Source organism: Lentzea sp. NPDC058450 (genome assembly GCF_042721395.1).
Lineage (GTDB): Bacteria > Actinomycetota > Actinomycetes > Mycobacteriales > Pseudonocardiaceae > Lentzea.
Map to the genome: position 1 here is coordinate 1 of NZ_JBHXLO010000009.1, position 55,703 is coordinate 55,703.

54 protein-coding genes and 2 pseudogenes (1 of these 56 running past the window's edge) are annotated in these 55,703 nt (G+C 69.0%); 28 read left to right on the forward strand and 28 right to left on the reverse strand.

The features are described from left to right. Positions 1 to 239: 239 nt before the first annotated feature. Together ACFWNN_RS16270 and ACFWNN_RS16275 are read right to left on the reverse strand one after the other, a co-directional pair. On the reverse strand, positions 240 to 1,901 hold the full coding sequence (locus ACFWNN_RS16270) for a DEAD/DEAH box helicase (protein WP_382440710.1): 1,662 nt from the start codon (positions 1,899 to 1,901) through the stop codon (positions 240 to 242). A gap of 48 nt (positions 1,902 to 1,949) precedes the next feature. Further along, positions 1,950 to 5,060 carry a phosphodiester glycosidase family protein gene (locus ACFWNN_RS16275; RefSeq protein WP_382440711.1) on the reverse strand — a complete coding sequence of 1,037 codons (3,111 nt, stop codon included), beginning with the start codon at positions 5,058 to 5,060 and terminating at the stop codon, positions 1,950 to 1,952. Between the two features lie 23 nt (positions 5,061 to 5,083). On the opposite strand from ACFWNN_RS16275, the gene ACFWNN_RS16280 reads away from it, so the two are divergent. Further along, positions 5,084 to 5,932: a hypothetical protein gene (locus tag ACFWNN_RS16280; RefSeq protein WP_382440712.1), complete on the forward strand. Its 849-nt coding sequence runs from the start codon at positions 5,084 to 5,086 to the stop codon at positions 5,930 to 5,932. Here the strand turns inward: ACFWNN_RS16280 and ACFWNN_RS16285 are convergent. Next, a complete protein-coding gene (locus ACFWNN_RS16285; protein WP_382440939.1) occupies positions 5,916 to 6,224 on the reverse strand; it encodes a hypothetical protein in 309 nt (102 codons plus the stop codon). The genes ACFWNN_RS16280 and ACFWNN_RS16285 overlap by 17 nt on opposite strands. Then, complete coding sequence (locus ACFWNN_RS16290) at positions 6,149 to 6,361, reverse strand: zinc finger protein (protein ID WP_382440713.1); 213 nt, start codon at positions 6,359 to 6,361, stop codon at positions 6,149 to 6,151. Before ACFWNN_RS16290 ends, ACFWNN_RS16285 begins: the two co-directional genes overlap by 76 nt. A gap of 103 nt (positions 6,362 to 6,464) precedes the next feature. On the opposite strand from ACFWNN_RS16290, the gene ACFWNN_RS16295 reads away from it, so the two are divergent. Genes ACFWNN_RS16295 through ACFWNN_RS16310 form a run of 4 tightly spaced genes read left to right on the forward strand, consistent with a single transcriptional unit; the run spans position 6,465 to position 8,815 of the window. Further along, positions 6,465 to 7,295: a DUF5753 domain-containing protein gene (locus ACFWNN_RS16295; RefSeq protein ID WP_382440714.1), complete on the forward strand. Its 831-nt coding sequence runs from the start codon at positions 6,465 to 6,467 to the stop codon at positions 7,293 to 7,295. A 10-nt stretch (positions 7,296 to 7,305) separates the two neighbouring features. Then, positions 7,306 to 7,467 carry a DUF397 domain-containing protein gene (locus ACFWNN_RS16300; RefSeq protein WP_382440715.1) on the forward strand — a complete coding sequence of 54 codons (162 nt, stop codon included), beginning with the start codon at positions 7,306 to 7,308 and terminating at the stop codon, positions 7,465 to 7,467. A 25-nt stretch (positions 7,468 to 7,492) separates the two neighbouring features. Further along, positions 7,493 to 8,350 (forward strand): ornithine cyclodeaminase family protein, encoded by an 858-nt coding sequence (locus ACFWNN_RS16305; RefSeq protein ID WP_382440716.1) that lies wholly within the window; start codon positions 7,493 to 7,495, stop codon positions 8,348 to 8,350. A gap of 9 nt (positions 8,351 to 8,359) precedes the next feature. Next, positions 8,360 to 8,815 (forward strand): hypothetical protein, encoded by a 456-nt coding sequence (locus tag ACFWNN_RS16310; protein ID WP_382440717.1) that lies wholly within the window; start codon positions 8,360 to 8,362, stop codon positions 8,813 to 8,815. A 112-nt stretch (positions 8,816 to 8,927) separates the two neighbouring features. Here ACFWNN_RS16310 and ACFWNN_RS16315 read toward each other — a convergent pair whose 3' ends face one another. Continuing rightward, the gene (locus ACFWNN_RS16315; protein ID WP_382440718.1) at positions 8,928 to 10,151 is read right to left on the reverse strand and encodes a family 16 glycosylhydrolase; all 1,224 of its coding nucleotides are present in this window, start codon (positions 10,149 to 10,151) and stop codon (positions 8,928 to 8,930) included. Positions 10,152 to 11,020: 869 nt separating this feature from the next. Then, entirely contained in the window at positions 11,021 to 12,430 is a 1,410-nt protein-coding gene (locus ACFWNN_RS16320; RefSeq protein WP_382440719.1) for a trypsin-like serine protease, read from the reverse strand. A 161-nt stretch (positions 12,431 to 12,591) separates the two neighbouring features. On the opposite strand from ACFWNN_RS16320, the gene ACFWNN_RS16325 reads away from it, so the two are divergent. Both ACFWNN_RS16325 and ACFWNN_RS16330 read left to right on the forward strand, forming a co-directional pair. Next, the gene (locus tag ACFWNN_RS16325; protein WP_382440720.1) at positions 12,592 to 13,155 is read left to right on the forward strand and encodes a TetR/AcrR family transcriptional regulator; all 564 of its coding nucleotides are present in this window, start codon (positions 12,592 to 12,594) and stop codon (positions 13,153 to 13,155) included. Continuing rightward, positions 13,152 to 13,715, forward strand: coding sequence for a hypothetical protein (locus tag ACFWNN_RS16330; RefSeq protein ID WP_382440721.1), 564 nt, complete (start codon positions 13,152 to 13,154; stop codon positions 13,713 to 13,715). The genes ACFWNN_RS16325 and ACFWNN_RS16330 overlap by 4 nt, the downstream gene beginning before the upstream one ends. Here the strand turns inward: ACFWNN_RS16330 and ACFWNN_RS16335 are convergent. Then, positions 13,671 to 14,072 (reverse strand): nitroreductase family deazaflavin-dependent oxidoreductase, encoded by a 402-nt coding sequence (locus ACFWNN_RS16335; RefSeq protein WP_382440722.1) that lies wholly within the window; start codon positions 14,070 to 14,072, stop codon positions 13,671 to 13,673. The two genes, ACFWNN_RS16330 and ACFWNN_RS16335, sit on opposite strands and share 45 nt — an antisense overlap. 21 nt (positions 14,073 to 14,093) lie before the next feature. Further along, positions 14,094 to 14,810, reverse strand: coding sequence for a LuxR C-terminal-related transcriptional regulator (locus ACFWNN_RS16340; RefSeq protein WP_382440723.1), 717 nt, complete (start codon positions 14,808 to 14,810; stop codon positions 14,094 to 14,096). A 138-nt stretch (positions 14,811 to 14,948) separates the two neighbouring features. On the opposite strand from ACFWNN_RS16340, the gene ACFWNN_RS16345 reads away from it, so the two are divergent. From ACFWNN_RS16345 to ACFWNN_RS16360, 4 genes are all read left to right on the forward strand, one after another. Then, the gene (locus ACFWNN_RS16345) at positions 14,949 to 16,604 is read left to right on the forward strand and encodes an AMP-binding protein (RefSeq protein ID WP_382440724.1); all 1,656 of its coding nucleotides are present in this window, start codon (positions 14,949 to 14,951) and stop codon (positions 16,602 to 16,604) included. A 48-nt stretch (positions 16,605 to 16,652) separates the two neighbouring features. After that, on the forward strand, positions 16,653 to 18,590 hold the full coding sequence (locus ACFWNN_RS16350) for an NB-ARC domain-containing protein (RefSeq protein ID WP_382440725.1): 1,938 nt from the start codon (positions 16,653 to 16,655) through the stop codon (positions 18,588 to 18,590). A gap of 28 nt (positions 18,591 to 18,618) precedes the next feature. Then, positions 18,619 to 19,434, forward strand: a complete 816-nt coding sequence (locus tag ACFWNN_RS16355; RefSeq protein WP_382440726.1) for an SDR family NAD(P)-dependent oxidoreductase — start codon at positions 18,619 to 18,621, stop codon at positions 19,432 to 19,434. Positions 19,435 to 19,676: 242 nt separating this feature from the next. Then, positions 19,677 to 20,615, forward strand: a complete 939-nt coding sequence (locus ACFWNN_RS16360; protein WP_382440727.1) for a hypothetical protein — start codon at positions 19,677 to 19,679, stop codon at positions 20,613 to 20,615. On the opposite strand, the gene ACFWNN_RS16365 is transcribed toward ACFWNN_RS16360, so the two are convergent. Then, positions 20,593 to 21,450, reverse strand: a complete 858-nt coding sequence (locus ACFWNN_RS16365; protein ID WP_382440728.1) for an AraC family transcriptional regulator N-terminal domain-containing protein — start codon at positions 21,448 to 21,450, stop codon at positions 20,593 to 20,595. The genes ACFWNN_RS16360 and ACFWNN_RS16365 overlap by 23 nt on opposite strands. Positions 21,451 to 21,479: 29 nt before the next feature. Continuing rightward, positions 21,480 to 22,142 carry a nitroreductase family protein gene (locus ACFWNN_RS16370; protein WP_382440729.1) on the reverse strand — a complete coding sequence of 221 codons (663 nt, stop codon included), beginning with the start codon at positions 22,140 to 22,142 and terminating at the stop codon, positions 21,480 to 21,482. Positions 22,143 to 22,213: 71 nt separating this feature from the next. On the opposite strand from ACFWNN_RS16370, the gene ACFWNN_RS16375 reads away from it, so the two are divergent. Further along, entirely contained in the window at positions 22,214 to 23,119 is a 906-nt protein-coding gene (locus ACFWNN_RS16375; RefSeq protein WP_382440730.1) for a LysR family transcriptional regulator, read from the forward strand. Here ACFWNN_RS16375 and ACFWNN_RS16380 read toward each other — a convergent pair. Beyond that, positions 23,116 to 24,093, reverse strand: a complete 978-nt coding sequence (locus tag ACFWNN_RS16380) for a hypothetical protein (RefSeq protein ID WP_382440731.1) — start codon at positions 24,091 to 24,093, stop codon at positions 23,116 to 23,118. The genes ACFWNN_RS16375 and ACFWNN_RS16380 overlap by 4 nt on opposite strands. A gap of 300 nt (positions 24,094 to 24,393) precedes the next feature. Between ACFWNN_RS16380 and ACFWNN_RS16385 the strand changes: the two genes are divergently transcribed. Genes ACFWNN_RS16385 through ACFWNN_RS16405 form a run of 5 tightly spaced genes read left to right on the forward strand, consistent with a single transcriptional unit; the run spans position 24,394 to position 28,396 of the window. Next, the gene (locus ACFWNN_RS16385) at positions 24,394 to 25,593 is read left to right on the forward strand and encodes a LuxR C-terminal-related transcriptional regulator (RefSeq protein WP_382440732.1); all 1,200 of its coding nucleotides are present in this window, start codon (positions 24,394 to 24,396) and stop codon (positions 25,591 to 25,593) included. Then, on the forward strand, positions 25,590 to 26,708 hold the full coding sequence (locus ACFWNN_RS16390) for a LuxR C-terminal-related transcriptional regulator (RefSeq protein WP_382440733.1): 1,119 nt from the start codon (positions 25,590 to 25,592) through the stop codon (positions 26,706 to 26,708). Before ACFWNN_RS16385 ends, ACFWNN_RS16390 begins: the two co-directional genes overlap by 4 nt. A 57-nt stretch (positions 26,709 to 26,765) precedes the next feature. Further along, positions 26,766 to 27,518: a thaumatin family protein gene (locus ACFWNN_RS16395; RefSeq protein ID WP_382440734.1), complete on the forward strand. Its 753-nt coding sequence runs from the start codon at positions 26,766 to 26,768 to the stop codon at positions 27,516 to 27,518. Between the two features lie 28 nt (positions 27,519 to 27,546). Next, the gene (locus tag ACFWNN_RS16400; RefSeq protein WP_382440735.1) at positions 27,547 to 27,930 is read left to right on the forward strand and encodes a cysteine/serine endopeptidase inhibitor; all 384 of its coding nucleotides are present in this window, start codon (positions 27,547 to 27,549) and stop codon (positions 27,928 to 27,930) included. A 4-nt stretch (positions 27,931 to 27,934) separates the two neighbouring features. Next, on the forward strand, positions 27,935 to 28,396 hold the full coding sequence (locus ACFWNN_RS16405) for a CAP domain-containing protein (RefSeq protein WP_382440736.1): 462 nt from the start codon (positions 27,935 to 27,937) through the stop codon (positions 28,394 to 28,396). 5 nt (positions 28,397 to 28,401) lie between these two features. On the opposite strand, the gene ACFWNN_RS16410 is transcribed toward ACFWNN_RS16405, so the two are convergent. After that, on the reverse strand, positions 28,402 to 29,112 hold the full coding sequence (locus ACFWNN_RS16410) for a type 1 glutamine amidotransferase domain-containing protein (protein WP_382440737.1): 711 nt from the start codon (positions 29,110 to 29,112) through the stop codon (positions 28,402 to 28,404). Between the two features lie 202 nt (positions 29,113 to 29,314). On the opposite strand from ACFWNN_RS16410, the gene ACFWNN_RS16415 reads away from it, so the two are divergent. From ACFWNN_RS16415 to ACFWNN_RS16425, 3 genes are all read left to right on the forward strand, one after another. Continuing rightward, positions 29,315 to 30,271 carry an SMP-30/gluconolactonase/LRE family protein gene (locus tag ACFWNN_RS16415; protein WP_382440738.1) on the forward strand — a complete coding sequence of 319 codons (957 nt, stop codon included), beginning with the start codon at positions 29,315 to 29,317 and terminating at the stop codon, positions 30,269 to 30,271. Between the two features lie 29 nt (positions 30,272 to 30,300). Further along, the gene (locus ACFWNN_RS16420; RefSeq protein WP_382440739.1) at positions 30,301 to 31,197 is read left to right on the forward strand and encodes an MBL fold metallo-hydrolase; all 897 of its coding nucleotides are present in this window, start codon (positions 30,301 to 30,303) and stop codon (positions 31,195 to 31,197) included. Between the two features lie 65 nt (positions 31,198 to 31,262). Further along, entirely contained in the window at positions 31,263 to 32,711 is a 1,449-nt protein-coding gene (locus ACFWNN_RS16425) for a carboxylesterase/lipase family protein (protein ID WP_382440740.1), read from the forward strand. A 7-nt stretch (positions 32,712 to 32,718) separates the two neighbouring features. Here the strand turns inward: ACFWNN_RS16425 and ACFWNN_RS16430 are convergent, their stop codons facing one another. Next, positions 32,719 to 33,228 carry an SRPBCC family protein gene (locus ACFWNN_RS16430; protein ID WP_382440741.1) on the reverse strand — a complete coding sequence of 170 codons (510 nt, stop codon included), beginning with the start codon at positions 33,226 to 33,228 and terminating at the stop codon, positions 32,719 to 32,721. Between the two features lie 132 nt (positions 33,229 to 33,360). On the opposite strand from ACFWNN_RS16430, the gene ACFWNN_RS16435 reads away from it, so the two are divergent. Further along, positions 33,361 to 34,239, forward strand: coding sequence for a helix-turn-helix transcriptional regulator (locus ACFWNN_RS16435; RefSeq protein ID WP_382440742.1), 879 nt, complete (start codon positions 33,361 to 33,363; stop codon positions 34,237 to 34,239). On the opposite strand, the gene ACFWNN_RS16440 is transcribed toward ACFWNN_RS16435, so the two are convergent. From ACFWNN_RS16440 to ACFWNN_RS16455, 4 genes and pseudogenes are all read right to left on the reverse strand, one after another. Beyond that, positions 34,185 to 35,180 carry a MerR family transcriptional regulator gene (locus ACFWNN_RS16440; RefSeq protein WP_382440743.1) on the reverse strand — a complete coding sequence of 332 codons (996 nt, stop codon included), beginning with the start codon at positions 35,178 to 35,180 and terminating at the stop codon, positions 34,185 to 34,187. The genes ACFWNN_RS16435 and ACFWNN_RS16440 overlap by 55 nt on opposite strands. Positions 35,181 to 35,336: 156 nt before the next feature. Further along, positions 35,337 to 36,083: pseudogene (locus ACFWNN_RS16445) on the reverse strand (sigma-70 family RNA polymerase sigma factor); the annotation flags it as partial. A gap of 108 nt (positions 36,084 to 36,191) precedes the next feature. Further along, a pseudogene (locus ACFWNN_RS16450) lies at positions 36,192 to 37,136 on the reverse strand (helix-turn-helix transcriptional regulator); the annotation flags it as partial. A 623-nt stretch (positions 37,137 to 37,759) separates the two neighbouring features. Next, a complete protein-coding gene (locus tag ACFWNN_RS16455) occupies positions 37,760 to 37,966 on the reverse strand; it encodes a hypothetical protein (protein ID WP_382440744.1) in 207 nt (68 codons plus the stop codon). Between the two features lie 77 nt (positions 37,967 to 38,043). Here ACFWNN_RS16455 and paaZ point away from each other — a divergent pair, with 77 nt between their 5' ends. The 4 genes from paaZ to ACFWNN_RS16475 all read left to right on the forward strand — a co-directional run bounded on the left by paaZ (position 38,044) and on the right by ACFWNN_RS16475 (position 42,807). After that, the gene (gene paaZ, locus ACFWNN_RS16460) at positions 38,044 to 40,065 is read left to right on the forward strand and encodes a phenylacetic acid degradation bifunctional protein PaaZ (RefSeq protein WP_382440745.1); all 2,022 of its coding nucleotides are present in this window, start codon (positions 38,044 to 38,046) and stop codon (positions 40,063 to 40,065) included. 154 nt (positions 40,066 to 40,219) lie between these two features. Continuing rightward, entirely contained in the window at positions 40,220 to 40,726 is a 507-nt protein-coding gene (locus tag ACFWNN_RS16465; protein ID WP_382440746.1) for a helix-turn-helix domain-containing protein, read from the forward strand. Positions 40,727 to 40,750: 24 nt separating this feature from the next. Continuing rightward, a complete protein-coding gene (locus ACFWNN_RS16470) occupies positions 40,751 to 41,653 on the forward strand; it encodes an SRPBCC family protein (protein ID WP_382440747.1) in 903 nt (300 codons plus the stop codon). Between the two features lie 317 nt (positions 41,654 to 41,970). Continuing rightward, on the forward strand, positions 41,971 to 42,807 hold the full coding sequence (locus ACFWNN_RS16475; RefSeq protein ID WP_382440748.1) for an extensin family protein: 837 nt from the start codon (positions 41,971 to 41,973) through the stop codon (positions 42,805 to 42,807). A gap of 95 nt (positions 42,808 to 42,902) precedes the next feature. Here the strand turns inward: ACFWNN_RS16475 and ACFWNN_RS16480 are convergent, their stop codons facing one another. The 5 genes from ACFWNN_RS16480 to ACFWNN_RS16500 all read right to left on the reverse strand — a co-directional run bounded on the left by ACFWNN_RS16480 (position 42,903) and on the right by ACFWNN_RS16500 (position 47,609). Next, a complete protein-coding gene (locus ACFWNN_RS16480) occupies positions 42,903 to 43,529 on the reverse strand; it encodes a DUF4360 domain-containing protein (protein WP_382440749.1) in 627 nt (208 codons plus the stop codon). Positions 43,530 to 43,928: 399 nt separating this feature from the next. Next, a complete protein-coding gene (locus ACFWNN_RS16485) occupies positions 43,929 to 44,438 on the reverse strand; it encodes an ATP-binding protein (RefSeq protein WP_382440750.1) in 510 nt (169 codons plus the stop codon). Between the two features lie 200 nt (positions 44,439 to 44,638). After that, on the reverse strand, positions 44,639 to 45,250 hold the full coding sequence (locus ACFWNN_RS16490; protein ID WP_382440751.1) for a DUF4360 domain-containing protein: 612 nt from the start codon (positions 45,248 to 45,250) through the stop codon (positions 44,639 to 44,641). Positions 45,251 to 45,666: 416 nt separating this feature from the next. Continuing rightward, positions 45,667 to 46,947 (reverse strand): ATP-binding protein, encoded by a 1,281-nt coding sequence (locus ACFWNN_RS16495; protein WP_382440752.1) that lies wholly within the window; start codon positions 46,945 to 46,947, stop codon positions 45,667 to 45,669. Then, on the reverse strand, positions 46,944 to 47,609 hold the full coding sequence (locus tag ACFWNN_RS16500) for a response regulator transcription factor (protein ID WP_382440753.1): 666 nt from the start codon (positions 47,607 to 47,609) through the stop codon (positions 46,944 to 46,946). The genes ACFWNN_RS16495 and ACFWNN_RS16500 overlap by 4 nt, the downstream gene beginning before the upstream one ends. A 25-nt stretch (positions 47,610 to 47,634) precedes the next feature. Between ACFWNN_RS16500 and ACFWNN_RS16505 the strand changes: the two genes are divergently transcribed. After that, positions 47,635 to 48,195 carry a hypothetical protein gene (locus tag ACFWNN_RS16505; RefSeq protein WP_382440754.1) on the forward strand — a complete coding sequence of 187 codons (561 nt, stop codon included), beginning with the start codon at positions 47,635 to 47,637 and terminating at the stop codon, positions 48,193 to 48,195. Here ACFWNN_RS16505 and ACFWNN_RS16510 read toward each other — a convergent pair whose 3' ends face one another. From ACFWNN_RS16510 to ACFWNN_RS16520, 3 genes are all read right to left on the reverse strand, one after another. After that, on the reverse strand, positions 48,196 to 49,401 hold the full coding sequence (locus ACFWNN_RS16510) for a glycoside hydrolase family 88 protein (RefSeq protein WP_382440755.1): 1,206 nt from the start codon (positions 49,399 to 49,401) through the stop codon (positions 48,196 to 48,198). Positions 49,402 to 49,605: 204 nt separating this feature from the next. After that, positions 49,606 to 50,532: a GNAT family N-acetyltransferase gene (locus ACFWNN_RS16515; RefSeq protein ID WP_382440756.1), complete on the reverse strand. Its 927-nt coding sequence runs from the start codon at positions 50,530 to 50,532 to the stop codon at positions 49,606 to 49,608. 64 nt (positions 50,533 to 50,596) lie between these two features. Further along, positions 50,597 to 51,580: an alkaline phosphatase family protein gene (locus tag ACFWNN_RS16520; protein WP_382440757.1), complete on the reverse strand. Its 984-nt coding sequence runs from the start codon at positions 51,578 to 51,580 to the stop codon at positions 50,597 to 50,599. 110 nt (positions 51,581 to 51,690) lie between these two features. On the opposite strand from ACFWNN_RS16520, the gene ACFWNN_RS16525 reads away from it, so the two are divergent. Then, a complete protein-coding gene (locus tag ACFWNN_RS16525; protein WP_382440758.1) occupies positions 51,691 to 52,575 on the forward strand; it encodes a Ppx/GppA phosphatase family protein in 885 nt (294 codons plus the stop codon). A gap of 61 nt (positions 52,576 to 52,636) precedes the next feature. Here ACFWNN_RS16525 and ACFWNN_RS16530 read toward each other — a convergent pair whose 3' ends face one another. Beyond that, positions 52,637 to 52,984 carry an STAS domain-containing protein gene (locus tag ACFWNN_RS16530; protein WP_382440759.1) on the reverse strand — a complete coding sequence of 116 codons (348 nt, stop codon included), beginning with the start codon at positions 52,982 to 52,984 and terminating at the stop codon, positions 52,637 to 52,639. A 205-nt stretch (positions 52,985 to 53,189) separates the two neighbouring features. Then, complete coding sequence (locus ACFWNN_RS16535; protein WP_382440760.1) at positions 53,190 to 53,585, reverse strand: ATP-binding protein; 396 nt, start codon at positions 53,583 to 53,585, stop codon at positions 53,190 to 53,192. A gap of 126 nt (positions 53,586 to 53,711) precedes the next feature. Between ACFWNN_RS16535 and ACFWNN_RS16540 the strand changes: the two genes are divergently transcribed. After that, positions 53,712 to 54,059 (forward strand): STAS domain-containing protein, encoded by a 348-nt coding sequence (locus tag ACFWNN_RS16540; RefSeq protein ID WP_382440761.1) that lies wholly within the window; start codon positions 53,712 to 53,714, stop codon positions 54,057 to 54,059. Between the two features lie 474 nt (positions 54,060 to 54,533). On the opposite strand, the gene ACFWNN_RS16545 is transcribed toward ACFWNN_RS16540, so the two are convergent. Continuing rightward, on the reverse strand, positions 54,534 to 55,703 hold the final stretch of the coding sequence (locus ACFWNN_RS16545; RefSeq protein ID WP_382440762.1) for a HAMP domain-containing protein. 2,979 nt of this gene lie beyond the right edge of the window; 1,170 of the gene's 4,149 nt are visible here — the last part of the coding sequence; its start codon lies beyond the right edge, outside the window; its stop codon occupies positions 54,534 to 54,536.

Sequence of the window (55,703 nt, forward strand, 5' to 3'; positions counted from 1 at the left end):
CCGGGCGCTTTTCAGCCCGGCCTTTTCCGGCCGATGAGCGCCTCGCAAGGGCCCCGAAGTCAAGCCCCAATCGCACACCCCAGGTCTTTCGTCACTGCCTGATGGACCACCCTCGCAAGGCGACCAAACCCCAGGAACGCGACCAACCCCGCTGGAACGCGACCAACCCCGCTGGAACAGGACCCCAAACGGCAAACGGCCCCGGCGCAAACGCACCGGGGCCGCACCAATCCAAAAACCTAGCGGGGCTGACGCTCCCGACGGATCGTCACGCGCTTCCCCTTGATCGTGGCGTCACGCAACTGGTCGATCACGTCGTTCGCAGCCGGCCCAGGCACCTCGACCAGCGAGAACCGGTCAGCGATCTCGATCGCCCCGATGTCCCGCCCCTTCAACTGGGTCTCCCCGGTGATGGCCCCGACGATGTCCTGAGGCCGAATACCGGAAGACCGACCGGCACCCAGGAACAGCCGGGTCATGCCCTCCGACGGCCCACGACGCTCCCGCCGAGGCCCAGCAGGCGCACCGTCGCGACGCGGCCGGTCCTCCCGAGGCCGAACCTCCGGGATCTCCTCCTCGTCAGCGGCGGCACCAGACGCCTCGTGCGCCAGCTTCACCGCGGCAAGGGCGATCTCCATGACGTCGAACTCGTCGGCCAGCGTCTCGACGACGACGCGGAAGCGCGACAGGTCGTCCTCGAGCAGCGACTCGTGCAGCGACGACCGGGTCAGCTCCAGCTGACGGGCGCGCAGGTCCGCGACGGTCGGGACCTTCTCGACGGGGATCTTCGTCTTGGTGACGCGCTCGATCGTCTTGAGCATCGAGTTCTCGCGCGGCTCGACCAGCGTGATCGCGACGCCCTCACGGCCCGCGCGGCCGACGCGGCCGATGCGGTGGGTGTAGGCCTCGGGGGCGGACGGCACGTTGTAGTTCACGACGTGCGTGAGCTGCTCGATGTCGAGGCCTCGGGCGGCCACGTCGGTGGCGACCAGCAGGTCGGCCGTGCCGGAGCGCAGGCGGGACATGACCCGGTCGCGCTGCTCCTGGCTGATGCCGCCGTGCAGGGACTCCGCGCGGTAGCCGCGGCCGTTCAGCGTCTCGGTGAGCTGGTCGACCTCGTCACGGGTGCGGCAGAAGACCACGGCGGCGGTGGGCGACTCGACGTCCAGGACGCGGCCCAGGGCGGCGGGCTTGTGCTCGCGGCGGACCAGGTACGCGGTCTGGCGGACGCGCGGGGCCTCGCCTGGCTCGGTCTTCTCGCGCTCGATCTGGATGAGCGTCGGGGTGCGCAGGTGGCTCTTCGCCATGCGGTCGATGCGCGGGGGCATCGTGGCCGAGAACAGCACGGTCTGCCGCTCGGCCGGGGTCTCGGTGAGGATCGCGTCGATGTCCTCCGCGAAGCCCATGTCGAGCATCTCGTCGGCCTCGTCGAGCACGACGACCTTCAGGTCGCTCAGCTGCAGCGTGCCGCGCTGGAGGTGGTCGATGGCGCGGCCGGGGGTCGCGACCACCACGTCGACGCCGCGGGACAGCTCGCGCAGCTGGCGGCCGATCGGCTGGCCGCCGTAGATCGGCAGGACGCGGGCGCCCATGTGCCGGCCGTAGCGGTGCACCGCCTCGGACACCTGCACGGCCAGTTCACGGGTCGGGGCGAGCACGAGGGCGAGCGGCTTCTCGCCCTTGCCGATCTGGTCGGCGATGCGTTCGAGCAGCGGCAGCGCGAACGCCGCCGTCTTGCCGGTGCCCGTCGCCGCCTGGCCCAGCAGGTCGTTGCCCGCGAGCAGGGGCGGGATCGCTTCGCTCTGGATCGGCGTCGGCTCCTCGTAGCCCAGCGTGGTGAGTGCGTTGAGGATGTCGGAGCGCAGCCCCAGGTCGGCGAAACCGTTGTCGGCGGTGGTCATGGGGAGTATCTTCCCCCACCGCCTCACATCGCACTCACTCAGACCAGCTCAGGCGGCATTCGTCGCCTCCACGCGAACCTCGGCGCCGGCCGTCACGCCGTTGACCGTGACCGAGATCTTCGCCTGACCAGGCCTGATTCCGGTGAGGACACCCTTGTCCGGTTCGAGCCAAGCGACGTGCCACGGCCGGAGTCCGGCCTTGTCGCCCACGTGCAATCCACGTGACCCTTCCCACACCGCGCCGATCGGATAACGGACCGGGATCTGCCTCGCACCCTGTTTCACCGTGGCCGCAACCGTTTCCGCGCCGCCCGATCGCAGCGTCGCCGGAGCCGTGACCTGGAGCGCGTCCACGTGCGGCCGGATCTCGGCCCTGATGTTCCGGTCCGTCACGCCGACGAGCGTCCAGCCGGTGAAGCCACCCGGTTCGGCGGGTGCCTTGCCGGAGTTGCCGTTGATCACCTGCGCGACGCCGTCCACTGTGGACGCGAAGAACCCGCCGACGTGCCCGGTGACCAACGCCGTGGGTTCGTCTCGTTCGGACAGCAGGGTTTCGAAATGCTCCGCTTCCAGGCGGTCGGCGAGCTGGCTCGTGCGCGCGGGCGTGGGGTCGCGCGGTGGGTGGTGCATCAGCACGACGGCCTGACCCGCCGCCGTGTCGAGTGCCGTGTGGAGCATCTCCATCTGCTCGAAGCCGCCGCCCCGCAGCGTTCCGGTCGAGGAGTCGAGCAGCACGAACCTCGTGCCCCTGTGGTCGAACGTGCGGTGCGTGGCGCCGAACTCGCGGCGGAAGTTCTCGATCGTGCCCGGCCCCATGATCTCGTGGTTGCCCGGCACGTAGTACCAGGGGAAGTCGCCGAGCTCCTCGGTCAGGATCTTTCTCGCGAGCTTCAGGTCCTCCGGTGACGCCTCGTCCACGAAGTCCCCGTTGATCACCACGAACTCGGCTGGTGACCTTCTGATCTCCTGGAGGGTGCGGCGCGCGGACTTCACCAGGTCGCTGTCGGGGTTCCTGGCGACGAACTGCGCGTCGGACAGGACCGCGAACGTCCAGCCCTCGGCCTTGCCGACGTGGTCCTCGCGCAGGTCCTGCGTCGGCGGGAGGGTGACGTCCGGCGGCACCTGCGCGGTGATGTCGTCGACGGTGAGCTGGCCGGTGTAGGAGCGGTCGGCCTGTGTCTCGATCACGGTGAACCTCGTGACCTGGACCGGGAACCTGAGCTCCGGCGGCACCGCGACCTCGACGCGTTGCCAGCCGTGCCACGTGACGTGCGGGCCGTAGAGCGACCGCGACTGTCCTGTCGAGTCGGTCACCGTGAACGCCGTCCACTCGCCGTTGCCCGCGCCGTGCACCCAGGCGGCGAGCGACAGGGGTTGCCCGCCGACCTGGAGCGGGCGCGGCGGGACGGCGTAGGCGGTGCGGGTGCCGGTCGACTGCGTGAAGTCGTAGCTCAGCCTCAGGCCTGCGCCGGTGTGGCCGTCCGGGTCGGGCTCCGCCCTACCGCTGGCTCTGGCCGATCCGAAGGTCCACTGTGGAGCGTCTGCGAAGTCGGCGATCAGCTGTTCCCGCACGCCCACCGTGACGGCTATCTGGGTCTCCTCGCCCTGGGCGCGCGCCTTGATCGTGGTGGCACCGGCCTGGAGCGCCTTGATCTGGAGGTCCGGGGTGATCTCGATGATCCTCCGGTCGTAGCTGAGGTCGAGGTCCGCGCGCTCGATCGGCGCGCTGAAACCCTTGCGGTCGAAGCCGTTGACGCGCAAAGGCTTGCGCTCGCCGTCGCCGAGGCTGATCCTTCTTTGCTCCGGGGCGAGTCTGGTGAGCCTGCCCAGGACGGTGAGCTGCTGGTGTTTCGTCGTCAGGCCGCGGAAGGCGGTGAACGTCGCGGATCCGGGGTGGGGAGAAGCGTGGAAGGTGTCGCCGATCGCCCATCCGTTCGTGGCGCGTGAGACGTGCTCGCTCGGCGCCGGTCCGAACGTCTCGTCGTGGCCGCGGACGGTCATCCGGCGCGTCATGCCGGGGAAGACGCGGGTGCTCGCGGTCTTGATGTCGAACCCGGCGAGGCGTTGTGAGCCCGTGGGGGAGTAGAGCGCGAGGCCGTTGGGGATCGGGCGTTCGCCGCCGTCCGAGGGCGTGTTGACGACCTTCAGCCCGGTGGTGCCGGGTTCGCGGGCGAGCATGGTCGACGAGCCGCCGCCGTCGAGGTTGAGGGCGTTGTGCGCGCCGAGTTCGATCATGGCGTCGGCGAGGTCGCGCAGGTCGAGGCCCTGCAGGTAGGCGCTCTGCCGTCCGTCGACGGTCAGCATCTGCATCTTCTTGCCGTCTGCGGAGAACCCGACGGCGGTGCGCGGGTGCAGCGGGTCGGCCGGGGCGACGTTCCTGCCGTTCTCGACGAGCAGGTGGCGTCCGCCGATGGCCGTGCGCGGCTCGCTGCCGTTGCTCGTGCGGTTCCGGTAGCTGACCTCGACCCGGTCGCCGGGCTTGAGGGTTCTGAGGACGTCCGCGCCCTTGTCCCGGCCGACCAGCGCGAGGCCCTTGATCGGCTCGTTGCCCGGAATGCCGACTGTGCGTACTACGTCGTCTTCGACGATGACCTCGGCCGTATTGGACGCACCTTGCGTGGCGCGCGCTCTGCTGTACGTGCCCCACAACGGGCTGAAGACGCCGATGCCGTCCACGTCGATCTTCGCGCTGTTGAGCTGCGTCAGCTCGTGCGTGCCGTTGAGCGTGCCTTCGAAGAAGGTCTCCATCACGCTGCCGATGCCCGCCGCGTCGATGCCCACGGCCCGGCCGCTGCCCGACTTCCGCAGCTCGCCGTCCTGGACGCCGACGCCTTCCGGCGCGTTAGAGTTGTTGATGTCGAAGAAGTCCCCGTTGATCGCCGCGACGGCTCTGGGCGCCTGCTGCGACAGGGGAGCGGCGTGCGCGACGATGCCGGGATCGACGTAGCCGACCTGGGCTCGGGTGAGGTCGACGGTGAGCGCGTCACCCCGGACCCACCCGTCCGGCCGGTACCAGTCGAACGAGCTGAGCGTGACGCCAGGAGCGACGGGTCTCTCGGTGTGGTCGGTCTCGATGCGTCTGGCGACGTCGGCGTGAGCTGGGGCAACGGGCGCAAGGAGGACCGCGGTGATGATCACCGCAAGTGCACGTCTCGTCACGCCCCGGAACCTAGACTGGCCCGGTGAAGAACCGCCTAACGGTCTGCGCCTCGCACCTCATCACCCTGCCCAGCGCACCCCACGGCCCGGTGCGCGAGGCGATCGGCGCTGCCCGCGAGGCCGTCGACGCGTTCGACCCGGACCTGGTCGTCTTCTTCGGCACCGACCACCGCCGCGCCTTCCGCGCGGTCGTCCCGACCTTCGCCGTGGTGTTGTCCGCCACCGCCCAAGGCGATGTCGCCGGCCCGGTCGGCGCCTACGACGTGCCTTCCTCGTTGGGGCGCTCGCTGGTGGCCGACCTCGTGGCGCACGAGTTCGACATCGCCACTGCCTACGAGGCGGCGTTGGACCACGCCTTCGGCCACACCACCCGCGACCTCCTGGGCTCGATCGACGCCAAGCCCGTCCTGCCGATCTTCGTCAACTGCGCCTCGCCGCCCCACGCCACCTTCCGTCGTGCGGCGGCGCTGGGACGTCAGGTGGGCGAGTTCTTCGCCGACCGGCGCGTGCTCTACGTCGGCTCCGGCGGCTTGGCCCACGACCTGCCGGGCTTCCGCGAGCCGGAGACCGGCGTGGTGCTCACGGAGGAGGAGCGCCAGGCGTGGATCAAGTCCGTCAACGAACGCGCCCGCGCCGAGGGGACCATCCGCTCGTTGGTGCAGGCGTGGGACGAGTCGTTCCTGACCGGCATCGGCGGCACGTCCTGGGACTGGCTCGACTCGATCGGCACCGACCTCGTGGAGCGCGGCGGCAACGGCGCGGCCGAGTGCCTGACCTGGACGGCCGCGTGGGCCGCCGGAGGGCAGCCGCTGCGGACGCTGGCGCACGAGTTCGACACCAGCGGCCGCGCGGTCGTCATGTCGGATCGCTGACCTCGATCGTCGAGAGTTCGTCGGCCTCCGCGTGGTAGAGCCTGCCGAGGTCGATCAGCAACGTGCCCAGCTCGCGATAATGCGCGGCGCGTTCCGGATCGGGAATGAGCCCGCATGTGCGCAGCATGTTCTGCGCGAGGAGTTCCCCGAACTGTGGATAAGTCTTCACCACCTCACGCGAGAGGCGTTGAAGACTTGTCCTCAGGAGGTCCTCCGTCAGGATTTCCGCGGCCACGGCAGGATCCCCTCGTTCTCGCGCCAGATGCCGTCGCAGTCCCAGCACGTTGGCCACACGTTCTTTTCTTGCCACATGCTTCGCTGGTGCGGTACATAGGTGTCGCCGCACAGGGTCTCGCCAGGAAGATCCCTGCTCAGGTCTGCTGGGACGGCGTGGCGCTGCCCTTCCTGGGGCGTCCAACGGTATTTCACATAATTAGTGTGCAGCTTGGAGGTCGTCCAAGCGAACGCCCTTTTGGGTTATGTTGGCTTCAAATGTTCTGAGGCGACTCGGAATGGGTCTACGGTCTGCGCCATGCCAAAGAGATACTCCACTGTTCGGGGTCGTGAGTTCGGTGAGGGACTTCGTGCCGCCATCGCCGCGACCGGAATGACCTCGCGGGCGATCGCCGATGTCGTGGGTTGGAACGAGGCCAAGGTTTCGGATGCCGTGAACGGCAAGGGCGGCATCACCGAGCTGGAACTCGCGTTGTTGCTGGGCGCGTGCCGGACGCCTCCGGTCGAGCGGGACCACCTGCTGTCGCTCTACACCGGGACGGGGATCCGGGGGTGGTGGCAGGAGCACGGGGCGTGTGCGCCGATCAGCCCCCGCACGCTGGTCGAGCACGAGCGGCTGGCGAAGAAGCTGTTCAGCTGGCAGACGATGCTGCTGCACGGGATGGTGCAGATCCCGGACTACACGCGCGCCGTCATCGCCGCCTGCGTGAACGTCCCCGCCGATGAGCGGGAGGAGCGGATCGCGGCCAGGGCATTGCGGCAGGAGGCGTTCCGGTCGGGGATGAAGCCGGTGTTCTTCATCCCCGAGGCGGTGCTCCGCAACGAGGTCGGTGGGACCGAGGTGATGCAGGCGCAGTTGCGGCACCTCGACAAGCTGGCGGCGCGGCCCAGCGTCTCGTTCCGGGTCGTGCCGCTGGGAGTCGGTGCGCACGCCGGCATGGGCGGGTCGTTCGACATGCTGACCTTCGACAAGTACGACGACGTCGTCTTCCTGGAGAGCGAGAACTCCAGCCTGATCATCGAGGCACCGGCCGCGGTCAAGGCGTACAGCCGGATCGTCGAAGGGCTCGAACTCGTCGCCTTGGATGCGGAACAATCGAGGGGACTGATCAAGAACCTGCTGATCTGAGGAGAGCCCGATGGCTGAGTGGCGCAAGAGCAGCTACAGCGCGAACGCCAGTGCGTGCGTGGAGATCGCCACTGGCGTCGGGATCCGGGACAGCAAGGCGACCGCCGTCCACGTCGAGGTGGGGGCGGCCGCCTGGTCCTCGTTCCTCGGCACCGTCAAGCGATCGGGCTGACGCGCCGGTCGTTACCATCCGAACCATGACGATGCCCGCCGCGATCGAAGCCGTCCGAGAAGCGTTCGCCGGGTTGGCCGCGGAGGAGTTCGACCTGCCGCCGCGGCAGGCGTTCGCGGACAGCCGGTCGCTCGTCATGGCGGTGCACCACCGGCCGACGCGGTCGACGGCGGTCAAGGTGGTCAGCATCGAGATCGAGCGCGACCCGGTCATCACGGGCACGGTCGTGTACTCGCATCCGGACGGTCAGTTCGTGACGGACGCGGTGCCGCTCACGACGTTGCGGACCGGCGCCGTGGTCGGGGTGGCGACGGATCTGCTGGCCGACGAGGACGCGTCGCACCTCGCGTTGCTGGGGGCCGGGGCGCAGGCGGCCGATCAGGTGCGGGCCGTGCACGCGGTGCGGCCGTTGAAGAAGCTCGTCGTGTTCAACCGGAACGTCAAGAAGGCCGAGGCGTTGCTGGAGAGCCTCAAGGACGAGCTGCCGGACACCGTGATGGACGTGGCGGCGACGCCGCAGGAGGCCGTGCGGGACGCGGACGTCGTGTGTTGTGCGACGGCGTCGACGGTGCCGTTGTTCGGGTGCGACGACCTGAAGGAACGCGTGCACGTCAACGCGATCGGGTCCTACCGGCCGGTGATGCGGGAGCTGCCGGAGGAGTTGCTGGCGACGGCCGGGGTCGTGGTGGTGGACCAGGTCGAGGCGGCGCTGAGCGAGGCCGGGGAGATCATCCGGGCGGTGCAGAGCGGCGTGCTGCGGCTGGAGTCGCTCGTGGAACTCGGTGCGGCGCTGGGGAATCCGCCGTTGCGGGAGGGCCGAACGGTGTTCAAGTCGGTCGGGGTGGCGGTGCAGGACTGGGCCGTCGCACGCTTGCTGGCATAGGGGGTGCGGGTGTTCGGCTGGAAGAAGAAGTCCCGTGGGCTGAACGACCTCGGCGAGGTGATGGCGCAGCTCAGGCCCGACCTGAGCCGGGAGTCGCTCGGCGTGGGGCCTGAGTTCCCCGGTGTCGCCCCGAACCCGTTCCTGAGCGGTGATGCCCGGACGCGCATCGCGGAACTGCGGGCAGGGGTGCTCGCGCTCGGCACTCTCGTCGACTGGCGGGAGGTCAACAGCAATCCGCGCGTGGTGCTGATGTTCGACGTGGAGACCGCCGACGGCGTCTCGTTCCGCGGCATCGCGGACGAGGACCTCACGATCACCGAGCTCACCCGGCTCGCACCGGGACAGACGTTGCCCGTGCGCTACCGGCCGGCCGTCATGGACCACTGCGTCGCGTTGGCCCGGGACGTGGACCCCGCCCGTGTGCGGCAGCTCTCCGACGAGATCGCGCGCCGCAAGCGGGCTTGACGGCCTGGAACGAGAGAAGCGCTGGACGTGAACCCATCCGCCGCGGGGGTTCACGTCCAGCGCCCTTGATTTCTTCCTGTCAGGCCATGCGCAACCCGTCAGGAAGAGCTCGTCAGACCTGCCACTTCTGGCTGGCCACGCCGAGGCATTCCCAGATGTGCGTTCTCGTCCCGTCGGCGGAGGACCCACCGATGGCGTCGAGGCATTTGTTGGCCTGCGGGTTCACGATGTCGTTCGCTCCGGAGACCGCCCATTGCTGGGCTGGGCTTCCGTTGCAGTCCCAGAGCTGGACGACAGTTCCGTTGGCGGTCCCGCCGCCGTTGACGTCGAGGCACTTGCCCAGCGCGCGGATCGTGCCGTCACCGGGACGGCTCCACTTCTGGGCGGCGTTGCCGTTGCAGCCGACGATCTGGATGGGCGTGCCGTTGGCCGTGTTGGCCCAGGGCACGTCGAGGCACTTGCCGGCGATGCCGCGGATCTCCGAACCACCACCGCCGGGAGGCGGGGAGTCGTTGGAGACGCGGACCCAGTCGATCACGAGCTGCTGCGGGAACGTCGTGCTGGCGTCCGGGTAGCCCGGCCACTCACCACCGACCGCGAGGTTGATGATGATGAAGAAGGGCTTGTTGAACACCCACGGGTTGCCGTTGACGTCGGTCGGCGTGTTGCGGGCGTAGACGTTGCCGTCCACCGACCACGTGATCTCGCCCGGCTTCCAGTCAACCGCGAAGTTGTGGAACCCGTCGGAGAAGTTCGGGCCGTTGTAGGCGTGGGACTTGCCGCCCGCGCCCGAGTAACCGGGGCCGTGGATGGTGCCGTACACGGTGTTCGTCTGGTGTCCCAGGAACTCCATGATGTCGATCTCACCGGAACCCGGCCACGGGTTGCCGCTGTTGATGTCAGCACCGAGCATCCAGAACGCCGGCCAGATGCCCTTGCCGCGCGGCATCTTCATGCGCGCTTCGAAGCGACCGTACGTCTGGGTGAACTTGCCCGCCGTGTTGATGCGCGCGGACGTGTACTGACACCTTCCGTACCAGCAGGTGTAGTTGCCGGGGTTCTCCTTCTTGGCCGTGATGACCAGGTTGCCCTGGCCGTCGTGCGCCGCGTTGGAGGTACCCGACTGGTACCACTGGTGTTCCCTGTTGTTGCCGTTGTTGTTGCCTACTTCCATTTGCCACTTGCTGCCGTCGACACCTGTGCCGGCAGGAGCGTTGAACTCGTCGGCCCAGGTCACCGCCGCGTTGGCAGGGGGAGCTTGGCTGGTGGTGGCGACGGTGATCCCTGCGGCCACCATCAAGGCAGCGGCAAGGGCCGTCCCGATGCGTCGATGCATCGAACCGACCTTTCCGGGTGTTAGTTGAGCGCCCAGTGGTTCGGAAGTGTTGTCATGCTGTGACTCTGGGTCAACTTGTAAAGGTTTTCAGATTATTGGCAGATGAGAGCGCTCTCAAGGGATCAAGCTTCTGGCCTGGGGTTCTGGGAGGTGGTTTGGGGTGGTGGGGGTGTGGCGGGGGGTGAAAGGTCCAACCAGTGGGGGTCTGTGGGGTGTGTGGGGGCTGTGGGTGTCTGGGGTCGGGTTGCGTTGCGTTGGTGGTTGCTTTGGGTGCAAAGACAACTGCGGACGAGAGTGGTCGAGTCATCGCCGCTGCGCGACGATAGAGATTGGGGCTTGACTTCGGGGCCCTTGCGAGGCGCTCATCGGCCGGAAAAGGCCGGGCTGAAAAGCGCCCGGCCGAGCTCGAGAAGCTAGCACCTCGCACCCAAAGTCAAGCCCCAATCTCTTCGGGTGCGTGGTTGCGTTTGTGCTGGTACGTCACCGATACCGCTTGACCGGAGCTAAGAGGTAAGGACGCCTCGCCTTCGGCATTGCGCTCGGGTCTTGGCCGGGCGCTCGGCTGCGCCGTCGCGATGCTTGCGCTCGTACGGGCTCGCCTTCGGCTTCGCATGTCCTCAAGCCATTGGTACCCGGCAAGGTCCACCCGTCTTGGCTCACCGCCGACCCACACGCCCAGCCCGCACGCCCCGACCACTGCCGCTTGGCCACCTCGCCGCGACCACTGCCGCTTGGCCACTTCGCTGGGGCCGCTGCGCTCGGCGACCTCGTTCCGGCCGCTGTGCTCGGCGAGCTTGCTCTGGTTGTTGTGCTCGGTTGGAGTGCCGGTCCGGGAGGCCTTGCGACCTCCCGGACCTGGCGTGGCGTGGTCAGCCCTGCGGGGTGGTGATCAGGTTGAAGGTCGAGTCGCCGCTTGCCTGGCGGGCGCTGAGGTCTTCGAGGATGGTGGAGAGCGGCGAGTAGTTGTTGAGTTCGCCGAGTTGGCAGGCGCCGCTGCGGGATTGCTGGCTGCCGTTGAGGATGCCCAGGCCTGCTTGGGTGACCTGGCTGAAGAGCGGGCTGCCGCTGTCGCCGTTGCGGGCGCAGATGTCGGTGTTGATGCCCACGTCGGTGGAGAGGACTCGGCCGCAGCGGGTGCCGACGAGGTAGCCCTCGCCTGCGCCGCTGTCGTAGGAGTCCGGGTAGTTGACTGCGCTGGAGCCTGAGCCGCTGGCGCAGACGATGGCGCCGGGGAGGATTTGAGCCAGTGGGGTCACTGAGGTGATCGGCTGGTTCTGGGAGGTTGCCTGGGGGCCGCACGGGGTGTCGCCGTTGCTGTCCAGGCCGCCGTTGCGGCAGTACTTGAGGACCGTGTTGCGGTTGGTCTGGTTCTCCAGCCACGTGTCGGCGGTGGCCTGGTCGAGGTAGCGGACGGCCGCGTAGTCGTAGGGGTACGCGTTCTTCTCGATGCCGTGCTGGGTGAGGATCGGCTGGTTGTTGTGCTCGGTCGGCACGTTGTTGGTCTTGGTGGACATGCAGTGGCCCGCGGTGAGGACCCAGGGGACGCCCGGGAAGGCGCCGCCGGTGGTGCGGAGGTTGAACGCGCTGGTGCAGCCGCCGGTGGTGCCGTTGTCACGCCTCATGTCCAGGCGCAGGCCGCCTCGCATGGGGCCGTAGTTCGTGCAGTACAGCGGGTGGCAGAAGCCCCAGTCGACCGGGTTGCCCGAGTACGGGGTGGGTTGTTTGAGCGTGCGGGCCGAGACGATGGACGGGTCCGCGTTGAGTGCGCTCATCTCCTGGGCTTGGGCGGCGGCGCCTGGTTGCTTGAGCCAGGAGCGTTCCCAGACGACCACTCGGTTCTCGGTCTGGCTGACGGCCGGGAGGTACACCGAGTCGGCGCCCGCGCCCAGTTGGCGGGCGATTCGGTCGTGCGTCGACTGGAGGGTGGCCAGGGAGTTCTTGACGGTGCGGACCGTGACGTTCGCGCGGTCGGGGAGGGTGGCGAGTTGTCGTTGGGCGGCGGCCGGGTTGGTCATCGCCACGACGAGCTTGCCGCCCGCCTGCTGGTCGATCCACATGCCGCCGTACTCGGTGGCGGCGTCGCGCTTGAGGGTGGTTTCGAGCTTGGTGGCGTCGTTCTGGAGTTGGAGTCTGCGTAACGCCTCGCGCTCGCTGACCTTGTAGGTCGCTTGGAGGTAGTCGAGCGACTCGCGGACGGAGTCGGCGTTGATCGTGATCGTCGGGCCGGCGTTGGCCGGTGCAGCCGTGACGGTCGCCGCGACGAACAAGCCCGCGGTCACCGCCCCCAGGATCCTGGCTGGACGCAATGGAATCTCCTTACCGATGCGAATGACTTGCCCTTCATAGCCGCGAACCGGGGCTCCCCGCCCACGTCTTCGCAGGATCTCTACGCAATCTCCTCACTTGACGTTGCATGGCTATGGTCATTAGCTTTTAGGCTATGAACGTTCGCCCTCGTCTCAGCACCGCCAAGGTCGTGGACGCCGCGCTGGAACTGGTCGACGAACAAGGGGTCGAGGCGCTGACGCTTGCTGCCGTGGCCGCGAAGACCGGTGTCGCAACGCCTTCGCTGTACAAGCACGTCGCGAGCCTTGGTGAGCTGCGCGGCCATGTCGGCGTGCGGGTGCTGGAGGAGATGGCCGAGCGGTTCACGGGCGCGGTCATCGGTCGTGCGGGGGATGACGCGGTGGCGGCGCTCATGCACGCGTATCGGGCGTACGTCCGTGAGCGCCCGAAGCGTTACGGCGCAATGCCTGTCGATCCGTTGCACGACGAACTGCAGCGCGACGCGGGCATGAAGCTCATGGAGGTCATGTTCGCCGCGTTGCGGAGCTACGGCTTGGAGGGCTCCCAAGCCATCCACGCCGCGCGGCGGTTGCGGGTGATCGTGCACGGCTTCGCGTCGATCGAGTCCGGCGGCGGTTTCGGGCTGCCCGAAGGACTCGACGAGACGTACGACCAGCTCGTCCGGATGTATCTCGACGATCTCAGGGGGCAATCATGAAGTGGACGCTGACCGCCGCGGGCCTGTTATTTCTGCTGTATCCCGCTTTGAGACCGTGGCACGACGAGACGACGGCGGCCGGTGCGGCGGCCTCGATGGGGTCCACCGCCTGGGTGCTGTCGCACTTGTTCGCGATGATCGGGTTCATCCTGGTGCCGATCGCGCTGCTGGAGATCCACCGCACCGCCGCGATCACGTTCTGGGTCGGCGCCGGGCTGACGCTGCCGTACTACGGCGCCGAGGACTTCGGCCTGCACGCGATCGCGCGGCAGCCGAACGTCCTCGAGCTCGCCGAGGCGGTGCGCTACAACCCGTTCGCCATCACGATCTTCGGCGTCGGGCTGGTCACGATGGGGGTCGCGGCGGTCATGGTCGCGGCGCGGCTGCGGACACCGGCGGCGATCGTGTTCGCGGCGGGCTTCGCGTTGTTCCTGCCGCAGTTCTTCACGCCGCCCGCGGTGAGGATCGCGCACGGCGTCCTCATGATCGCGGGCTGCGTGTGGCTGGCGTGGGACTCAGCGCGCCGTGAGGCGGAAGACCCGCAGCTCGCGGCCGCCTGACTTCGCCACGTAGTCCTGGAACGCCGGGTAGGCCGCCACCATCGTCGTCCAGGCGGCCTCCCGGTCGGCGCCTTCGAGCAACGTCGCGCGCACGTCCCGCACGTCGCCGCGCACGTTGACCTGGAAGTCCGGGTTCTTCAGCAGGTTCGCCGTCCACGCCGGATGATTCGGCTTGCCCCAGTTGGACCCCACGACGAGCATCGAGTCGCCGTCGGCCACGTACTGGACCTGGTTCTCGCGCCGTTCGCCGCTCTTGGCGCCAACGGTGATCAGGGTGAGTCCGGTCTGCTTGGACATGTTCATGACCGTGAACTTGCCGTTGGTCAACTTGTAGAGCAGGCGATCGGTCCCGATCACGGCCTTCTCCATCAACGACATTCAGAGCGCTCCCGTCGACCTCGCCGCGTGGACCGCGGCGGTTCTGTTGTGCACCCCCAGCTTGCGCATCGCGCCCCGGAGGTAGGCCTTGACGGTTTCGGTGCTCAACCCGAGCTCTGCGGCGATCTCGCGGTTGGACGCGCCGACCGCGGCCAGCCGGAGCGTATCGAGTTCGCGCGGTGTCAGTCCGGACGGGACGCTCACCGCCGGCTCGCCGCCGAGGTTCTGGTGGACCTTGCGAAGTCGTTCGCGCAGCACGGGATCGCCGACGAGCTTGGCCACCTCGGCCAGCTCGCGCAGTGCCGCCTGCGTGTGAATGGAAGGCATGTCCAGGTCCTGTGCGAATCCCTGTGCGATGGCGCCGGCCATCCTGATGGCCCGATCGCCCACGGTGGTCTGCCCGCGGACGGCGCCGTAGAGGACACCCTGCACGGTCCCGCGGACCGTGACGGGGTAGGCGAACACCGAGGTGAGGCGTTCGTTCACGACCACCATCTGATCGAACTCGTGGGTGATCGCGCGGGTCGAGGCGTAGTCGTTGACGCGCACTGCCGTGCCCATCGCGATGGCCGTGCCGCCGAGGCCGCGGCCCGTGCCGACGCGCAGGCCGTGCAACGACGTGCCGTGCGTGCCCTGGAAGCTGCTCAGCAGCAGCTCGTGGCCAGGCGTGACCGCGCCGCCGAACACGACGGGCAGCCCGGTGGCACGGCGGAGCATGTCCAGACGCTGAGGCAACAGCGCCTGGAAACGGTCTGGCAGCACGTCCAGCAGTTTCGCCGACGACGGCACCCTCGAAAAGGGGTGCACCCCCGATCGGGGGTATACCGGGCGCCCGGACGCTCGCACCCTCGGCACATGTCCAGTCACGACACCTACCGCGCGGCTCGCGACCTCATGCTCACGGACCCGGACGCGTTCAGCTGGCCGAGCTTCGGCGGCAGCTTCAACTGGGCGCACGACTGGTTCGACTTCATCGCCGAGGGCAATGCCACTACTGCTTTGCACATCGTCGAGGAGGACGGCTCCGAGCGCGCCTACTCGTTCGACGAGCTGCGCCGCCGGTCGAACAGCGTGGCGCGGTGGCTCGCGTGGCACGGCGTCGGCAAGGGCGACAGCGTGATGATCATGCTCGGCAACCAGGTCGAGCTGTGGGAGTCGATGCTCGCGGTGATGAAGCTCGGCGCGGTGATCATGCCGACGACCACCGCGCTCGGGCCCGCGGACCTCGCCGACCGGCTGCACCGGGGCGCGGTCCGGCACGTCATCGCGCGCGTGGAAGACGCGGACAAGTTCGAGGACGGGCCCGTGCTGATCTCCGTCGGCGGTCAGGCCGCGGGCTGGCTCGACTACGCGGAGACGGCCGAGGCGCCGGACAACCCGTTGCCGCACCCCAAGACCCGGGCCGACGACCGGCTGCTGCTGTACTTCACGTCCGGCACGACCAGTCGCCCGAAACTCGTCGAGCACACCCAGGTGTCGTACCCGGTCGGGCACCTGACGACCATGCACTGGATCGGCGTGAAGCCCGGCGACGTGCACCTCAACATCAGCTCACCCGGCTGGGCCAAGCACGCCTGGAGCTGCTTCTTCGCGCCGTGGATCGCCGAGGCGACGATCTTCGTCTACAACTACGCGCGGTTCGACGCGGCCGCGTTGCTCGGGCAGATCCGGGCGAAGGGCGTCACGACGTTCTGCGCGCCGCCGACGGTGTGGCGGATGCTGATCAAGGCCGACCTGAGCGGCGGGGCGGGCTCGTTGCGCGAGGTCGTGGCGGCCGGGGAGCCGTTGAACCCCGAGGTGGTCGAGCAGGTCCAGCAGCAGTGGGGGCTCACGATCCGCGACGGGTTCGGGCAGACCGAGACCACGCTGTCGGTCGGCAACGTGCCGGGTGCGGCCGTGAAGCTCGGCTCGATGGGACGGCCGTTGCGGGGCGTTCCGGTGGTCCTGGTCGATCCGATCAGCGGCGAACTGGCCGACGAGGGCGAGATCTGCATCGACCTCGCGCAACGGCCGATGTCGTTGATGGTCGGGTACCACGGGGATCCCGAACGCAACGCCGAGGCGATGGCCGGCGGTTTCTACCACACGGGCGACATCGCGAGCCGGGACGAAGACGGGTACCTGTTCTACATCGGGCGCACGGACGACGTGTTCAAGGCTTCGGACTACAAGATCTCGCCGTTCGAGCTGGAGAGCGTGCTGATCGAGCACCCCGCGGTGACGGAGGCGGCCGTGGTGCCGGCGCCCGATCCGCTGAGGTTGGCGGTCCCCAAGGCTTACGTGGCGTTGAGCGCGGGGTGGGAGCCCAGCCGGGAGACGGCGTTGCAGATCCTGAAGCACGCGCGGGAGAACCTCGCGCCGTTCCAGCGGATCCGCCGGTTGGAGTTCTTCGAGCTGCCGAAGACGGTGTCGGGGAAGATCCGCCGGGTGGACCTGCGGGAGCGCGAGGAGAAGGGCGTGGCGCAGGGAGGGGAGTGGAGGGACGACCAGTTCCCCGAACTCCGGTCCTGAAGTCGCATCCGGCCCCCTGCTCGCGATCACGTCACTAGCATCGGTCGCGTGGGGAGAACCGGGGACGAAACCCTTGTGCCGCGCCAGTTGCCCGCCCGGCCGCCGGTGTTCGTGGGGAGGATCGACGAGCTCAAGGCCCTCGACGCCGTCGAGGCCGGGATCGCCGTGGTCGGCGGGCCCGGCGGGTTCGGCAAGACCTCGCTCGCGGTGCGCTGGGCCTGCGACAACGCGGCCAGGTTCCCCGGCGGCCAGCTCTACGTGAACCTGCGCGGGTTCGACCCCGCCGCCTCCCCGGTGGTGCCGACCGTCGTCCTGCGCGGGTTCCTGGACGCGCTGGGCGTTGCGCCGGAACGGATTCCGGACGACGCCGAGGCGCGCGGGGCGTTGTTCCGGGGGCTGGTGGCGGACCGGCGGATGCTCGTCGTCCTCGACAACGCGCGCGACGAGGACCAGGTCCGGCCGTTGCTGCCCGGTGGCGCGGACAGCCTGGTGATCGTCACGAGCCGCACCCGGATGCCGGGCCTGGTGGCGTTCGAGCAGGCCCAGCCGCTCACCGTGCCCGTGCTGGCCGAGGACGAGGCCGTCGCGCTGCTGGCACACCGGCTCGGCGCCGACCGGCTCGGCGACACCGAGGCGGTCGAGGAGCTGGTGCGACGGTCGGGCGGGATGCCGTTGACGCTGGCGGTGGTGGCCGCGCGGGCGCTGGCGAACCCGGCGTTCCCGCTGCGGGCACTCGCGGGCGAACTGAGGCACGAACACCTCGATTCGGCCTTTTCGGGCTCCTACAAGGCGTTGCCGGACGACGCGGCGGCGCTCTTCCGGCTGCTGGGTGTCCACTGTGGACCGGACATCGACGTGCGCGCGGCCGGGGCGTTGCTGGGTGGCGAGGCGCGGACCCCGTTGGCGGAGCTGACGAAGGCGCACCTGGTCGAGGAGCACGTGCCCGGCCGGTTCCGGCTGCACGACCTGATCCGGGCGTTCGCCGCGGGCCTCGCCGCCGACACCCGTCCCGCGTTGCAGCGGATGCTCGACCACTACCTGCACACGGCGTTCGCGGCGGAACGGTTGCTGGCACCGCATTGGCCGTCGATCGACGTCGACACCGAGAAGACGTTCGACGGGTACGAGGAAGCGCTGGCGTGGCTGGACGCCGAACTGCCGGTGCTGCTCGCCGCCACCGAACTCGCGGTGCGCGAAGGCTTCGACGTCCACGCCTGGCAGTTGCCGTGGACGATGTCGACGTTCCTCTACCGCAGCGGCCGCTGGGACGACCGCGCCGCCACCCAGCACCTGGCGCTGGCGGCGGCGGGACGACTGGGCGACCGCACCGCCGAGGCCGTCACGCTGCACCTGCTGGGACGCGGCAAGGCGATGCTCGGCGACCACGCCGGCGCGCAGGCCGACCTGGCGCGAGCGTTGGCGTTGCACGAGGGCGACACGGTGAACGTCGGCGTCACGCACTTCTCGATCGCCTGGTCGCACGCCATGGTCGAGGACTACGGCACGGCGTTGAAACACGCGCAGAAGGCGTTGGAGCAGTTCATCACCGAGCGCACCCCGTCGTGGATCGCGCTCATCCAGGGCGCGCTCGGCTGGCTCAACGCGATGGCCGGCGACCTCGACGCGGCGCTGGACCACTCCACCGAGGCGCTGCACCGGTTGCGCGTGCTGGGGGATCTCGACGGCGAGGCGTACGCGCTGCGCACCCTCGGCCACGTGCACCACCGGCAGGGCGAACACGACCGCGCCGCCGTCGTGCTGTCGCTCGCGACCGACCAGCTCGCGAGCCTGGGGGAGCGGTACGGGGAGGCTCAGTGCGCCGACGACCTCGGTGACGCGCTCTCCGCCGCCGGTGACCACGAGGGCGCGCACCGGGCGTGGTCACGGGCCGCGGCGCTGCTGACCCGGCTCGGCCACCCCGACTTGGAGGGCGTCCAATCGAAGCTGATCGACACTGGCGTGACGGGACGATCGCTGGAAACGTGAGGTGCTCACTACACCAGGGAGTGCGCGCATGGTCCGCAAGATCTCAGGTCGCCCGGCGGTGATCACCGGGGCCGCCTCGGGCATCGGCCGCAGTCTCGCCCAGCGGTTGTCGCGGCACGGCTCACCGGTGGTCCTCGCCGACGTGGACGAGATCGGCCTGGAGAAGACCGCCGCGTCGCTGACCGGACCGGTGCTGAGCCGGATCCTCGACGTCCGCGACGCCGACGACGTGCACCGGTTCGCGAAGGAGGTGCGGGACTGGCTCGACCTGCCGCTCGCGGCCGTGTTCAACAACGCGGGCGTCGCCACGTCCACGACCGTGCTGAACTCCGTGGCGGAGGACGACTCCTGGCTGTTCGACATCAACTACTGGGGTGTCGTCAACGGCACGCGGGCGTTCCTGCCGCTGCTGGTCAAGCAGAACTACGGCGTCGTCGTGAACACCTCCAGCTGCTTCGGCCTCCTCGGCATGCCGAAGCAGAGTGCTTACTGCGCCGCGAAGTTCGCCGTCCGCGGCTTCACCGACTCGCTGCGCCAGGAACTGCGCGGCACCGGCGTCTCCGCGGTCACGGTGCACCCCGGCGGCATCAAGACCAACATCATCCGCAACGGGCGCATCCACGCCGAGCTCGACGAGCTGGGGCGGTCCCGCGACCAGATCGAGGCCGACTTCGACCGCATCGCCCTGACCACGCCGGACAAGGCCGCGGAGATCATCCACCGCGGTGTCGAACGGGGAAAGGCGCGCGTGCTGGTCGGGCCGGACGCCTACCTGTTCGACCTGCTCTCCCGCATCGCGCCCACGTCGTACTTCAACGTCATGGCGCGCCTGTACCAGCGGTGAGGCATGATCCACCGCATGGTCTCCTCGGCGGTGGTGCGGCGAACCGAGCAGTGGTTCGTCCGGCAGGGCGCGCCGACGATGATCGAGGGCTACGGCTTCCGGTCGCACGTGCTGCCGCGGATGATGCCCGCGCTGACGTTCGTGGCCGTCGGCAGCTTCGCCTGGCTGGTGTTGCAGCAGTCCAGCGGCCTGTCGCGCGGCCTGTTGCTCGGGGTGATCGTCGCGGTGATGGTCGCGCGTGGGTGTTGCTTTCGGTGTTCGTGCGGCGGCTGCCCGAGTTCTCGGCGCGCACGACCGTGTTGGTGCTGGTGGTGTACGCGGCGATCCCGATCCTCACGCCGTTGGGCCAGTACCTGCTGGAGATCCGGTTCCGGGCGCCGGACGGCGACGAGTACTCCGAACCGGTGTGGGGCGCGCTGATCTGGTTCGTGGTCGTGTACGGGCTGGCGTTCGTGGCGACGATGCTGGGCACGACCTACGGGCTCGGGGCGTTGCTCAAGGCGGCGATCCGGCACGTGATCGCGGACCTGCGCAACAGCGTGCACCTGCTCGGGCGCGCGTTGCCGCCGATGCTGTTCGTGACGCTGTTCCTGTTCTTCACCGGTGAGCTGTGGCAGGCGATGAACAAGCTGCCATGGCCGCGAGTGAGCCTCGTGGTGCTGCTGTTCGCCGCGATCACCGTGCTCGCGGCCGCCGCCCGGCTGCGCGACGAGATCGGCCGCGTGGAGCAGGACCTGCGGCCGGAGATCCTCACCGGCGCGTGCAAGGGCACGCCGCTGGCGAGCGTCGAGATCACCGAACCGTTGCCGCCCAGGAAGTTGAACGGCCGGCAGAACCGCAACCTGCTGGTGATGCTCGCGATCCGGCAGCTGGTGCAGGCGGCGGTGATCGGGCTGGCGCTGTTCGCGTTCTTCGTGATCCTCGGCCTGATCGTGGTGACGCCGGAGATCGCCGAGCAGTGGATCGGCGAGACCGTGAAGCCGTCGTGGCTCGGTGTGCCGCAGGCGATGCTGCGCAACGCCACGCTGTTCGCGGCGTTCGGCAGCATGTACTTCTCGGTGACCTCGATGAGCGACGCCGAGCACCGGCGGCAGTTCTTCGCGCCGGTGCTGGAGAAGGTCGAACGGACGCTGGAGGTCCGCGCGGTGTACCTGAGCGTCAGGGAACGGGCAGCGGCCTGAGGTCCTTCGACGGCGGGGCGCCGAACTGGCGGCGGTACTCGCGGCTGAACTGCGACGGGCTGTCGTAGCCGACCCGGTGGCTCACGCTCGTCACGTCCCGGTTCGTCGCGAGCAGCAACCTGGCCTCCTGCAGTCGGATCTGCTTCTGGAACTGGATGGGGCTCATCGCCGTGACGGCCTGGAAGTTGCGGTAGAACGCGGACTCGCTCATGCCCGCGATCCGCGCGACGTTCTCGACCTTGAACGACTCGGCGTAGTTCTCGCGGATCCACCGCACGGCACGGGAGATGTGGCTGAGGCCGCTGTCCTGCGCGCCGAGCTGGCGGACGACCGCGCCCTGCTCGCCGGTCATGACCCGCCAGAGGATCTCCTGCTTGATCAACGGGGCCAGCGCTTTCGCGTCGCGCGGGGAGTCCAGCAGCCGGGCGAGCCTGGTGACGGCGTCGATCAGCTCCGGGGAGGCGGTGCTGACGGCCAGACCCTCCGGGATGCCGGCGGGTTTCGGCAGGTCGGTGGTGTGCAGCAGCTCGGCGACCCGGTCCGGGTGCAGGACCAGGCCGAGGCCGAGCGCGGGTTCGTCGGGGCTGATGCCGACGTAGTCGCCGGTGATCGGCATGTCGATCGAGGCCACCAGGTACTGGCCGGCGCGGTAGTCGTACACGCGCTCACCTAAGGCGATGCGTTTGCGGCCCTGGGCGACGAACGCGAGGATCGTGCCGGACATGGACGGCGCCGGTCCGCTGGCCGCGGTCGTCCGCGACACCAGCACGTCGTCGATGATCGAGGTCATGTCCGGGCGGGCGTGCTTGGTGATCAGCGCGCGTAGTTCGTCCACGCCCTCGATGGTCCCCGCCGGTGGGACGATCAGGCAAGTCCGTCGGTGACCGTGAGGGCTTCGTCGAGCGGTTTGCGGGTGAGGTCGGGGACCTCGCAGTCGGCGGCCGGGTAGCCGATCGGGAAGAGGATGTACGGGCGTTCGCCGGGGCGTCCCAGCAGGTCGGCGAGGAAAGTCATCGGGTTCGGCGTGTGGGTGAGGGTCGCGAGGCCCATCGAGTGCAGCGCGGCGATGAAGAAGCCGCACGCGATGCCGACGCTTTCGTTGGTGTAGTAGGTCTTCTTGCCGTTCTGCTGCTTCTGCGCGAACGCGATCACCAGCCAGGGCGCCTCCTCCAGGAACTCCTTGGTGGCGTCGGTCTCGAGGCGTTCGAGGGCCGCGTGCCAGTCGGGGACGTCGCGGTCGTAGAACTGGCGTTCCTCGGCTTCGGCGGCCTCGCGGATGCGTTTCTTGAGGTCCGGGTTCTGCGTGGCGACGAACCTCCACGGCTGTTGGTGCGCGCCGCTCGGTGCGGTGTTGGCGGCTTTCACGGCCAGTTCGATCGCTTCCTGCGGCACCGGGTCGGGCGAGAACCAGCGCACGGACCTGCGGGCGTCGAGGAGTTCGTAGAAGCGGTGGCCGCGCTCCAATCCTTCGTCGATCGGCAGGCGTGGTGGCGTGAACGGGATGAACGGATGGCGGTGTTCTCTCACGTTTTCGACGATGCCCGGTGCTCATTCTTTTGGCCAGCTCAAGTTTCTCGTGGCAGTTATAAGCTCAGCTCATGAATCTGCCCAACGTGACGGTGCGGCAGCTGGAATACCTGATCGCGGTGGCCGAGACGGGGTCGGTGACGGCCGCCGCGGCGCGGTGCCACGTCTCGCAGGGCGCGATCTCGCTGGCGTTGAGCGAACTGGAACGGGCCTTGGACCTGAGGCTTGTCGTCCGTTCCCCACGCCGTGGCGCCGCCCTGACCGCGGCGGGCACGCGGGTGCTGGCCGACGCCCGGCGCGTGGTCGGGGCGATGGGCGACCTCGGCGTCGAGGCGCGCGGGCTGAGCAGCCAGGTCGGCGGCGTGCTGACGGTCGGCTGCTACGCGCCGATCGCGCCGTTCCACCTGCCGGCGGCGATCGCGACGTTCGAGCGGGCGCACCCGGACGTGTCGGTGCGGTTCGTGGAGGGCAGCCTGCCGGAGATCGGCGAGGACCTGATCTCCGGCCGCTGCGAGCTCGCGTTCCTCTACGACCAGGACCTGGTGCCGGGCATCGCCACGACGCCGTTGTACGACCAGGCGCCGCGCGTGCTGCTGCCCGCCGGCCACCGGTTGCGGCGACGGCGTGCGGTGGCGTTGCGGGAGCTGGCGGGGGATCCGTTCGTGCTGCTCGACGTGGCGCCGAGCGAGCGGTACTTCCGGTCGGTGTTCGCGGCGGCCAGCGTGGAGATGGTGGTGACGCACCGGGCGCGCAGCTTCGAGCTCGCCCGGTCGTTGGTGGCGCGGGGGATCGGCTACTCGATCACCGTGCAGCAACCCGTCGTGACCTCGTCGTACGAGGGCCTGGAGGTGGTGACCGTGCCGTTGCGAGACGACGTGCCCACCACACCTGTGGTGCTCGGCTGGGCGCGCGGCGGGGCGTTGACGCGCCGCGCGCAAGCGTTCGCCGAGCACTGCGTGTCGTTGTTCGGCGGCTAGATCGCATGGGCGATGGCGATGTTGCCCGCCAGCCGGTCGCCCGCCTCGTAGATCATGTACTCGCGGCCCTGGTAGGTGCCGAACGACGGCGCGGCCGCCCTGCCGTTGTCCGGCGACCCCGCGAGCGAGTCGTGGAAGACGCCGAGGTGGTTGCGCTTGCTGAAGTCCTTGCCCACCTCGGTGATGAGGATGTTGCCGCCGCTGGCCTTGTCGGTGTTGTAGACGACGTAGACGCTGTTGTTGCGGAACAGCAGGTGCGGGCCGCCGACGTTCACCGCGCCTACGTCCTGGTGCCGGATGAGCGGAGTCTGCGCGAACGTCCAGTCGCGGGCGTTGGCCGACCAGCCCCAGCCGATGTCGCGGTGGTTGGTGGTGTTGTTGAGCATGAAGACCATGACGTACCGGGCGCCGCGGGCGGTCAGGTCGTGCCGGAACACCCTGGCGTAGGACGTCTCGGTGGTGCCGGCGGGCAGCAGGCGGGTCGACAGGACCTCCTTCTCGTAGGAGAAGTGGATGCCGTCGGCCGAGCTGGCCAGGCGGGTGACCGTGTTCTCGCCGTGGAAGTACAGGTACATGCGCTTGGCGTCGTCGTTCCACATCGCGTGCGGCGACGACACGTGCGACACCGAGTACTCGCCGGGCCAGCTGCGGGTGATGATCGGGTTGCCGGCGTACTCGGTGAACTCCTCGTCGAGCGTGTTCGCGTACGCCAGGCAGATTCCGCCTGGTGCGTCGTGCGGCGCGTAGTAGAGGTAGTAGGCGGCGAGGGCGCCGGAGATCCGATCTTTTGTGCCGCGAATGGTCGGGAAGATCAGTTCGCCGGTGGGGTTGTAGCGGAGTTTGTTCTTGACGAGGGCGAGCCTGCGGTAGCGGTAGTCGGGGAATCCCGCCGGGGCGGCGACGGCGGGGGTCGCTCCCGCCAGCAGGGCCGCGCTCGCGGTGCCGAGCAGAAGTTGACGGCGGGTCGGTGCCATGGGTGCTCCTTCGCTCCGGGTGGTTTCGGACCGTAGGGCTGCGAGAGCGGTGAAACAAGACTGTAATACGAATTATCAGTTCTGATGTCGATGCGCGGGGGCTGGTCGGCTCCGTCCTCCGCTGTGTGAGGCATGCGCGGGTGTGCGGCGTGCCGTGTCGTGCGTGGCATTACTCTTCTTTTTCTGTTTTGCCAATCGGTGAATTCCTAGAATCTGCCGGTTCTGCCCGGAAGAACTCAGCGGTAAGGTCCAGACCAGTTGGTCATCCGCTCGGAGCCGAATCCCGGGGGAGGATGTCGAATGACGAACCCTGGTCTGCTCGACGAAATCCGGCGCAGGCGACAGGAATTGGTGCGCGACGGCCGGTGGAACGAGGCGGACCAGTTCGTGGCGGACGCGGTGCCGGCGCTGGAACCGACCGCGCTCGCCTATCTGCCCGGCAGTCCCGGTGGCGGTTCCGACCCGGCTGTGTTCCGCGCGGTGCAGGCGGTGCACCGCGGCACGGGGCGCGCGGAGGCGGTCGCCGCGGCGCGGTGCGCGCTGGAGACGCGGGCGCTCGACCCCGGTGCGTTCTGGCAGGCGGTGATGGTGCTGGTGCACGCCGGCGAGGTCGCCGAGGCGCACCGGCACTGGTTCGCCACCGGGGACGACCTGCTCGGCGGGCGGATCATGCTGTCGCGCGGCGATCCGCGTGCCGCGGCCCGGTTGTGGGGCGGGGCACGGGAGGGCGTCGCGGTCGCCTGGCTGGCGCTGGCGTTGACCGAGATCGGTGAGTTCGACCGGGCGGGCGCTCTGCTGGCCGACCGGCCGGACGGGGCCGAGGTGTGCTTCGCGCGTGGCCGGTTGTTCCTGGCGCAGGGACGGAGCGCGGCGGCGCTGGACGAGTTCCTCGACTGCGGACGGCGGCTCGCGCCGTGGGGCGTGGTCAACCCGGCGGTGGTGCCGTGGCGGTCGTCGGCCGCGCTCGCCGCCGCCGACCTCGGGGATCTGGTGCTCGCGCGGGTCCTCGCCGAGAAGGACCTGGTCGCCGCCCGGCGGTGGGGCGCCGCGCGAGGGATCGGGCTCGCGCTGCACGCGGCCGCGCTGGCCCGCGGCGGTGATGACGTGCTGCTGGAGGAGGCGCTGACGGTGCTGGGAGAGGGCTCGGCCGACGCGTTGCGGGCGCGGCACGACCTGGCGCAGCTGTTGCTCGCACGAGGTGAGGTCGATCGTGCCCGCAGGCACTCGCGGCGGCTGCGCGAGGCCGCGTTCAGTCCACAGTGGATCGGGGTGGCGGAGGCGCTGGCCGCCAGGCTGTTGCGCAACGACGGCGAGTCGGCGTTGAGCGGGCAGGAGCGCCGGATCGCGCTGCTGGCCAGGGCGGGGCGGTCGAACCGGGAGATCGCCGGGGAGCTGGGGCTCACGCTGCGCACGGTCGAGTTCCACCTCACCGCCGTCTACCGCAAGATGGGGGTGGCGGGGAGACCGGGGCTGCGCCGGGCGTTCGTCCCCACGGCGTGAGAGCGTGCGAGCTCGCCACCGGGCTGGTCGCGGCGGGCGAGAACTGGGTGGACGCGGTCGGGGCGGCCGAACGCGCGCTGGCCGATCCCGGGTGCCGCGCGAGTGCGCCGTGCGTGTCGAAGGCGTTGGGGGCGTTGGTCTGCGCGGGTGAGCTCGTGGTCGCCGACGCGCACAGCATCGCGTTGCTCGACGAGAGTCCGGGCGACCGGGCGATGGCCGAGCACGTGCTGCTCGTCCGGGCCCAGGTCGCGCGCCGCACCGGTGACCTGGCGAGGTGTGCCGCGTTGCTCGAAGCGTTGCGGGACAACGGGTCCGAGGACGAGATCCGGCCGGAGGTGCTGTTCTGGTCGGTCGAGCTGCTCGCCGCGCTCGGGGAACCGCGGGCGGCCGGGGCCGTGCTGCGCGGCTACGGCGGGTCGGGTGCGTTGCTGCTCGCGGCCGAGGCCGTCGTGGCGATGGCGTCCGGACGTCCGGAAGACGCGCTGACGGGGCATCTCGCGTTCGGCCAGGCCACCGGTGTCGCCAATCCCGCCGTGCTGCCGTGGCGGTCGTGGGCGTCGCGGGCCGCGCTGGCCTGCGGTGACACCGGCCAGGCCCGCCGGCTCGCGGCGGAGGAGCACGCCGCGGCCTGCCGGTGGGGTGAGCCGCGCGCCCTCGGGTCGAGTCTCGCGGCGGTGGCGGCGTGCTCGTCCGGCGGCGAGGCCCTGGTGGCGTACGAGCGGGCGATCCGGTTGCTGGAGCTCGCGCACGCCAGGGCGGAGCTCGCGCACGTGCTGTGCGACTACGCCGATCACCTGACCGCGCAGGGTAAGCAGGCAGCGGAGATCTACGGCCGGGCGCGGGCCACGGCCCTCGACATCGGCCACGACGCACTCGTGCGGCGGTGCGGGATCGTGCGCGGCGACGGTCCGGCGCTGACCCCAGTCGAGACGGAGGTGGCCCGGCTGGTGCGGGCTGGTCTCGCCAACCGGGAGGTCGCGGCACGGCTCGCCATGGCCACCCGGACCGTCGAACTGCACCTGACCAGGGTCTACCGCAAGCTCGGGCTGTCCGGGCGCCGGGAGTTGAGGACCTTGCGGACCCACCGTGGTGCCTCGGACGGCTTCCCCGCGTGATCGTGGAGTCCTGACGACGTCCGGTGCACGCCGGACTCGCGGGGAGGGAGCTCTCGGATGCTCACACGACCACTCGGCCGCTGGGCCTCGGCGTTGTTCGCGCTCGCGTTCGTGCTGGGGGCCGCCGTGCCGTCGGCGAACGCGGCGGTGAACCACACGGTCACGCTGGTCAACAACACCGGCCAGACGATCTGGGTCGGCAGCCAGGTCAACGCGGACGGCTCGAAGGCGTTGACGAACCTGCCGACGCTGCAGAACGGCCAGTCCGCGACGATCACGATCCCGGAGACCGCGGCCCCCGGCCACTGGCGCGGCACGTTCTTCGCCCGCACGGGCTGCACGGGCGTCTCGGGCTCGACCTTCCGCTGCGCGGTCGGCGACTGCGGGGTCCAGGCCGCCCGGTGCGTCACCGGCGAGCAGCCCGCGAGCCTCGCCGAGTTCAACTTCGACACCCGCGACCGGCTGGCGCCCTGGTACAACGTCAGCTACGTCAACGCGTTCTCCGTGCCGGTCTCGATCTCCGCCGTGAACGCGAGCCCGCCACCGGGTTCGACGTCCTGCGGCACCGCCGGGTGCACCGAGAACCTGCTGCCCCGCTGCAACCCCGCGTACGCCAAGACCCTGAACGGCAAGCGGATCAACTGCGTCAACCCGAACCGCGACGCGCCGACGGACTACAGCACCACCATCAAGTCGCGCTGCCCCAAGGCCTACGCGTGGTCCAAACAGGACACCGAGCCGGGCAACCAGACCGTGTTCCAGTGCGCGAACTGCAGCGGTTTCAAGGTCACGTTCCACTCCGTGGCCTGAGCGTTTTCCCCTCCCTGAAAGGAAAACCATGAAGTCCACCCTCAGGACCCCCGTCGTCCTGGCGTCGGCGGCGGTCGTGTCGTTCGTCTTCTCCGGCACCGCCTCGGCCGTCAGCGGCACCTCCAGCTGGTACAACGACGCCGGCTACGGCGCCTGCGGCACCCAGATCAACGCGGCGACGCAGATGCTGGTCGCGGCCCCCGCCGCGCTGTGGACGACGCCCAACCCGAACAACGACCCGTTGTGCCGCAAGTCGATCCGGGTCACCTACAACGGCAAGACGATCACGGTGCCGATCAAGGACAAGTGCCCGAGCTGCGGGAGCAACAAGATCGACCTCAGCCGGCCCGCGTTCGCCAGCCTGGCCAATCCCGACGTGGGCATCATCAACGTGACCTGGCAGATCGTCTGATCCGATGCGCCTCTCCCTGCTCGCCGCCACGACCCTCGCCCTGGCGGCCACCCTCGCACCGCAAGCCTGCGCGGCCACCGTGCAGGAGGACGTCATCGCCCTCACCAACGCCGAACGCGCCAAAGCGGGCTGCCCGGCCCTGCGGTCGAACGCCGCTTTGAACACCGCGGCGCAACGCCACTCGGCGGACATGGCCGCGAAGAACTTCATGGGCCACACCGGCTCGGACGGCAGCACGGTGGTCGTCCGGATCGAACGGGCGGGCTACACCCGTTGGACCAGGGCCGCCGAGAACGTCGCCGCCGGGCACACGACCGCCGCCGCCGTGGTGCGCGGGTGGATGAACAGCGCAGGACACCGCGCCAACATCCTGAACTGCGCCCTGAAGGACATCGGCGTCGGCCACCAGTACCGGGCCGGCACGAAGTACGGCCACTACTGGACGCAGGACTTCGGCACCCGCTGACGCCGTCAGCCGAGCAGCTCGGCGAACCTCCTGGCGAACAGGTAGGCGTCCCCCGGCCAGCGCGCCGACACGTAGTTGCCGTCCTGCACCACGAACGCGGGCCCGTCGTCGGTGGCCGTACCCCGGTCGCTCAGCTCGACGGGCCCGCGTTCGAACACCGCGCCCGACGCCACCACTTCGTCCTGCACGTACGCGGGATACGTCCGGTAGTACCGCCCGCGCCGCCACGCCGTGGCGAAATAGGCCGTGCGCTCCATGTACTTGGGCAGGCACGTCGTCCGCCGCCCGTCCAGCACCCCGGCGCGCGCGAGGACCAGGACGCCGTGGCAGATCGCGCCCACCGGCCGTTCCAGCGCCCAGAACCGCGCGACGACCTGCTGGAGCTCCGCCGAGCCGAGGTACTGCCGCATCCCCGGCGCGTGCCCGCCCGGCAGGACCAGCCCGTCGAACTCCTCCGGCACCACCGACCCCCAGGCGACCGGCGCGCGGTAGGCGGGGTCGTCGAGCAGCTGCCGGTAGAACGCCTTGGGCTCGTCCTCGGCGCCGAGCTGCCCGAACAGGACGCCGGTCAGCAGCAGCGGGTCGGCCTGGGGCGCGGCGCCACCCCGTTCGGTCGCGAAGACGACCTCGTGGCCCGCGTCGGTGAGCAGTCGCCAGGGGACCGCCACCTCGGTGACGTCGAAGTCCTGGTCGGGGAGGGGAAGCAGCACGCGCACGGGTCCGATCCTGCCACCTGGGGGACTGGTGCATCGCCTGGTGGTCGCGCAGGCGTTCCCACCCTTGCGTATCCCTGGCTGGGAGAGGTGCCGAGGCTGAAGCGAATGCATACTCGAAACCGTTGAAAGCACACAAAAAATTGCTCGCGCCGAATGGGCGCGGCTTTGCCGCATGCCTGAAAAACGTTAGGAAAGCAATTCCGTGAAACATGTCAGCAAGTCATTGGTCGCTGCCGTGCTGGCAGCGGGGTCCCTGGTCGTGTCCGGCGTGGGGCCCGCGTCCGCCGCGTCGTACCCGGTGTGCGCGGCCGACGTCGTCCAGCACTTCGACCTGGGCAAGGGGCAGACGCCGGAGAGCATCGTGCTGGCGACGGGCGGGACCGCCTACGTCGCCTTCGCCAAGGCCCGGCAGATCGCCGAGATCTCGCCGTCCGGCCGGATCCGGGTCCTCGCGACGCTGCCCCTGCCCGCGGACGGCGGCGTCAAGACTCCGGCTCTCGGGTTCCCGCTGACCCTCGGGATCGACCGGGCCGCGGACGGCACCCTGTACTTCCTGTACGCCACGGGGACCGCCGACCTCACCGGTGTGTGGAGCCTGCGTCCGGGCGGCACGCCCCGGCGCATCGCGGCCCTGCCCGCGACCAGCCTTCCCAACGGTCTCGCGCTGGACTCGCGCACGCGCACGCTCTACGTCGCCGACTCGACCGGCTCGGTGTGGAAGGTTCCCGCGCAGGGCGGCAGGGCCGAGGTCTGGTCGTCCGGCGGTGAGCTGGCGGCGGCCGGGTTCCTCGGGGCGAACGGCCTCAAGCTGCACGGCGGTGCGGTGTGGGTGTCCAATCTGGACAAGGGAACGATCGTGCGCATTCCGTTGCGGGGCAACGGTTCCGCCGGTGATCTGCGCGTCGTGGCCACCGGGCTGAGCGGCATCGACGACTTCGCCTTCACGGGCAGGGGCGACGAGATCATCGCCGCGCTCGACGTGACCAACCAGGTGGCACTCGTCAGGTCCGACGGCACGCACTCGATCGTGCTGGCGGCTGAAGACGGTCTTCAGGGCCCGACCGCGATCGCCGTGCGCGGCCGCACCGTCTACGTGCCCAGTGCCGCCTACCTCACCGGGAAGGACCCGAACCTGCTGCTCGCCCACCTGGCCCGTTGAGGACCCCGGAAACCGTTGAGGTGCAACGCATGAACGAGATCGAGCTAGGTGAGGTGACGGTCACCAGGGTCGAGGAGATGCACGGCCCGGTGATGCCGCCGAGCCACTTCTTCCCCGACCTGCCCGAGTCGGCCTGGCGGGAGAACCACGCCACGCTGGTTCCCGACCACCACGACGTCGAGGCCGACATGGTCCAGGTCGCCATGCAGACCTGGCTGCTGCGCAGCGCCGGGAAGACCGTCCTGGTCGACACGGGCGTCGGCAACGACAAGGCGCGGCCCGCGGTCGACGCGTGGGACCACCTGAAGCTGGACTACCTGGCCAACCTCGCCGCGGCGGGCGTGCTGCCCGGTGACGTCGACCTGGTGGTCAACACGCACCTGCACGTCGACCACGTCGGCTGGAACACCGTGCTCGTGGACGGGGAGTGGGTACCGACGTTCCCCAACGCCGTGTACCTGATGCCGAAGGCCGACTTCGAGTTCTGGAACCCGGCGAACAACCCCGGCATCGCCGGCGGGGTCAACGAGAACGTCTTCGAGGACAGCGTCGCTCCCGTGCACGCCGCGGGTCAGGTGCGGCTGTGGGAGGACAGCCACGTGATCGACGAGAACCTGAGGTTGGAAGCCGCGATCGGGCACACCCCGGGATCGAGCGTCGTCAAGTTGACGTCCGGGGAGGACAGGGCCCTGTTCGCGGGGGATCTGCTGCACACCCCGCTGCAGATCTCGCACCCCGACCACAACAGCTGCTTCTGCGAGGACCCGGTCCTCGCCCGCGCAACCAGGCGGGCACTGCTGGGCTGGGCGGCCGAGGCGAACGCGCTCGTCCTGCCCGCGCACTTCAGCGGCCACAGCGCGCTGGAGGTCGCGCGCCGGGGCGACACGTTCGAGATCAAGAACTGGGCGCCGTTCACCAAGTACTGACACCGCGGCCGGAGGCCGTCACGTGGTGACGGCCTCCGATTTCCCGTCTCCAGAAGGAGAAACTCATGCAGCAGTCTGATGCGACTGTTGTCACCACAACCGGCGGCACCGTTCGCGGACGTGAGCACGAGCACGGCACCGTCTTCCTGTCCGTGCCGTACGCCGCGCCCCCGATCGGCGAGAACCGCTTCACGGCGCCGCGCCCTCATCCCGGCTGGGCCGGCATCCGGGACGCGACCCGACCCGGCCCCACCGCCCCGCAGCCGTTGCGCGAGAAGTTCGGCACGCTCGACATGACGCCCTTCTTCGGGCCTGGCTGGATCCCCGGCGACGACTACCTGACCGTGAACGTCTGGGCTCCTCGACACAGCGGTCGTGCGCACCCGGTCATGGTCTTCGTGCACGGCGGAGGGTCGATCGCGGGGTCGAGCCACGGTCCGCTCTACGACGGCTCGGCCTTCCAGCGCGACGGCGTCGTCCTGGTCACCGTCAACCACCGCCTCGGTGTTCCCGGCTTCCTGCACCTGCCGGACGCTCCGGACAACCGCGGCATGCTCGACGTGCGGGCGGCGTTGCGATGGGTGCGGGACAACATCGGCGAGTTCGGCGGCGACCGCGCCAACGTCACCCTGTTCGGGCAGTCGGCCGGTGCCACGCTGGTCGGGGGACTGCTGGCGGATGTGGCCTCCACGGGCCTGTTCCGTCGCGTCATCGTGCAGAGCGGTGCCCAGGCCTTCACGCCGGAACAGGCCGGTGTGGTGACCGAGGCCGTCGGACGGGAGCTCGGACTCGTCCCGAGCGCGAAGGCGTTGGCCGACGTTCCCGACGAGCACTTCGTCGCCGTTCTGCCTCACCTCAACGGCCTGGACCTGAGGACTGCGACGGCGCACGACCCGTTGGGCGGCATCACCCGGTTCGGACTGGTCAGCGAGGAGCAACCGGCGGCCGTGATCGCGCGGGGAGCAGGCGCGGAGGCAGACCTCCTCATCGGCTCGAACCTCGATGAAGGGCGTCTCTACCTGGCACCTCTCGGCCTGCTGAAGGACAGCACGCTGGACGACGTCCGCGAAGCCGCGGAACGCTTCAGCAGCCGGCCGGACGCTTTCGTGGACGACCTGCTGCGGAAGCATTCCGCGGTGGGGCTCGACGAACTGCGCGCGATCGTCCTGACTCACGGGCTGTTCGGGGCCGCTACCGAAGCGCTCGCCGCGGCCCACGCCGCGTCGTCGTCCCGACGCACGTTCCGCTACCAGTTCGCCTGGCAGTCGGCGGCGCTCGGCGGACGACTCGGCGCGAGCCACGTCATGGAACTGCCGTTCGTGTTCGAGACTCTCTCGCTGCCCGCGTTGTACGGGGACAACGGTTTGCTCGGTGACGTCGAGCCGCCGACCCAGCTCGCGGCGGAGGTGCACCGAACCTGGGTCCGGTTCGCCAGGACGGGCTCCCCGGACTGGCCCGGCCATCGCGAGCGCGGGTACGTCGAGCCCCTCGGCCTCGGCTCGGCCGCACGGTGAGTGCGGCTCACTTCGACCTGGTGGCCGTGATCCACTCGGCGAGGGACGAGAGGGTGGACTCCGCACTGGCGGCCATGTAGTCGCGCAGCTCCTCGACGTCGGCTCGGGTGCGGCCGAGCACCGGGTCGAGCCGGAGCAGCCGCCACGACTGCGCCGCGAGGGTTCCGTTGTCGTGCGCCTCGAACGTCCAGGTCCATTCGACGATTCCCTCGCGCGCTCCGCCGACCACGAAAGCGAACTCCGCGCCGGGCTCGGCCTTCGTCACCTGCGAGCGCGTCGTCCACTCCTTGCCGTTCCTGGTGTTGCGGCCGCTGAACCACGCACCGGCCACGGGCCCGGCGCCCTCGTCGAAGGCGACGTCGCTCGCGTTCGGGCTCCAGCGGCTGATCGCGGACACGTCGCTGACCAGGCGGTAGACCTCGTCCGGCGTGGCGTCGACCCACGTCCGGCGGGTGAAGCCGAACTCGGCCGGGTTCATCGACTCGAGGTCGTCGTGCAGTTCCTTCGCGGTGCCCATGGAATTTCCTCAGCTTTTGTGGGGTGGTACGCCGACCATTGGAACGGCGGCACATCGGGCAGGCCACCCCCGGTTTTGCGTATCCCTGGCTGGGACAGGTTCCGGCCTCGAAACCGGTTCATACTCGGATTCATGAGCGAGACGACACGGTTGGGGGACTTCCTCCGGACGCGGCGCTCCCAGCTGCACCCCGACGAGGCCGGCGCACCCACGTACGGCGGTCGGCGGCGTGTTTCGGGGCTGCGCCGTGAGGAGCTCGCCGGTCTGGCCGGAGTGAGTGCCTCGTACTACGCGAGGCTCGAGCAGGGACACTCCGCCAGCGCCTCACCCGAGGTCCTCGACGCGCTCGCCACCGCCCTGCGGCTCGACGACGCCGAACGGCAGCACCTGCACACGTTGGCGAAACCGGCGAAGCGGTCCCGAGTACGACGCCCCGCGCCCGAACGACTGTCCGCGGCGACCGGCCAGTTGCTCGACGCACTCGCGACCGTTCCCGCCGTCGTGCTCGGCCGCCGCTCGGACGTGCTGGCCTGGAACAGGCTGGGACACGCGCTGTTCGCCGGGCACCTCGACTTCGACGCGCCGGGAACCGCCCACCGTCCGAACATGGCCCAGCTCGTCTTCCTCGACGCGCACACGCGCGAGCTGTACCCGGAGTGGCCGACCAAGGCCAGGGCGGTCGTGGGGAACCTGCGCCTGATGGTCGGTCAGCACCCGGACGACGCGGCACTGCACGAACTGGTCGGGCAGCTCAGCGCGAAGAGCCCGGACTTCGCGTCCATGTGGGCCGATCACCGGGTCAAACCGTGCGCCACGGCCGAGTTCGAGATGAGGCATCCGCTGGTGGGGACGATGGTCGTCACGCAGCAGACGCTGAGCAGCGGGCCCGGCCCGAGCGTCGTGGTCGCCACCGCACCCACCGGCTCGTCCTCGCACGCCGCGCTGACGCTGCTCGGTCAGCTCACGGTGCCCACCGCGGAGGCGCGCAACGCCTCGGCGAGCCACACGTAGGGGAACCGTTCCGGCTCGGTGTCGTTCACCGCGTTGACCAGCTGCACGTACTCGTCGAACGGGCTCTCCGGGTCGGGTGGCGCCTGATCCCACTCGGCGCCCGCCAGCATGTGGTCGGCCGTCTGCAACCGGAACTCGGGTGTGTCCGGGATTCCCGGAGAGTCGGCCTGGGAGAACAGACCGGTCAGCCAGCCGATCCACCCGTCGGCGATCTCACGTCCTCGCGGCGAGTCGGGCGGCACCTGCTCGCGTGCCGCGTCGATCGCCGCCTGCCCGAGGGGCGCCGCCTCCTCGAACGCCTCCAGCATCGGCGCCGAGGACATCATCGGCCCGGCCCCGGTGGTGCACGCCTCGTGCAGCTCGCGGCGCAGGGTTCGCCGGATCTCGCTGTCGCGGAGCAGTTCGGCCAACCTGATCCACGCCTCCAGCTGCGCCGCGCTCGGGTGGTCCGGAAGCTCGGGACGCGCCGCTCGCCACCACCCGACCATGCGCTCCGAGGCCTCCCAGCCGGTGGTGACCTCGGTCCAGAAGTCGTCGATCAACCGGTCGCGCTCCTCATCGGACATCGCGACCAGCTTGTGCATCAACGTGACCTGCTCGGCGGTGGAGTCCTGCCGCAGAATCGCGGACAGCACCGCCTGACGGCTGCGCAGCCGCGCCTCGTGCTGGGCGAGCAGGGCCATGTGGGTGGTGGCCAGCTCCCGCAGCGTCACCTCGCCGGCCAGCACCCGCCGGATCTCGTCCAGCCCCGCGTTGAGCTCGCGCAGGGTCCTGACCAGTTCGAGGCGCGCGATGGCGGACACGTCGTAGAGGCGGTGGCCCGCTTCGGTCGTCACGGTGGGCGCGACGACACCGGCCTCGGCGTAGAACCGGATGGCGCTCACGCTCAGGCCCGTCCGCCGCGCCACGTCGCCGATGGGGTACAGCTCGTCGAGTTCCACGTCACCCACTATGGGACCTCAAGCGGCTTGAGGTTCAACCCCCGAGGTGGCCGTCCCGTAGATCGATCAAGCAGACCAGACGGCTCGATACCTTGTGTCACTGGGATTCTCGCTGCCCACCGGGAGCAGGAGGACATCGTGGGCACCGCGCCGCTAGCGCAGGGCGCCGTTCACGTCGGCGAGTTCAGCGGCCAATGCTCGACACCGTCCGCATTCTTCAAGATGCGCCTCGACCTGGGTGGCTTCCACCTTGGACAGACCGCCGCGCGTCCACGCGCCGAGCCTGTCGACTGTTGCCCGGCACCGCTCAGAGTTGCTCTCGGCGAGGTGCATCTGCAGGTACTGCTGCTTGAGGCCCTCGCGTGCGCGGTAGGCGAGCGCGGACACGCCGTTGGCCGTCAGCCCGAGCAGGGGAGCGACTTCGGCCGGCGACTGGCCCTCGATCTCGGTGTGCCACAGCACCAACTGCCAGCGCTCCGGCAGTGCCGCGAAAGCCCTCGCCGTGATCGACCGTTCCAGTCCGGCTACTGCGCTGTCGGTGAACGGCGTCGTGATGGACGTCAACATCTGCCTCGGCATGTCGTCTTCGTCGAGGCCGGTGTCATGGTCGTCTTCGGGGACGATGGCGTTGATGTCGTCGAACAAATCGATCTTTTTGTCCCGCCTGGCCTTGTCGTAGGCAGTGTGCCGAACTGCGGTGAGGAGATAGGCGCGGAACGCCGAGCCTGGTCCGCCACCCGCGCGCAGCGTTGCGAAGACCTTGGCGAACGCGTCAGAGACCAAGTCGTCAGCTTCCGCTGTGGAACGGGCCAGTTGACGCGCGAGGTTGTACGCGGAGCCGACGTAGCGCTCGTACAGCAGCCCGTAAGTTTCAACGGCTCCGCCGCGTACGGAGTCGAGCAGCTGTGCATCGGTGGGAGCTGCGCCGCGGGAGACGTCCTCGATCACTCGGCGATAGAGGTCGACACGGGTGCGTGCGGGTCTGCCCACTTCGTCGTACTTGTTGCGGGCGCGCGAGATGTACTGCTTGACGGTGGATTCGCTGATCTGCAGCTGCAGCGCGATGCGGGTAGTGGTCATGCCGGATACCCACATCGTGATGACCTCGCGCTCGCGTGGGCTCAGCTCCGGATTCTCGACCGCCCCTGTCGTCCACGGCCCGTCCTGCAAGGGGCCGCGATCACCTGTCGGAGGCGTCTCAGGAGCACCTGACGGCTTGCCTCGACTCGTTCCCGAGTCAGGGGGTTCGTTGAACGGTGTGCTTAGCCCACTTTGCGAAGCTGTCTCCACCTGGGGCGTCTGGAAGGACCCAGGTGGCGCCGTGACTGTTTCATCTGTTGCAGCCGGCGCCCCGTCCTTGGGGCGGGACTTTCGCGCTCGAAGCCATGCAGAAGTCGTAGTGGCGCAGCCGTCACAAGCCTTCACCTTGCGGGAACCGATCGTCACCACCGTGGTGGCGGGATCTCCGCAGGTCACATCGCAGATGACGACCTCGCAGTCGCCGATCACGCCTCGGTCGCGCCGACGCCTGGCCGCGAAGCGGCAGTTCGACGTGCAGAACCGCCGGGGGCGGCCGACACGAGCATCAGATGGAGGCAGCGGCGCGCCACAGTGCGCGCAGACGCGCGCTTCTGCGGGTTCCGGCGAGTTTCGTGCCTCCACGTCCTGAACGCTAATCTGAAACGGACAGCATGACCAGCGTGTCTGCCGGGCGTAAGAGCGGAGTTTCGTGCCCTGTGGGTCGAACGGATGTCTGACACCGGCCCAGGAGACGAGCGACACTGCATGCCGTGACGCAGCAACTCCGGAGTTGCTGCGCAAACGGGCCCGCATCTGCAGATACGGGCCCGCTGGCGGATACGTGATCAGTGCTCGCGAGGCCTGAAGATCACGTCTCCTGTCACCACGGAAGCCCTCGCCACCGCGGCGGGGGCTTCGTGCTTGGTGAGCACGCATCCCACCTCGGCGAGAAGTAGAAGCCCACGCGCGGGCCTCCACCAACGAGCGCTTCGAGTGCGCCACCCGGTCTGCTCAACCGCCTGGTTCGACGGAGGCTTCTCAGGCGCCGCGTCACGGCCGTCATAGACCATCGCATCCACTCTGTCCGTTCCTGGTTCCGGCTCGCTGCCGAACGTTCAGGCGGCGAGCGGACCAGCGACCAGACAGACAAGACGGTCAGGCTCAGAAGACCGAGAGCCCAAACAATTCCCTAGTGCTGCGTTGTTACACAAGGGCACCAGCGGGCTCGTGGTGCATCACAGACCATCCCGGGTTTCCTACCTGCGGAGATGGGCTCATTGCCCTGAGGTTGCAGGATTGCCACGATCAGCATTGGTAGTTGTAGTCCGGCACGTACCGGTGCGGACGTGCCAGGTGACGGCGCCAACGGATCGCTGATGGGGTCACGCGGAGGCCGGTTGGTGATGCCTTGATCAGACTGCAACGACCAGTTCGGGCGGTCGTTGTCGGGCTTGACTTCATCTCTCGACGGAGGAGTCGATCCCTTCATTCCGGACCAGCGAGAATCTGCGCGCCTTGGTTCGGCTCCGTGTGACGAGCAAGCCTTCGCGGTCGCGCAACTACCGGATCTCGTCCGTGGTCAATGTGCGCTGCCTCCACGGCGACACCGTCACCTGGCCGTGGGCGGCGGTGGACACGCCGGCCTGGTCGATGGTGTGTGCCGTCAGCAGATCGGACAGCGCGAGAAGGTCCTTGGAATTGCTCAGGCCTGTCCGCCGCGTCACCTCGCCGACCGGCGTCGGAGCTCCGGTCCGTAGATCGATCAAGCAGGCATCGCCGACTGATACGTTGCCTGGTGGTCGGGTCGCTGAAGATCCAGCGCCCAGCGAGAAGGGTTGGCTCGATGAGCTTGCTGCGCAGCTACGTGTCGGGTGGGTGGCACACGCCAACGGTCGAGGGCGCGCCGTTGCACGACGCCGTGACCGGTGAGGAGATCGCGCGGATCTCGTCGGCGGGCGTCGACATGGGCGCGGCGCTGCGGTACGGGCGCGAGGTCGGCGGGCCCGCGCTGCGCGAGCTCACGTTCCACCAGCGGGCGCAGCTGCTCAAGGCGCTGGGGCTCTACCTCAAGGAGCACAAGGCCGAGCTGTACGCGTTGTCGGCGCGGTCGGGTGCGACCAAGTCCGACTCGTGGATCGACATCGACGGCGGGTTCGGCGTGCTGCTCGGGTACGCGTCGAAGGCCAAGCGCGAGCTGCCCAACGACAAGGTCTACGTCGACGGGCCGGTCGAGCCGCTCGGCCGGGGCGGCACGTTCGTCGGCCAGCACATCTGCACGCCGCTGCGAGGCGTCGCGGTGCAGATCAACGCCTTCAACTTCCCCATGTGGGGGCCGCTCGAGAAGTTCGCGCCCGCGTTCATCGCCGGCGTGCCGTCGCTGATCAAGCCCGCGTCCCAGACGGCGTACGTGACCGAGAAGATGGTCGAGCTGATGCTCGCCTCCGGCCTGCTGCCCGAGGGGTCGTTGCAGCTCGTCTGCGGGTCGGCCGGCGACCTGCTCGACCACCTGACGCCGCAGGACCTCGTCGGGTTCACCGGCTCGGCGTCCACGGCCCAGCACCTGCGCACGCACCAGGCCGTGATCCGGTCGTCCGTGCGGTTCAACGCCGAGGCAGACTCGCTCAACTGCTCGATCCTCGGCCCGGACGCGGTCGCCGGCACGCCCGAGTTCGACCTGTTCGTCGGGCAGCTGGTGACCGAGATGACGACCAAGGCCGGGCAGAAGTGCACGGCGATCCGGCGTGCGCTGGTGCCCGCGGCGCTGATGGACGCGGTGGCCGAGGCGACGGCCGCGAAGCTGTCCGAGGTCGTGATCGGCAACCCCGCCGACAGGTCCGTGAAGATGGGCGCGCTGGCCGGTCTGGAGCAGCGCGAGGAGGTTCTTCGCTCGCTGAAGGCGTTGCGGGAGAACGCTTCTGTCGTCTACGGCGATGGCGCACTGTCGCTTGTGGACGCGGACGCCGAGCGCGGCGCGTTCATGTCGCCGATGCTGCTCCGCGCCGCCGCCGACGCCGTGCAGCCGCACGAGGTCGAGGCGTTCGGGCCGGTGTCGACCTTGATGCCGTACACCAGCGTGGACGACGCCGTGGAACTCGCGGCGCGCGGTGCCGGGTCGCTGGTCGGCTCGATCGTCTCCGCCGACACGGACTTCGTGCGCGACGTCGTGATCGGCGTCGCCCCGTGGCACGGCCGGTTGCTCGTGCTCGACCGCGAGGACGCCGGCGAGTCGACGGGCCACGGTTCGCCGTTGCCGATGCTCGTGCACGGCGGCCCCGGCCGTGCCGGTGGCGGTGAGGAGATGGGCGGCATGCGCGGCGTGCTGCACCACATGCAGCGCACGGCCGTGCAGGGCAGCCCGCGCGCGTTGGGCGCCATCACGAACCGCTGGGTCACGGGCGCGCCCCGTCTCGACGACGCCGTGCACCCGTTCCGCAAGACGCTGGCCGAGCTGAAGATCGGTGACACGGTCACGGCGGGCCCGCGCGAGGTGACGCTGGAGGACATCGAGCACTTCGCGTCGTTCACCGGCGACACCTTCTACGCGCACATGGACGAGGAAGCGGCCGCGGCCAACCCGTTCTTCGGCGGCCGGGTCGCCCACGGCTACCTGGTGGTGTCGTTCGCCGCCGGTCTGTTCGTCTCGCCGGAGCCCGGCCCGGTGCTCGCGAACTACGGCCTGGAGAACCTGCGGTTCGTCACGCCGACGTTCCCCGGCGACCAGCTGACCGTGACGCTGACGGTCAAGCAGATCACGCCGCGCGAGGACCAGGAGTACGGCGAGGTCCGCTGGGACGCCGACGTGACCAACCAGAAGGGCGAGTCGGTCGCGAAGTACGACGTGCTGACGCTGGTCGCGAAGAGCTAGGTCCCGGACGGGGGGAGGGGACGGGTCACCGGGTCCCCTCCATCCCCGCGCCGACGCGCGCGATAGAGGGGAAATAGCGGCCGCCTCTAGCGTCCACGACGGAAGCCGAAGGCTGGTTCGGTTCTCTCCGTGGTGGACAAGCGGAAGTGGACGTATGTCGAACCTGGTGAACCAACTACCTGTTGAGGTCGTGCGCTGGCCGGTGGACGCGGCGGCAAGAGAGGCCTGTCAGCGCAGCGGGACGTTGTGCCTGCTGGTGCTGGAGAAGAACGTCCCGGCTCCGGTCCTCACCGACATGCGCGAGGACTGGGTCCGCGCGCCGGTCCCGCATCAGGATCTGGCGGTGCGCATCGCCATGCTCAGAGCCCGGGCGGCGCGCTACGCCGTCCCGGAACTGGACATGTGCGGCATCCTGCGGTTCCGCACGCGGTCGGTCGTGCTCTCCCCGACGGAGCGCGCCCTGGTGGCCGAACTCCTGCACCGCTTCCGCTCGCTCACCACGCGCGAGGACCTGCTGCTCTGCCTCCCGACCAAGGACGGCGACACCAGCAACGCCCTCCACCTGCACATAATGCGCCTGCGCAGGCGCATTGCCCCGCTCGGGCTCGTCATCAAGACCCTCTGGAGCCAGGGCTACCAGCTGGGACCGGCAGGGCCCTAGTTTGGCGGTGGGTACTCGGTTGTCGTGAACACCGAGCTGCTGGGCATCTACCTCAACGACCACCTGGCCGGCGCCGCGGCGGGCACAGAACTGGCCCGCCGCATCAGCCGCAGCCATCCCGAGCTGCGCGTCCTCGCCGACGACATCGAGGCGGACCGCAAGGAACTCCTCGACCTCATGCGCGCGGCGGGCGTCGAGTCGCGCCCGCACAAGGAAGCCCTCGGCTGGCTGACCGAGAAGGCGGGCAGGCTGAAGCTGAACGGCAGGCTCCTCGGCCGCTCCCCGCTGAGCGACGTCCTGGAGCTCGAAACCCTCCGCGTGGGCATCGAGGGCAAGGCCGCGCTCTGGCGCACCCTCCGCCACCTGGGCAGCTTCGACGACACCCGCCTCGAACGCCTGGCCACCCGAGCCGAGAGCCAGGCGACCCTGGTGGACCAGTACCGCCTCGGTCTCGCCCCGAAGGCGTTCAACTCCCCGTACGTGTCCGGTGTGGACGTGGAACGCACCTTCACCGTGGCCACCACCCCGGAAGGCGTGACCGAGTACCTGCGCGACTTCGCCCGCACCGAACAGTGGGACCCCGGCACCGTCACGTGCACCCGCCTCGACACCGGCCCGGTGGCCGTCGGCTCCCGCTGGCGCAACGTCTCCCAGTTCCTCGGCCGCAAGACCGAGCTGGTCTACGAGCTCACCCGCGACGACACCACCGGCCTGCAGTTCGTGGGGCGCAACGACACCGCCACCTCCACCGACGACATCTCCATCACGCCCGGTCCCACCCCCGGCACGACGAGGATCGGCTACCACGCGCACGTGGAGTTCAACGGGCTCGCGAAGCTGGGCGCGCCGGTGGCGAAGCTCGCGATGGAGAAGCTGGGCACCGACACGGAACGCAGCCTGATCCGGGTGCTGGGCGCGGCCCACTGACGGCTGCCAACCGCAGTCGCCAACGCAAGGCGACCACCGTCTTGGCCAGGCGCGCGAACTCAACCGGCAGCCGTCAACGCAAAGCCAGCCACCTACGAGGCCTGGCACGCGATGCCGAAGGCGAGCCCCGACCAGCAGAACGCAACCCACCCCGCTGGAACGGGAACCAGTCGGCGCAACCGGTAAAGGCGAAGGAAAAACGCAGGTCAGCGGCGATTCCGTGCCAACACACGTGATCCCTAGACTCCCTCGGGCCGGTGGTCTGAGACAGGCCCTTCCTCCTGCCGCCCCGGCCAGGACACAGAGGGAGTACCGGGGTGTTCGAGAACAACCTCACCAGGCGCGGCTTCGTCACGGGCGCGGCGGCCGTGGCCGGACTCGCGGGCCTGTCCACCGTCGCACCGGCCCTGGCCGGCGCCGCACCGGACCCCGCCAAGTCCGCTGACCAGCACACGCCCGCCGAGATCCAGGCCTCCGAGGTCGGCGCGCTGGCGATGATGACGTTCCAGAAGATCGACGGCACGCCCGTCTACTACTGGCGGTCCAACCGCGGCAACACGACCGCGCGCAACTGGCAGGCCACCGACGCCTTCTACAACGCCCTCGTCGCCTGGGTGCGCGACCTGCGGTCGCTCTCGTCGAGCTACGGGTCGATCAGCTACATCGTGTCGGCCGGGTTCTACGTCAACAAGCCCGGGCAGCACGGCGCGGGCACGGCGATGGACCTCGACCACGTGCGGTGGTCCAACGGCAACGTCACCTCGCCGCTCGACCAGCACCACGCCTCCGGCACGGCCGCGCTGCGCAAGCGTTACCTGGCAACGGAAGCGGTGTGCCGGCGGCGGTTCCGGTACGTGCTGGACGGCTGGTACAACGCCGACCACCGCGACCACATCCACTCCGACTTCGGCGGCATGCCGGTGCGCGTGCTGAAGGACTCCGAGGCGGACACCAAGTTCGTGCAGGGCACGTGCAACAACTTCCGGGGGTCCGGGCTCGCGATCGACGGCATCTGGGGGCCGGCGACGACCAGCGCGTTCAACGGGCTCAAGTCGGCGCTCGGCGTGACCGGCGACCCGCACACCAGCACCGCCGTGTGGCAGGGCATGTTGTCGAAGATCGCGACCAAGGGCTTCGCGAACCAGAACATCTGAGCCGGCGCTGACGACGGCAAGGCCGGAGCCCGCAGTACCTGGGCTCCGGCCTTGCCGTGCAAGGGCTTTCCGCGTCTAGCGTCCAACGCGACCGGCTACTTCGGACACTTCTTCCACGCGAAGTGGTAGATGGTCTCGATGGAACCGTCGGTCGAGTCCATCGCCATGAAGCTGGTCTTCTTCGGGTCCGACGTGCCCTTGTCCACGCGCAGCTCGGTGTTGATGTTGAAGTTCCGCTTCGCGCCGCACGGGTGGTAGATGATCGACGCGACGTCGGTCTTGTGCGTGACCTGCCAGTCGTCGCTCAGAGCGCCGTTCCACGTCTTGGTGCGCTGGTCGGTGTCCGACATTCCCTGGAAGTAGTAGCTCGCCTTCTGCGTTCCCTTCGCGCCGCGTTCCAGGTGGGCGAAACCTCTGTAGTCGGCCTGGGCGATGCCGAACGTGAATCCGCCGGGAACGTTGACCTTCAGGTTCAGCTGGCAGTTCTTCCGGAAATCGGTCGGCCGTGAATCCGGGCCCACCTGTGCCATGTAGTCGCTGTAGGTGACCGTGAACGCCTTGTTGTCGGGGGAGACGGCGATGGCGGCCGTGCCGGCCCGGCACCCGGAGCCGTTGACCGTGACGACGTCGATCGTGATCTGGCCCGTCGGGGGCGGATCCGCGACCGGGGGAATGACGATGGTGGACAGAGCCAGGCCGGCTGCGGCCAGCACACTGATCATTGGAATGCCTTTCCGAATGTGCGACGACGTTCGGGCGGGCGGCGTGGTACGAGACCGTATCGGAAAGGATGTTGACGAACCGTCCGCCAACCAGAGCAACATTGCCGGACGTTCGCGCCGGTGAATGTGAGCCGACTATTCATCACTTTTCGCGGTCAATCGGTCACTGAGACAACAGGGCTCAGGCGCACCGCGTCGGTGAATTGCCGTCCGTACCACCAGAACGGCATCAAGAAACCTGATGCCAGAGCAGCGCGGGAATGTAACACTCCTCGAACGGACCAAAGGCCCGGCGGTGTTCCGGAACTCAATTCGTGAAGCGTCCACCACCGGAACCCCGGGAACACGCGAAGGGCGCGTCCACTGATGGACGCGCCCTTGCGGGTGAAGCGGGAAGATCTAGCGCTGACCGTTGCCCATCGAGCCACCGAGGCCGAACAGGATGCGCTGGATGAGCTCCGGATCGACGTCCGGCTCGTCGCCCAGCGCCTCGGCCGCCGGGGAACGGCGCTTCTCGCGGCGCGGCAGCGGCACCGCGTTCGCGTTCACGCCGGTCGGCAGTGCCATCTCACACCAGATGAGCTTGATGCCGCCGGCCAGCTGGAGCTCGCCGGTGCGCAGGTCAGGGGAGGTCGGCGGCATGATGAACCGCGCGGCCTCCAACTCGACGACCAGGTAGTCGCCACTGAGTCGCAGTCGCAGCGTGATGAGCCGCGACGTCTTGGGATCGGCCGACTCCACGGCGGCCTCGACCAGCGCACAGGCGACGGCCGAGCACTCCGCGGTCATGTTGCGCAGGCGCCATTCACCGAGGGTGAAGCGCACGAACAGATCCGCGCAGTTCACCGCGGTGGGAAGCGCGATGAGTGTCAGGTCGTCGACCTGGGCGGTCTGGGCGTTCGCCTGCATGCTGCCTCCGTTTCGCGTGCGGCGCGCGAGCCGAGACGGTCACCCGAATGGCCGTCACGGTGAGCGGGAATCTACATGGGTATACGCGGGAAGCAATGCCCTGGTTGACTCACCCGTCAAAAGTCACGTCCGGGTCACGACGAGAGGGCCCGACGCTCACTGTGAGTATAGCGCCGGGCCCTCTGGGTGATCGTTCTGGGTCAGCAACGCTTCCAGGCGAACTGGTAGCGGGTGTTCACGCTGCCGTCGGTCGAGTCCATCGACACGAAGGCGGGTTGGTTGGACGCGTTCGTGAAAGCTCGGACCTCGGTGTTCACGTTCAGGTGCCGAACGGCCCCGCACGGCGCGTAGACGATCTCCGCGACCTCGGTCGAGTCGGTGAACTGCCAGTTGTTCGACGTCGGCGCCGCGATGTTGTGCGTGGTCGTCGTCGTGGAGGACGAGCCGGCGAAGTAGTAGCTGGCGCGCTGCATCCCGCGCGCCCCTCTGGGTAAGTGCGCGAAGCCGCGGTAGTCGGCCTTCGCGATGCCGAACGTGAAGCCCTGCGGGTAGTGCACGCGCAGGTTCAGCTGGCAGTTCTTGCGGAACTGCGTCGGCGTCGATCCGGAACCCGCCTGGGCGGTGTAGTCGCTGTAGGTCACCGTGAATGACGTGTTGTCGTCCGAGACCGCGATCGCGGCCGTTCCGGCGGGGCAGCCGGAACCGTTCACCGTGACGACGTCGACCGTGATTTTGCCGGGAGGAACCACGTCGGCTTGAGGAGCTGTGAGGAGCGAGAGCGCCAATCCCGTTGCTGCCACCGCGCTGATCATGGGTCGCCTTTCGAAATTCGGGCGGTAAGGCGGCGGGAGGACGACGCTATCTTAAATGGACTTAAGTCGTGGACGACCGACCGGGCGAACTTAAACAAATTTAAAACCGATTAATCGTCTGAACGGTGGATGGGCGACGATCAGCGGTCGGCTAACTTCATGTCAGATCGCAAAAACCGGTCGCCCAGACCCACTGAATACGCCGGTCCCCACACCTGGCGCCGAGAGCCCCGGCTGATCCACCTCGTAACACCGGTGTGGGAAGGCAAGGCGCGCACTGCTCATCGGGTTCCTCCCTCCTGCTCGGGACTCGGTGGTGCGGCAGCGGTGCAGCGCGGCCGTCCGGTGCCCGCCGGCGGCGTCGGACCCGTCCCACGGTCCGCGCCGCCGGCGGTGTTCGTCACCGGCCCTGACAGTCAGACCCTCCGGAGCCTCAATTGCACGCGTGCACCGCCCAACGGACCGCGATCGACGTGGAGCGACCCTCCCGTGCGCTCCGCGGCCCTGCGGGCGATGTCGAGGCCCAGCCCGGTGGACCCGCCCCCGCTGGACCCGCGCCGCACGGCCTGCGCGGTGTCCGCGATGCCCGGCCCGGCGTCCTCGACCACCAGCGCCACGAGATCGGCCTGGTGCACCAGCGTGACGGCGAACCGGGTGGCCTCCGGCGTGTAGCGGAAGACGTTGCCCAGCAACGCGTCCAGCGCGGCCGCGAGGTCGTTGCGCGCGAGCGGCACCACCGCCGGCCGGTCGGCGCCGCGCACGGTCCACGGCCGTTCCTGGTCGTCGGCGAGCGCGGACCAGAACACCAGCCGGTCGCGCACCACCCCGGCGGCGTCGGTGCCGCCCTCGTCGGGCTGCAGGCCGGAGCGGGCCGCCTTGATGATCTCGTCGACCTCCCTCTCCAGGCCCTGGACGGCCTCTCGGACGCGGTCCGCACCCGGACCACCCCCGAGCGTGTCCGCGTCCAGGAGAAGGGCCGTGAGAGGCGTGCGCAGGCGGTGCGAGAGGTCGGCGACCACCTCGCGTTCGGCGGCGAGCAGGTGCCGGACGCGTTCGGCCATGGCGTTGAAGGCCTTGCCGGCCTCCTTGACCTCCGGCGGCCCCTTGACCGGGACGCGGACCGTGAGGTCGCCCTGGCCCATCCGGCGGGCGGCGTCGGCGAGCCCGCGGGTGGCCCGGACGGCGCGCGCGCCGAGACGGTCGGCGACGAGCACCGACCCGGCCACCAGGCCGACGGCGACGCCCGCGAGGACGCCCCACGTGCCGATCACGCCGTGGGTGAGCTGCTCGTTCGGCACGAACGCCTCGACGATCACGACACCGCTGTCGCTCGTGGCCAGCGGTTGCAGGTAGGCCACGCCGTCAGGCCGTTCGACCGTGGACGCCCTGGCGAGCTTCTGCGCGTCCTGCAGGTCCGCGGCCGTGATGTGCGAGGTGCCGTACGTGCCGGCCGGGAGGCCCAGGTGCACGGCCAACCGGCCCTGACCGCCGTAGCGGGTGCTCCTGATCGCCTGCCGGATCTCCTGCGGCTTGCGGGTGATGAGCAACGCCGGCGTCATCGCGTTGGCCTGCTTCTCGGCCTCGCTGAGCGCGCGGCTGTACGCGGAGTCCTTCACGACGATCGCGAGCGGGATGAGGAACGCCAGGGCCACCATGCTGGTCGCCGCGAGAGCGACCAGCACCAGTGACCGCCTCATCTCGGGTCGACCAGACGCACGCCGACCCCTCGCACCGTGTGCAGATAACGGGGCTGCGCGGCCCGTTCACCGAGCTTGCGGCGCAGCCAGGACAGGTGGACGTCGAGGGTCTGGTCGTCGCGGTGGGACGGCCACAGGCTCGCCAGGATCTCCGCCCGCGGCACCACCTCCCCCTGCCGTGCCGCGAGGTAGGAGAGCAGCTCGAACTCCTTGTGCGTCAAGGAGAGCTCCTGACCGTCCACAACGGCCCTGCGGAGGGTGACGTCGATCTCCAGCCCGCCGATCACGAGCTGCTTCGAGTCCCTGGCGCGCCGCAGCACCGCCTGCAGGCGCGCTTCGAGGATCTCGCCGGAGAACGGTTTGACCAGGTAGTCGTCGGCGCCCGCGTTGAGCAGCCGGACGATCTCGGTGTCGTCGTCGCGGGCGGTCGCGATGACGACGGGGGTGTTCGTGACGCCTCGGATCATCCGCAGCGCGTCACCGCCGTCGAGGTCGGGCAGCCCGAGGTCGAGCACCACGACGTCGTAGTTGTTGGCGGTGACTTCGCGCAAAGCCTCGATCGCGAGCGCGACACCGTGCACGATGTGCCCCTGGCCGGTGAGAGCGCGCGTGACCGCCGCTCGCACCACCGGGTCGTCTTCGACCAGCAGTACTGATGCCATGAGCCGCTACAGGAGGATTGCCGCAGTGAGACGGTCCGTCGGATACCTGGTCGCCTGGGCGTTGGTGACCACGGTCGCCATCGGCCTCTCGTGGTTCGGCATCCGGTGGGCGATGGAACCCGCCCCGGCCGCGGACTTCGGCGCACTGGGCACCGCGTCCTCCGCCGTGCTGCCGCTGCCGACCGTCACGTCGATCAGCGTGCCGGTCCCCGAACCCGGCGCCTCCGTCGACACCCCGCCGCCTGTCACGCCTTCTTCCACCAGGCCTCCTGTGGTCACAACAACTGTTCCGGTTCCTCCCAGTAGTACGGATGCGCGTCCCACCTCGGCTCAATCTCCGCAGGGGGAATGGCAGGCGGACGGCTCCTACGTGCACGCGTTCCACCTGCGCGGCGGTGACGTCGTGGTGCGCTACCGGCCCCAGGGCGTGCAGGCGCTGTCGGCCACGCCCGCGGACGGCTACTCGGTGAAGGTGGAACAGCCCGGCGGGCCGCTGGTGGTGAACTTCACCAACGCCGCCGGCCGGTTGTCCAGGCTGGAAGCGACCTGGACGGACGGGCCGACGGCGAAGGTGATCGAGCAGTAGTTACAGGCCGATGGCCTTGGCGATCTGGGTGGGCTTGAGCACCCGCAGGATCGCCTCGTACAGGTAGTAGTCGCCGTACGGCAGCGAGATCTCCACGCCGTCCTCGGACGGGCGGTTGCGGGTGCCGCGGGCCAGGATCGCCTCGGCGCGCGTCGACCTGGTCGTCAGACACGTCGCGACCAGGCCGTCGAGGATCTTCAGCGCCCGGTCCTGGTAGCGGGTCGTGCCGGTGGCCTTGGCCAGGTCGAGCAGGCCGCACGCCATGATCGCGCCCGCCGACGAGTCCTTGATGTCGTTGACGCCCAGCGGCGAGCGGTAGTCCCACACCGGCACGCTGTCCGGCGTGAGCACCGACAGGGCGTAGTCCGCCAGCCTGCGCGCGGTGTCGCGGAACTCGCGCAGGCCCGTGCGGCGGTACATCGTCGTGAAGCCGTAGATGCCCCACGCCTGCCCGCGCGCCCAGCACGACGTCGGGCTGTAGCCCTGCACGGTGTTCTGGCCGATGGGGGCGCCCGTGTCCGGGTTGAAGTCGAACACGTGCGGGGTCGAGCCGTCCGCGCGGACGAAGTGCGTCTGGGTGGTCCTGGCGTGCGCGATCGCGATGTCGAGGAACTTGCGGTCGCCGGTCTGCTCGGTGGCGAACGCGAGCAGGTCCAGGTTCATCATCGTGTCGATGATGACGCGGCCGGCGTTGCCCGGCGTGCCGAGCGCGCCCCACGCGCGGATGAACTTGCCGGTCGCGTTCCAGCGCTGGACGAGGGTGTTCGCGGCGTCGATCGCGCCGTCCCGCCACTTGGTGTTGCCGGTCAGCCGGTACGCGGTGACCCACGACGGGTAGAAGAGGAAGCCCAGGTCGTGGTCGCGCGGCTGGAGACGGCGCGGGGCCAGTCTGTCGTTGGCGGCCTCGGCGAGCGTGCGGAACTGCGCGTCGCCGCTGTCGAGGTGCGCGAGCCACAGCGTGCCCGGCCAGAAACCGCCGATCCAGCCGCCGTCGGCGACGTAGGTCCACTTCTCGGCCCTGGTGATCTCGGGGAACGAGGTGATGCCGGGCGCGACGGCCTTGAGCTTGGCGTTGCCGTAGTCGAGGGCCGCGCGGAGGGTGGCGGGCGAAGCGGCGGCTTCTCCCGCACCGAGCGTCAGGCCTGCTCCGGTGAGCAGGGGAGTGGCTGCTGCGGACGCCAGAAGGGTGCGTCGAGACAGATTCACGAGACCGTCCAGTCCCTTTCATTTGTGTCGTGCGCCCGGCGCCACAGTGGCAGATCGGATCAACGCCTGTAAAGGTGCGTTAAAATTGATTGCTCTGACTTGCTTTGTGGCGCTGACCTGGCCTAAGGGGATAGTCACGTACGTGAATCCGCAGGAATCCGACGTTGTAAAACGCATTGTTCATCCTTGTGAACAATGCGCGGTTCAGGTGCGGAGCAGCACTGCGTCCAAATGGCGGGGGCGCAGGCCGTGCCGGCGCTGGAACGCCTCGTTGCCGCGGCCGCCCTCGAGCGTCGTCTTGCCGAGCCTGACGGCGTGCCGCACCGACTCGGCGAACAGCACGCCGTAGGGGCTGTAGTTGCCGTCCACCGCGTAGTCCACGCCGCACGTCCAGGTGTGGAAGCGGGTCTCGTCGGTGAGGCAGACGCCGGCCGCGACGAGCCTGCCGTGCTGGCGCACCTCGATCACCTGCGCGAGGCCGCCCAGTGCCGTCACGAACTTCGTGAACGCCTCGCCGGGGTAGTAGCCGTTGTTCTCGAACCGGCTCGCGGTCTTCACGCACAGCAGGGTGATGTCGTCCATCGCCGCGTGGTCGACCGGCAGCGCCTCGACGGTGACGCCCGCCTCCCGCGCCCTGCGGTCGTTGCGGCGCACGTTCGCCCTGGCGCGCAGGCCGAGGCCCGCGAGGTAGCGCTCGTACGTGGTGAGGTCCGCGGCCCACCGGTCGGTCAGGTGCCGTGCCGGGAGCCCGGCGGCGTTGAGCGCCTGGGACAAGCCGGTGCCGCGCTGGACGTTCATGAACCCGCACCAGCGCGCGCCGAGGATCGACGCCGTGCGGATCATGGCGTCCAGCAGCCGGGGCAGCACGTCCTGGGTGGCGGGGACGTGCGCGTCGTAGCAGTGCCAGGTGTGGCTGAGCAGGGCGCGCTGGCCGGCGGCCTCCGGGTAGGCCTCGTGCAGGCGGCGCAACGGGTTCGCGGCCGACTGGAGGTAGGCGGGGGTTACGGCGACCAGCCGGTCGCCGTCCTTCACCGCGAAGTACGCGAACCCCTCGACCTCGGTGAGCGGGGACTGTTCGTACGCACTGATGTACGCGTGCCGGTAGAACACCGGTGCACCCGCCTGGTCCACCACCGAATCCCAAGCGGCAGCATCGATTTCCCTTATGCTGCTTGAGAATTCGACGCGCACACGCTCACTGTACGGCCTGCCAGACGGCGAAGGGGACGTCGATCTCGTCGCGGCTCAGACCGCCGTGCTCGAAGCGGACCGACGGGTCGGGCAGCGGGAAGCGCGGGGACGCGGCCACCGCCACGACCGGACCGGCCTCCGGCTGCGGCAGCCCGAGGTCGGTGGCGTGGTGCACGGTCGCCGCGTCGCCCAGAGTCGTTGCCACGCGGTCGAAAACGGCTTCCAGCCGGTCGGGCTTCGGGTAGAGCCAGCGCATCCGGCCCGCACCGCCGGAGGGGATCACGCACTCCTCGCGCACGATCGCGTCCCAGGCGTCGACGAGTTCCGGGTCGGGGTCGACGGCGATCATGCCGTGGTCCGAGTGCGCGATCACGGTCCATCCGGCCGCGGCCCACCTGCTCGCGTGCGCGTCCAGGCGCAGCATCGCCTCGTGCACCGACTCGTCGTAGCCGTTGCGGTGCACGTGGTCGGAGATGTTGACGTAGGTCCAGAGGAACCGGGTGTCCTTGAGGGCCTTGTCGAGGTCCGCCACGACGTTCGCGACGAGCAGCGGCGGATCCTCCGCCTGGGCGCTGAGTTTGTGCGGCGCGGGAGCGGGTACCCGGGTCGTTCCTCGCAGCAGGGCCTGAGCCCAGGTTCCCTCGAGGTGGTCGAGTTCGCGGGCCAGCGCGGTCGCGCCGTGCCGCTCCAGCACGGTGGGCAGGTCGGGGATCGGCGGCGCGCCGTTGACGGCGTGCACGAGCCCGGATCCGTTGCGGTACACCGTTCCCGGCACGCGGTGGACGTCGGCGGGGACACCGGTCAGCGCGGTCAGCAACGCCGTCGCCGTCGTCGACGGCACCGTCGAGGACAGCGTGGAGACGGAGGCGGACAGCCAGGACTGTTTGGCCACGTCCGAGGAAAGACCGTCGACAGCGAGGACGATCACGCCGGATTGTGCCTTGCCGAGGGCGTGGTCGAGCCGGGAAGGTATCTCCGCCAGTGACATTCGGTGACTGTAACGCATCTCATCGAGCGAACATTGCTCGATCGGGGGCACGGTTCCGCACAATGGTTGCCGATAAGGTAAAGGACACTTGGGAGAAGGGAAGGTGGCGGATGTCGGTCGGAGTTCTGGACGTGGGGTGCTTCAGTGCACACCTGGTGGTCGTGGAACGAGACCTGACGCGTCCGCTGGTGTCCCACAAGGTCCGGCTGCGGCTGGACCGCGAGCTCGACGCGGAGGGCGCCATCAGCGCCGCCGGCATCGACTCCCTGTGCACCGCCGTCCTCGCCGCCCGCAAGAAGGCGGGCGACGTCCCGTTCCTGCCGTTCGCGACCTCGTCGGTCCGTGACTCGTCGAACGTCGACGAGGTGATGCGCAAGGTCGCGCGCCGCACCGGCGTCGAGCTGAAGGTGTTGTCCGGCAAGGAAGAAGCGCGCCTGTCGTACCTGGCCGCGCGGCACTGGTTCGGCTTCGGCGCCGGGCCGATGGTCGTGCTGGACGTCGGCGGCGGCACCGTCGAGCTCGCCGCGGGCTCCGGCGCCGAACCCGACCGCACCGTCTCGTTGCCTTTGGGGGCAAGGACGTTGACCCGCGCCGGTCTCACCGTGGCGGACATGCGGTCGGAGGTCTCGGAGAGACTCTCGGCGGCCTTCGCGCCGAGTGAGAGCGCTCGCGCGATCGGCTGCTCGAAGGTCTTCGAACAGCTCGCCCGCCTCGCCGGCGCGCGCAGCGACGCGTACTCGCCGCGCCAGTTGCGGCTGAAGGACCTGGAGAAGTGGATCCCGCGTCTCGCGAAGCTCTCGGTGCGCGAACGCGCGGCCCTGCCGGGGATCTCGCGCCACCGGGCTCGGCAGTCCCTGGCGGGCGCGGTGGTCGCGGAGGGTCTGATGAAGGTGTCCGGCCACGACGTCGTGGACATCTCGCCGTGGTCCACCAAGGAAGGCCTGCTGCTCTCGCTGGTGGAGCGCTCTCGCGCACGCAGCTCGTCAGCGGCTTAGGCGTCGCGGCCTGGGTGTTGGGCGGCCTGGGTCTCGCGGCGTCGGGTTCGGGGTTCGCGGCTCAGGCGCTGAGCGCGGTCACGGCGTCGTCGACGTCGGTGAACAGCGACAGCAGCTGGTCGACGGCGGTCATCTCCAGTGGTCGCAACACGATTCTGCTGTCGCTGACGACACCGAACCTGATGCCGAGCTCGTCCGCCTGCAGCTGGGTCTCGACCAGCGCGCGGATTCCCTCGGAACCGAAGAAGCGCACCTCCCGCAGGTCCACGACGAGCGCGGGCGGTTTGTGGTCGAGCAGTTCGGCGAGTCTGCTGGTAACCGGGGCGGACGACATCATGTCGATCTCGCCGGTGAGCGCGACGATCGGAATGGACTGGACGTAGGTCGTTCTCTGGTGAAGTTGGTTCATAAGGACTCCCGTCCGGACCGACCGTACGCGCCATCGGCGGACGACCACAACCTGAAGCACTCTGGGTTTGTCCAGGGCTTTGTCTCAGCCGGGCAAGGGTTTCAGGGCGAGTTGCAGGGTGAGTTTCAGGGAGAAGAGGGAAGACTCGGGGCGGTGAGGGAAGGCGGCCGGCGTGGAGTGCGTTGCCACGCCTGAAGCGCCGTTCTCAGGCTTCCAGCTGCGCCCAGACGACCTTTCCGTCGTTGCGGGGCGTGGTACCCCAGCGGACGCTCAAAGCCTTCACGAGCTGCATACCGCGCCCGCGTGCGCTGCTCGGGTCCACGGGTCTGAGCTGAGGCAGCCGCGGCGACTCGTCGTGCACCTCGACGAGCATGCCGCCCTGAGTCCTGCTGACCGTCAACGTGATCAGACCCTCACCGTGGTCGATGCCGTTGGAGACGAGCTCGGTGACGACGAGCTGGGCGTCGTCCGTCAGGTCGTCCGTCAGCTCCCACGAGGCGGCGGCCTCGCGCACCACCTGACGAGCGCGTGCGCACGAGCCGCCCTCGGCGGTCAGGGTCACGCGCACCTCTGCCAGTGGGTCGTTGAGCACAAGGCGCATCGTCGCACATCCGGTGGGTCGTTCGGATCTTTCAGCCCCCCGGTGGTCGCATGCCCGGACGTCGTGCTGCACGATTTGGGTCGCACGAAGTCGCACGAGTCGGGCGTGGCGGAAGGAACGGCGACGATGGAGCTCAACGTCGGCAGCGAGGTCCAGCGGGGATGGCGAGTGCTCGCCGTCGCCGGTGAGCTGGACATCGATACCGTGCCTGTGTTGTCCGCCCGGATGGACGCGGACGTGACCGGGGTTCATGCGGTGCTGGATCTGGCCGAGTTGGCGTTCATGGACTCGACCGGGTTGGCGTTGGTGCTGGACTGGCATCGGCGGTTGGCCGAGGGGGGTGGGCAGTTGCGGGTGGCGGCTGCTCAGGGGCCGGTTCGGCGGTTGTTCGAGTTGGCCGATGTGGCTGAGGTGTTGAGTTTGCACGCTTCGGTGGATTCGGCGGTTCAGGAAGCTGTTGATTCCGCCCGTTGAGTTTGGGTTCGGTCGCCAATGCGGTGGTTGCGTTGGGGTGCAAAGACAACTGCGGACGAGCCGGGTCATTTCATCGCCGCTGACGCGTCGATAGAGATTGGGGCTTGACTTCGGGGCCCTTGCGAGGCGCTCATCGGCCTTTAAAAGCCGGGCTGAAAAGCGCCCGGCCGATCCGCGAGGTTAGCACCTCGCACCCAAAGTCAAGCCCCAATCTCGTTTGTGCGTGGTTGGGTTTGTGTGGGTACGTCACCGATACCGCTTGACCCGAGCCAAGAGGTAAGGACGCCTCGCCTTCGGCATTGCGTTGGGTCTTGGCTGGGCTCGGCTGCGCCATCGCGATGCTTGCGCTCATTCGGGCTCGCCTTCGGCTTCGCGTTCTCCTAAAGCCATCCTTGACATCGTCTTGGCTCAACCCGACGTGCCTTATGCCGTCTTGCCTTACCCGCCTCGTCCCTGCCTGCCCTGCGTGCCTGGTCAGGCCTCTCCTGAGACTCCCAGGTAGTAGGCGATCAGGCGGATTAGGTGTTCGGTGTCGACCGGCTTGGTGACGTAGTCGGTGGCGCCTGAGGCCAGGGACTTCTCGCGGTCGCCCTTCATGGCCTTTGCCGTTACGGCGATCACCGGTAGGTCGGCATAGCGTTCCATTGCTCGGATTGCTGAGATCGTGGCGTTGCCGTCGAGTTCGGGCATCATGATGTCCATCAGGACGATGGCCACGTCGTCGTATTGTTCGAGGGCTCGGACGCCTGTTATGCCGTTGTCGGCGAAGATTGCTTCCAGGCCGTGTAGTTCGAGGACGCTGGTGAGGGCGAATACGTTTCGTAGGTCGTCGTCTACTACCAGGACCTTTTCGCCGTGGAAGCGCATTGAGTTCTGCGCTGCCAGGACTGGGGCCGGGGTGACGATCGGGGTTGGTTCTGGGAGGACTACGGCGTCGGAGATCATCACCTTGCCCAGGGGGAGGCAGAGGGTGAAGGTCGAGCCGATGCCCGGTTCTGAGCGGACTCGGAGGGCGCCGTTGAGGAGTTGCGCCAGTTCTCGGCTGATGGAGAGGCCCAGGCCCGTGCCGCCGTACTTGCGGCTGGTGGTGCCGTCTGCCTGTTGGAAGGCTTCGAAGATGACGGCCAGTTTTTCGGCTGGGATGCCGATGCCCGTGTCGTGCACGTCGAAGGCGACGGTGGAGGGGTCGTCCATTCGGACGTGCAGGCGGATGCCGCCGTCGTGGGTGAATTTGACGGCGTTGGAGAGCAGGTTCCTGAGGATTTGCTGAAGCCTGTGTTCGTCTGTGTGGAGGGTTTCCGGGACGTTCGGGTCCACGCGTACGGAGAATTCGAGGTTCTTCTCCGCTGTGAGGGGGAGGCAGAGGGTTTCCACGTAGCGGACGAGTTCGTCCAGGCGGACCGGGTCCTCGTGGAGGGTCATGTGGCCCGCTTCGACCTTGGTGAGGTCGAGGATGTCGTTGATCAGTTGGAGCAGGTCGGAGCCCGAGGAGTGGATGGTCCGGGCGAACTCGACCTGTTTGAGGTTCAGGTTGCCGTCGAGGTTGTCGGCCAGGAGCTTGGCGAGGATCAGGAGCGAGTTGAGGGGGGTCCTCAGCTCGTGCGACATGTTGGCCATGAACTCGGACTTGTACTTCGAGGCCGT

Coding starts and splice junctions, on each gene's coding strand:
- ACFWNN_RS16300 (WP_382440715.1), top strand. CDS start 7,306: ATGGCTGAGTGGCGCAAGAGCAGCTACAGCGCGAACGCCAGTGCGTGC.
- ACFWNN_RS16355 (WP_382440726.1), top strand. CDS start 18,619: ATGGTCCGCAAGATCTCAGGTCGCCCGGCGGTGATCACCGGGGCCGCC.
- ACFWNN_RS16375 (WP_382440730.1), top strand. CDS start 22,214: ATGAATCTGCCCAACGTGACGGTGCGGCAGCTGGAATACCTGATCGCG.
- ACFWNN_RS16490 (WP_382440751.1), bottom strand. CDS start 45,250: ATGATCAGCGCGGTGGCAGCAACGGGATTGGCGCTCTCGCTCCTCACA.
- ACFWNN_RS16325 (WP_382440720.1), top strand. CDS start 12,592: ATGAACGTTCGCCCTCGTCTCAGCACCGCCAAGGTCGTGGACGCCGCG.
- ACFWNN_RS16435 (WP_382440742.1), top strand. CDS start 33,361: ATGAGCGAGACGACACGGTTGGGGGACTTCCTCCGGACGCGGCGCTCC.
- ACFWNN_RS16425 (WP_382440740.1), top strand. CDS start 31,263: ATGCAGCAGTCTGATGCGACTGTTGTCACCACAACCGGCGGCACCGTT.
- ACFWNN_RS16395 (WP_382440734.1), top strand. CDS start 26,766: ATGCTCACACGACCACTCGGCCGCTGGGCCTCGGCGTTGTTCGCGCTC.
- ACFWNN_RS16380 (WP_382440731.1), bottom strand. CDS start 24,093: ATGGCACCGACCCGCCGTCAACTTCTGCTCGGCACCGCGAGCGCGGCC.
- ACFWNN_RS16530 (WP_382440759.1), bottom strand. CDS start 52,984: ATGAACCAACTTCACCAGAGAACGACCTACGTCCAGTCCATTCCGATC.
- ACFWNN_RS16345 (WP_382440724.1), top strand. CDS start 14,949: ATGTCCAGTCACGACACCTACCGCGCGGCTCGCGACCTCATGCTCACG.
- ACFWNN_RS16495 (WP_382440752.1), bottom strand. CDS start 46,947: ATGAGGCGGTCACTGGTGCTGGTCGCTCTCGCGGCGACCAGCATGGTG.
- ACFWNN_RS16270 (WP_382440710.1), bottom strand. CDS start 1,901: ATGACCACCGCCGACAACGGTTTCGCCGACCTGGGGCTGCGCTCCGAC.
- ACFWNN_RS16305 (WP_382440716.1), top strand. CDS start 7,493: ATGACGATGCCCGCCGCGATCGAAGCCGTCCGAGAAGCGTTCGCCGGG.
- ACFWNN_RS16315 (WP_382440718.1), bottom strand. CDS start 10,151: ATGCATCGACGCATCGGGACGGCCCTTGCCGCTGCCTTGATGGTGGCC.
- ACFWNN_RS16540 (WP_382440761.1), top strand. CDS start 53,712: ATGGAGCTCAACGTCGGCAGCGAGGTCCAGCGGGGATGGCGAGTGCTC.
- ACFWNN_RS16385 (WP_382440732.1), top strand. CDS start 24,394: ATGACGAACCCTGGTCTGCTCGACGAAATCCGGCGCAGGCGACAGGAA.
- ACFWNN_RS16465 (WP_382440746.1), top strand. CDS start 40,220: ATGTCGAACCTGGTGAACCAACTACCTGTTGAGGTCGTGCGCTGGCCG.
- ACFWNN_RS16485 (WP_382440750.1), bottom strand. CDS start 44,438: ATGCAGGCGAACGCCCAGACCGCCCAGGTCGACGACCTGACACTCATC.
- paaZ (WP_382440745.1), top strand. CDS start 38,044: ATGAGCTTGCTGCGCAGCTACGTGTCGGGTGGGTGGCACACGCCAACG.
- ACFWNN_RS16480 (WP_382440749.1), bottom strand. CDS start 43,529: ATGATCAGTGTGCTGGCCGCAGCCGGCCTGGCTCTGTCCACCATCGTC.
- ACFWNN_RS16330 (WP_382440721.1), top strand. CDS start 13,152: ATGAAGTGGACGCTGACCGCCGCGGGCCTGTTATTTCTGCTGTATCCC.
- ACFWNN_RS16405 (WP_382440736.1), top strand. CDS start 27,935: ATGCGCCTCTCCCTGCTCGCCGCCACGACCCTCGCCCTGGCGGCCACC.
- ACFWNN_RS16340 (WP_382440723.1), bottom strand. CDS start 14,810: ATGCTCCGCCGTGCCACCGGGCTGCCCGTCGTGTTCGGCGGCGCGGTC.
- ACFWNN_RS16520 (WP_382440757.1), bottom strand. CDS start 51,580: ATGTCACTGGCGGAGATACCTTCCCGGCTCGACCACGCCCTCGGCAAG.
- ACFWNN_RS16400 (WP_382440735.1), top strand. CDS start 27,547: ATGAAGTCCACCCTCAGGACCCCCGTCGTCCTGGCGTCGGCGGCGGTC.
- ACFWNN_RS16500 (WP_382440753.1), bottom strand. CDS start 47,609: ATGGCATCAGTACTGCTGGTCGAAGACGACCCGGTGGTGCGAGCGGCG.
- ACFWNN_RS16430 (WP_382440741.1), bottom strand. CDS start 33,228: ATGGGCACCGCGAAGGAACTGCACGACGACCTCGAGTCGATGAACCCG.
- ACFWNN_RS16525 (WP_382440758.1), top strand. CDS start 51,691: ATGTCGGTCGGAGTTCTGGACGTGGGGTGCTTCAGTGCACACCTGGTG.
- ACFWNN_RS16295 (WP_382440714.1), top strand. CDS start 6,465: ATGCCAAAGAGATACTCCACTGTTCGGGGTCGTGAGTTCGGTGAGGGA.
- ACFWNN_RS16420 (WP_382440739.1), top strand. CDS start 30,301: ATGAACGAGATCGAGCTAGGTGAGGTGACGGTCACCAGGGTCGAGGAG.
- ACFWNN_RS16535 (WP_382440760.1), bottom strand. CDS start 53,585: ATGCGCCTTGTGCTCAACGACCCACTGGCAGAGGTGCGCGTGACCCTG.